A 57,671-nucleotide genomic window follows, 5' to 3' on the forward strand; every position below is an offset into this window, starting at 1 on the left:
CAACAATACGAAGTATTGAATCAAAAGAAGCACTCAGATGAATTGAATTAAATCATCTGAGTGCTATTTTTCTGGGATTTATGTCCCAGGGACTTTTAAATATGACACGATAGCGAGAAGCATACTGATATAACGTTTATTTAAATCCGCCATTTTCAGCTAAATCTGAAACTTCATCGCCGAATTTTTCAAAGTTATGTTTAAATCTATCAATTAAATCTTGTGCTTGTTCTCTATAAGCTTCTGGCTTACTCCATGCATTAATAGGATTAAGTAGCGTTTGTGGTACATCTTTAATTTCAACTGGTATATTTAAGCCAAACATATCATCTTTGATGTATTCCGAGTCTCTCAATTGGCCAGTGATAGCTTGTTCAACCATTTGTCTTGTGTAATTTAAACTAATACGACGTCCTGTCCCGTATTTACCACCAGTCCAACCAGTGTTGACCAAGTAAACGTCCACATCGTGTTTATCTATCAGATTACCAAGTAAATCAGCATATACTTTTGCATGTAATGGTAAGAAAGGTGAACCAAAACAAGTTGAGAATGATGGTTCAGGTTCTGTTACACCGCGTTCAGTCCCTGCTAATTTAGCTGTAAAACCGCTTAAAAAATGATACATTGCTTGATCTTTATTTAATTTAGAAATAGGTGGTAAAACACCAAAAGCATCAGCAGTTAAGAAAATAATAGTATTAGGATGCGCTGCTTTAGAAGGTGTAACAATATTTTCTATGTGATTGATTGGATAAGCGGCTCTGGTATTTTCTGTGTAGTAGTTATCATCAAAGTCGATATCACCGTCTTCGTCTACAACCACATTTTCTAAAATAGTCCCGTATTTAATTGCGTCATAAATTTGTGGTTCTTTTTTATAAGAAAGATTAATAGCTTTGGCGTAACAACCACCTTCGATATTGAATATGCCATTTTCATTCCAACCATGTTCATCATCACCGATTAACTTTCGGTTGGCATCTGCAGAAAGTGTTGTTTTACCTGTACCTGATAAGCCGAAAAATAGCGCCACATCACCTTTTTCACCGACATTAGCTGAGCAGTGCATACTCATGATATCATCTTTTGGCAATAAGTAGTTCATAACTGAGAAAATACCCTTTTTCATTTCACCAGCATATTCAGTACCACCAATTAAAATAAGTTTGTGCTTAAAAGAAGTAATAATAAATGTTTCGGAATTTGTACCGTCTTGAGTTGGGTCTGCTTTGAAATGGGGCGCTGAAACAATAGTGAAATCTGATTTGATTTCTTCTGCTTCTTCTTTTGAATCTGGACGAATAAACATATTTTGTGCGAATAAGTTATGCCAAGCGAGTTCATTAACTACTGTTAGTTTGAGTTGTGAATCTTCATCACTACCTGCATAACCATTGAAAACGTACAATTCATCTCTTTCATTTAAGTAATTTAATACTTTTTCATATAAGTTTAAAAATGTCTCTTCGTCAATTGGTTGATTGATATTGCCCCAATCGATATCATCTCTGTAGGATGGTTCATTAACAATGAATTTATCTTTTGGTGAACGTCCAGTGTATTTGCCTGTTTTAGCGTTAATTGCACCTAGTTCAGTTAGTTCGCCTTCATTATTATCAAGAATTTTTTTATACAACTGTGTTGTAGATAGTTGAAATAATGAAGATTGCTTGTCCAAAATACTTTGGATTTTATTTGTGTAAGTGTATGTATCTACTGCCATACTAAATCCCTCCAACGCTATATTAAATGTAAGCCTTTACAATTAAAGAGTATAACACATATGATTTAATAGTCCACACCATTTTAAAAGGAATTTTAATTAATCCTAAATTGACAATGTTACTTAGTTTAGGTACTATAGTGATTAACGGATTCTCTTATCCTGAGTGGCGGAGGGACATGGACCCAATGAAGCCCAGCAACCTCTTCTTATAATGAAGAAAGGTGCCAAACCGTTTGCAGACAAATAGCGTCTGAACGATAAGAGCGAATGGACGTATAAAGGCCTTCTCTCTATTCATAATAGTGACGAAGGCTTTTTTTAATGAGCTCAATAAAAGAGAATTTTCGTAATTTAAAACTAAAGGAGCAAGTTAATTATGACTTATAATAGAAGGTTATTTACTTCAGAATCAGTTACAGAAGGGCACCCAGATAAGATTGCGGATCAAGTATCGGATGCAATTTTAGATGAAATTTTAAAAAATGATCCAAATGCAAGGGTCGCTTGTGAAACAACAGTAACAACAGGTATGGCATTAATTTCCGGGGAGATTTCAACGGCGACATATGTAGATATCCCTAAAGTGGTAAGAGAAACAATTAAAAAAATTGGTTATACACGTGCGAAATTCGGTTATGATAGCCAAACAATGGCTATATTAACAGCTATTGACGAACAGTCACCTGATATTGCTCAAGGCGTGGATAATGCCTTAGAGTACCGAGATCATCTTACAGAAGAAGAGATCGAGGCCACAGGTGCAGGAGATCAAGGCTTAATGTTTGGTTACGCAACAAATGAAACTGATACTTATATGCCATTACCTATCTTTTTATCACATCAACTTGCTAAGCGATTATCAGATGTACGTAAAGATGAAATTTTAAAATATTTACGCCCTGATGGTAAAGTCCAAGTTACAGTTGAATATGACGAGCAAGACAAACCGCAACGTATAGATACGATCGTAGTTTCAGCACAACATGCTGAAAATATTACTTTGGAACAAATTCAGACTGATATCAAAGAACATGTTATTTATCCTACTGTCCCTGAAGGTTTAATTGATGAGCATACAAGATTTTATATCAATCCTACAGGGCGATTTGTAATTGGTGGACCACAGGGCGACGTAGGACTTACAGGCAGAAAAATTATCGTAGATACATATGGTGGTTACGCACGTCATGGTGGTGGTTGCTTTAGTGGGAAGGATCCTACAAAAGTAGATCGTTCAGCAACTTATGCTGCACGTTATGTAGCTAAAAATATAGTTGCAGCAGAACTTGCAGAAAAATGTGAAGTTCAACTTGCATATGCAATTGGTGTTGCAGAACCGGTTTCTATTGCGATTGATACTTTTGGAACAGGTAAAGTAAGTGAAGCAGAATTAGTGGAAGCGGTCAGAGCACACTTTGATTTAAGACCAGCGGGTATAATTAAAATGTTAGATTTAAAACATCCAATTTATAAACAAACTGCTGCCTATGGTCATTTTGGGCGTACAGATATACTTCTACCGTGGGAAAAACTAGATAAAGTTAATTTATTAAAAGATAGTGTGCAAGTATAGGTGAAAAGAACCTTGTTTTTTTAAGTTTACTATCGAATGATGAGCTCATATCTATTATAATTAAGTTACTGAACATATAAAGGAGCGTTGTTGTTATGAATTCATTTGGACCGATAGAAATTGGTTTAATCGTGGCAATTATCGTAGCAGTTATTTGTTTAATCCTATTTTTAGTAGCCTTGAAAAGTAAGAAAAAAGCACAGCAAACAATCGAGGAACAATATAAATCTAGAGAACAAAAACTTAGCGATGAACATGGCGAGGAGCTAGAAAAAGAAAGAATTGAGAATAAAAAGCAAGTAACTAAGCAAAAAGAAGAATATGAGGCCACAGTTAATTCTAAAAATCAAGAAATAGATGCTTTAAAATTATTCTCTAAAAATGAAAGTGAATATGTGACGGACATGCGATTAATTGGTATCCGTGAACGTTTAGTAAATGAAAAACGGATCCGTCCAGAAGACATGCATATAATGGCTAATATTTTCTTGCCAAAGAATAATTTTAGTGACGTTCGCCGTATTAGCCATTTAGTACTTACACGAACTGGTTTGTACATTATTGATTCACAATTATTAAAAGGTCATGTATTTAATGGAATTAATGCTACACAATTTAAAGAACAACCGATGATGGAACAAGTATTTGAAACGTTAGATCTTGACAAACAAACGCCGCAAACATTAGCGATGGATCAAAATGAGGATAAAGATACGTTATCATTTGTTAATTACACGAATTATTTAAATGAAGTTGAAAAACTTGCTGGTGATTTACAAACTGAATTGAATTTGAAATTCACTCCAACTTCAATCCTTTATTTTAATCCAAAGGAAGAAGGCGCAGTGACAATTTCAAATTACGCACAAAGTACAAATTCGAAAGTTCTAGTAGGACCAGAACAACTTGATGAGTACTTTAACAAGTTTGTTTTCCACGGCAGAATTCAATATAATGTTGAAGACTTGCAACGTGTTATGGAAGAAATAGAAATGTTTAATTAATAAAGTTATATAAATAAGCATCTGAATTTGAGTTTGAGTTATAAATAGCCATATTCAAAATAGAATGCATCTTCATTTTTGAATGGAGATGCATTTTTACATTTAACGCTACCTGATAACCTATGAGTATACCTCGAACTTTTTTGTTATTAATAAAAATTATAAATTACATTAATATATAGTTGCCGTTACAAATATTGATAAATTACATTTAAAAATATAGGCATTTTAATTTATTAGTTTGCCGATTTTGATTATTATAAAAGTTAGCTTAATAGAAGAGGGGTTTTTAAATTTGGAACATGTAACTTTTTATAATGGCAATGAAATGCCAATTATTGGTTTAGGTACATTTCGTGTAGAAAACAACGACGAGTGTAAAGCAGCAGTTAAACATGCTATTGAAAGTGGTTATAGACATATAGACACAGCTATGGTTTATGAGAACGAAGAAATGGTTGGCCAAGGTATAGCTGAGGGATTGGCTTCAACAGGATTGAATCGAAGTGACTTGTTTATCACATCTAAACTATGGCTTGCGGATTATGGTCGCGTTAACGTAGCAGATGCTTATGAGACTAGTTTAAATAAATTAGGGCTAGATTATTTAGATTTATATTTAATGCATTGGCCTGGTCTTGATGAAGCGTTAATGATTGATACATGGCAGGGTATGGAAGATTTATATAAAAACGATAAAGTTAAAAATATTGGTGTAAGTAATTTTAATACTGAACATCTTGAAGCGTTATTAGCACAAGTTTCGATTAAACCAGTCATCAATCAAATTGAATTCCATCCATACTTAACTCAGTCCCAATTGAGAAGATATTTGGAAGTGCAAAATATACAGGCTGAATCATGGTCTCCCTTAATGAACGCCCAAATTTTAGAAGACGCTACCGTTAAAGCAGTAGCTTCAGAAATTGGTAAAACGCCTGCGCAAGTCATTATAAGATGGAATGTTGAACACGGCGTAGTTGTAATTCCTAAATCTGTAACGCCATCAAGGATAGAAGAAAACTTAAACGTGTTTGATTTTGTATTAACAAAAGGACAAATTGAACGTTTAGACCAATTAAATGAAGATAAAAGAATTGGTCCAGACCCTTTAGAATTTAGCGGGAATTAAAAAATATATATTGGTATAATACTAAAGACCGTAAGCGAATGCTGACTAATAGCAAAGCTTACGGTCTTATTAATAAAAAATTATACTATTATATAACCTAATAAACATGCAATAAAAGCTACTACATATTGTATTAATGAATAGGTAATAAAATTAAGGATATTTTTTTCTGGTGTTAACATCTTAACTAATTCTGAAGAAAGCGTTGAAAAAGTAGTTAGCCCTCCAAGTATACCAACTACTAAAAATGAATCTACCCATGGAATATTGAGGGACATACCCATGATTAAACCAATAATAAAACTACCTAAGATATTTACAAAAGGTGTAGCTACAGGTAAAGTACTATTTATTTTGTTGGCAAACACGTTAGTAAGAAATCCTCGAATGACTGCACCAATACCGCCACCTAACATCACCAAAATAACTTGAGTCATGAGAAACGTGCCCCCAATCTTACGCCAATATAACAAACTAATACACCTAGTATATAGCTAACCAACGCATAGATAATTAGCATTGCGTAAGCTTGCTGGTGTAAAAATCCAATAAGTTCAAATTGGAAGGTAGAGAACGTTGTAAGGGCCCCTAGTAATCCAGTAGTAATACCCTTTTTAAGTTGAGGGTTGTTGTTAAAATATTGTATTGCCATGGTTCCTAGTAATCCCATTAAAAAAGCGCCCAAGATATTTGCGAGGAATGTCCCGGTCGGGAAACCATCAGTGTAGTTTAATATTGAAAAAGTATAGCGGATCAATGCACCAATAGCTCCTCCAACGAAAATATATACATATTGCACTATTATAACTTCCCTTCAAAAAATAAAACTACAAAAGTATTATAACTTTTGTAGTGAATATTAGAAAATAATACCAAAAGTGGAAAGTGAAGCAATAATATGAATCACTAACACAACTAATATGATATATGGTAAAGCTTTACTAGCTGGTCTAATCCAACCCGAATTTTCGTGTAAATGTTTTATGGATTTATCAGAAAATATAATTGAAATAATTAATATAATAGCATTGATAATACTACAAACAAAAATAAGTTTAACCATTGAATTAAAGTGCATATTTAGTAGAGGGTTTCTAGTATTAAAATAAAAACTAATAATAATTAAAATGCATGATAAATAAAAATAAAGTTTTGAGCGTGCCATAATAACCTCCTAGTGCAATTCATTTAGTAATAATATCATATATTAACTTAAATTTAACTAAATTTACAATAAGTAAAATAATTTAATATATAAATCAAGAGTTTGAAAGTTGTCACTATAGGGTTTACAACAACTGTAGCATTAATGTTTATTCTGAAAAATTTTTGATTATAAGCAGATAAATAGAATTTATTAAAAAAAGATGGTATAAATAAACTGTATGGTTATTGACCGTTATAAAAATAATTCTTTATAGAATTATTTATTTTAGTCAGGAGGAATTAGTAATGGCAAAATTAAATGTTGAAGTGTTTGCAGACGGTGCAGATATTGAAGAAATGAAAGCAGCTTATAAAAATAAACAAGTAGATGGTTTTACAACTAACCCAAGTTTAATGGCAAAAGCAGGTGTAACAGACTATAAAGCTTTCGCTGAAGAAGCTGTTCGTGAAATTCCTGATGCTTCTATCTCATTTGAAGTATTTGCTGATGATTTAGAAACTATGGCAAAAGAAGCTGAAATTTTAAAACAATATGGCAGTAACGTATTTGTTAAAATTCCAGTTGTGAACACAAAAGGTGAATCAACTATTTCTCTAATCAAAAAATTATCAGCAGAAAATGTTCGCTTAAACATCACTGCTGTTTACACTTTAGATCAAGTTAAAGAAATTACAGACGCTATAACAGAAGGTGTACCAACTTATGTATCAGTATTTGCTGGTCGTATTGCTGACACTGGCGTTGACCCAATCCCAATGATGAAAGAGGCTGCTGAAATAACGCACAGCAAAGCAGGCGTAAAATTATTATGGGCAAGTTGTCGTGAAGTCATCAATGTGATTCAAGCTGACGAAGTTGGCGCTGATATTATCACATGTCCTGCAGATGTTGTTAAAAAAGTAAACAATAATCTTGGCCGTGACATCAATGAACTATCAGTTGATACAGTTAAAGGATTTGCAAAAGACATCCAATCTTCAGGACTTTCAATTTTATAATAGACAGAACGAAACAGAAATTTATTTTCTAACAGGTTTCGTGATTTTATCTAGCAAGGGTGGCTAAGAAAAATGCCAGAACTGCAGCGCTTTTTAGCCCAGTCATCCATTGTTAACAATGAAGATGAGCCTAGGATATTAATTTATCCTAGGCTCTCATTTTCTATTAAATGGTATAATGCTTATTTTACTCAGCGATTAGCATCATTTACATTTAAAATTTGAATTTATATTAACGTATGGATTATATTAAAAATAATTTAAAATAAAAGGGTGAAACGAGGTCGTGCGTAACAGTGAAATTACAACAACCAAAGATAGCAATGAATTTAGATACAGGGTTATTAGATGATGTTTTTAAATATGATGGCGTCATTGAGAGGGCAGATATAACTGAATCTCAGTTAAGTAATGTTACATTAGATAAATTAATGATTTACAGTTCAGTAATTAAAAATTGTGATTTATCTCATTCACATTTTAATCGGGTAGACTTTACAGATGTTATTTTTGAAAATTGTGATTTGTCTAATGTAAAAATCGATTTTGGTTCAATACATAGAGTGATTTTCAAGGGTTGTCGTCTTACTGGTGTTCAATTTAAAAAGGTAAGTATTGGGCACGTCTGGTTCGAAGAAGTAAAAGCTGATTTTATAGGTTTTATCGATGCTAAAATTGATAGTTTTTTAACAAGTGACAGTTTTTTAGGTAGTGCGGTTTTTTATAATACAAAACTAAACGATATACAATTAGAAGGTACTAATTTAGAAGATGACTCATTTTACCAAACCCCACTTAAACACTGTGATATAAGCCAAGCATTTTTTAAATCCATACAAGTTAATAAAGAAGACTTGTTCGGATGTAAAGTTTCTAGAGAACAGGCACTACAATTTGCAATATTAATGGGCTTAGAAATTATCGACTAAAGTAGTTGAAAATACAAATTATTTTAGACGTATTTAGTTTTAAAAATATGAATAATATGATTGAAACCGTGAAATAAATAACTTATTCTTTATAAAGGTAGTATACGTTTAATATATTTAAGGAGAAACTTTTAATGAAGGCAAATATTTTTAAACAAAAAGTAAAAAAGCATTTATGGTTTTTAAATAAAAAAGAAAAACAACAACTAGACCAAGTATTATCAGAAGTTACGAAAATGGATCATGGTGAGGAACTTAATCGTCCAATCGCATTTTCAAATCAGTTTTTAAACAATTATATTTTTAAAGAAAAAGTAGCTTCATCATCTTATTTCTTTATGTTATTACTTGGCATTTTATTTACATATATCGTTTTATTAGGTGTATTCTTGTTTGCTTTACTATCAAGCTTATCATCAGTTCAATATTTTATTAAACCGGAAGTACAGTTATCTAGCACTGTAGTTATTTTAACGTTAGTTGGGTCAGTATTATTACTAATTATTAGTATCTACTTGATTCAAAAGGTGACTGGTTATTTTACGAAAAAATTATTAGAGTATAAACATAATAGGTCATTATAATTATATTTTATTGCATTAGGTGAGACAGTGTTATACTTTCTTGCCATTTTTTATATACAAATGTATATGGAACATCAACTATAATAAATGTTGCATTTTCAAAATAGATGATTGACTTATTATTGTGTGATTTAATCCCAACAATAGCATTTGCGTTGATATAGTATTGCAAAGGAGCGCGCTTAGCTTTAAGTGGGAATAAGGTTATATGTGAATTAATAAATATGGGGACCATTTTTCGGATTTTTAATATTTGCTTGGCTTCCTTAATTTGATGAGGGAGCGATAATCGATATGTGTCTAATAAATAGTGAACCGTTGGCATCATTGAAGTAGGATAGTTAAATTGATGTGTTGTATATTGGCCAATAGTCATAAGTTCATCACTAATAACTGTTTTAAGGTACAATAATTTTGATATTTGTGTCATTTTAGGCTCCTAATCTTATTTTGGTGAATAAAATTTATAATACTTTTTTTGAACTTTTTTTCGATAATTTTTTACTGTAGAAATGGAACAATTTAGCATACATGCTAACTCACTTTGCTTATAACCAGAAAGTTTTAATATCAGCCACTGTCTCTCTTTTTCCGTTAATTGCTGTAAAAAATGTTGATACATTAGATGGTTATTAGTAATATCAGTGTTGTTAGTTTGTTCATCTATTTGTTCTGTTAAATATAGGATGTTTGTTTTCTGATTTTGGCATCGGAAAAGGTCTATTAAATAGTAGTTTAAGCGGTTATAAAGGAATTGACCCAAAGAGTAAGTATGATGTGGTAAGTAATTTTGCGTTAACTCCCACATTTTGATAGTGAGTAATTGAGTATATTCTTCTCGATTATACTTAATACGGTATTTGTTTAGTAAAATAAAAATAATATGTTTGAATTGAAAATAGAGTTGTTCGAAAGGCATTATTGAGCTCCATTGTCATATATATATAACATTTATTTCCGGATAAGTTTATTTTATTGGAAAAGATAGTAATTTTCATTTGCTAAATATTGACAATAGGTGTTAAATAGAACTAATAAGATAGATAAAATTTAAGTTTTATAACATCCACGCGTATTCAACTTAAAGATATAACACTTTAGAGTTTTGTATTATCTTCGGACAATAAATCAGGAGGTTTATATGGATTACGCACATTTAAATTTAGAACATTTCTTTGCTAGACATAATGATTTAGATACGATTAAAGATAAATCGGATTTCGTTATGATTAATAATCTTACAAAAGAAATGATGTATCGTGACGGTGAGATAGAAGGTACAATTGATTTAAATCGCTATTATTATAAAAACAGATCGCAAGCAGTGAGTTTTATAATTATGGAATATAATAAAAGTCAAGAGTAATGAAATTAAAATTTCATTACTTTTTTTATGAATATGTAACAACAAACATATAAAATTGTACGTTCAACTATTTAGTGTTAGAATTTAATTTCAGATAGTCTTTTATAATCGTGTATATAATAAAGAGACTTAATATTTCTATTATTACCTATGAGGTGTGAACATGACGAAGCATAAGAAAGGCTCAATACTATCAGTTATTGGTTTATTGATAGTACTTGTAGTAGCTGCAGTCATTGTATTTTCAATGATTTCAGATCAAATCTTTTTTAAAGAAGTTAATCAACAAGAAAAAGTAGAGCAGCTCAATATTACTTTAGATAAAGCAGCAAAAAAACAAATAGATAACTACACAAGTCAACAAGTTTCAAGTAAAAACAATGATACTTGGAGAGATGCATCATCAACTGAAATTAAAGCAGCAATGAATAGTAGTAATTTTATTGAGAGTGATACTCAAAAGTATCAATTTTTGGAACTAGATAAGTATCAAGGTATTGATGAAAATAGAATAAAAAGAATGCTTATTGATAACCCTATACTTTTAGAGCATTCAGATGATTTTATAAAAGCAGCTAAAGAAAAACATGTTAATGAAGTATACTTAATTTCACATGCAATACTTGAAACTGGTTCAGCTAAGAGTGAATTATCTAGCGGCGTCGAGATTGACGGGAAGAAATATTATAATTTCTTTGGTGTAGGTGCTTTAGATGAGGATCCTGTGAAAACTGGTGCTGAATATGCGAAAAAACATGGTTGGGATACACCAGAAAAAGCAATTAGTGGAGGCGCTAATTTTATTCATGGCCATTTCTTATCTAACAAAGATCAAAACACTTTATATAGTATGCGCTGGAATCCAAAAAAACCTGGTGAACATCAATATGCTACAGATATTAAGTGGGCTGAAAGTAATGCAAGCTTAATGGCAGATTTCTATAAAGATATGAAAACAGAAGGTAAATACTATAAATATTTTGTCTACAAAGATGATAAAAAACATCAAGACACATAATCAATACATTGATAAATATAAAGAGATAGGATATAAATATCTCTAGCTAAAACAAAGAAAACGTCAATTTCTATTAAAATTAAAGAAATTGACGTTTTCTTTGTTTTATGAAATGTTTTAACCTGTCGAGCCACGCTTTTTATATCTAATGCTAATGTATCTTGCGATTACAATTCAAGGCGTGGCCTCAGCGATGAAGTAAAGTTACATCGAAGTTTTAATATAAAATGAGCCCTCAAAAATTCAAACTAAAGAAATCTTTTTGAAGAAAAATTATAAGATTAATATCCAGTTTCTTATGATATCGAATATATGACTACTTACACATTGATAAATTTTGTTGTTACTTGAGTAGCGTTGGTTTATTCAGCTTTATTTTTATTGCCAAACAGTAAAAACAATAAGATTGTTGATATAATCACTTTTATAATCAATTTCATTTAATCACTTCCTAATCTTTGAAACCATAGTAACATTAAACTGCAGAATATACACAATATTTATCCATAATATTCAATCACTGTTTTAATTATCACTATCAAAATAATTGTTTTTTTCTAAGAATTCTTTGGCTATCATCGCTGGTGCCTTATCTTTGCCATCAGCTTCATAATTAAGCTTTTGCATTTGTTCTGTATTAATTTTATGGTCTAACTTATTGATTAATGCTTTAATCTGTAGACGTTTTTGTAATAATTCATTTGGTGCTACTGCACTTGCATCATATGGAGAAAAAATGTTTGTCATCCTTAAGCACTACTAAATCATATGCTGATATTTTGCCATCTGTTGTATAACCAAGTGCGACATCTAGTTTATTATTTTTTAAAGCGTCATATACAAGGCTGATTTGCATTGGCTTTAAATCGTTAAAACCAAATCCATAATGTGCTTTGAACGGAACATAACCATCGCCGCCTCGTTTAATCCACGTAGTATCTGTACCAACTTTGACTTGATCTTTTACTTTTTTAAACCTGAAATAGAACGTAAATTGTATTTCTTTGCGGTTTCTTTTGTGACTATAAATGCAAAGGTATTTTCAAAACCATAAGAATTAAAGAATCTTTGATTAAATTTTTGGTTGAACAGTTTTTGAGTAACAGATATTGCTCTATTTGTATCTGTAATGGGTTGCTGTTCCAGCACGCCAACCAAATCGGTTCCAGTATAGCGCGTACTTGAAATATTAGCATCCCCATGTATTAAGGCGTAATGCTAGATTGTGGCTGAGTCTACATTATTTATGATTGAAGCACTCATTGTGCTTTGCGTATCATGTTCAATTAAACCTTTGAGCATATAAGCCATGATTTGCGATTCACTCGTAGCTAAAGCGGAAATTTTAACAGAATTTTTAGATTTACCACCCGAGAGGCCGGGCAAATCACAACTTACTAATAATATTGTACTAGTTATTAATAGATAGATAATCCTTTTAAAATAGTTTGTTTTTAAACTCCTTATATCTTAAATAAGTTTTGATACAATATTTTAATGTTAACATAACTATTAATTTTGTATAATAATAACATAATTCATTAACATGTAATAAGCGTACAATCATTGATATACTAAATATAAATTAATAAAAGTAAGGGTGAATAAAATGCGTATAGCTATCATTGGCATGGGAACTGCAGGCGTTAGTTTATTAAAAGAATTAGTGAAATATGATGAGTTCGACCAAATGAAAGTAGATGTTTACGATAATCCTAAAAATATGGGGCAAGGTATACCATTTCAAAATGACAGCGATCAATTGCTTATCAATTTGCCGGCTAAACAAATGTCTCTCAACTTGAAAAATGAACGCGAATTCTATGAATGGTATCAACAACAATCTATATTTAAATTTTCCAATCCAGAATATTTACCTAGATTTATATTTGGCCATTATATGAAAGACTATTTAGAAACATATCATAAACAATATAAAAATATTCAAATGATTAAAAAAGAAGTTTTAGAAGTGTTTATAGATGCAGATATAGGCGAGACAAATATAAAATATGTCGTCTGTACATCTGAAAAACCAGATTGCCAACAACAATACGATATTGTATTTTTAACAGTTGGTACGTTATCGTATCATGATCCTTATCAATTAAAAGGAACACCGGGATACATACAAACGCCATACCCGACTTATGACACATTGAACGAAGTTGATAGCACAGACAGAATAGCTATTATTGGTACGGGGCTAGCAAGTTTAGATGTTATTCGATTTGTAACTGCGCATCACCCAAATTTACCTATTTCCGTGACTAGCCGAAAAGGTCATTTACCTAGTGTAAGAGGCAATATGCCAGAAATTCAGTTTAAATACGTTACACCTGAAAACTTTAATAAAATCAAAAAAGAAAACTTGGGGAATGTGCCTTTAGAAGATGCTTTAACATTATTTAGAAAAGACTGTACGTATTATGATATTCCAGTAGAAAAATTAGTTCATAGAAGAAAAGGCGACCCTATTGCGGATTTAACATATGATTTAGAACACAAAGAAATATTGGGTAAATTTCAAAGCATTCTTGAATTAGCAAAAGAAAATCTCAATTGGATATGGAATAGTTTTAGTAGAGACGATCAAAAAACTTTTTTACGAAATTACCAATCTATATTAAAAGAGAATTCTAACCCAATGCCTCCACGTACAGCAAGATTAATTATAAACCATATTCAAAACGGACAAATTGAAATAAAAAAAGGGCTAGAAGATGTAAAACATGATGGCCAGCATTTCTGGTTTAAGTATGAAGATGATTTCAAAGCGATTGATAAATTTGATGTTGTAATCAATGCAACGGGTTCAAAATCACATTTGTCAGAGTTAGATAATGATGATCAATTGATTCTAAACTTAGAAAATAGACAAGTTGTTCAGGCACACCCATTAGGCGGCATACAGATTATTCCTGAAACAAATCAAATTATAAGCCCACGGTATGGTACTTTAAAAAACATGTTCGCTTTAGGTCAATTGACAAATGGGATTAATCAATCTCGTAACGGCGTAACAATGATTGTAAAACAAGCTGTTAGTGTGGTAGAAAATTTATTAAACCGCGATCAAAATAAGTGCTAGTCTAAATAATATATGAACTGAAACCTATCTTTACTATTTATATAAATATGTTTAGCGAACACTTGATCATATACATGTGACCTTACTAAATAGTTTGTATTGGTTATTTTAATTATAATACGTAAAAGTAATTTGACTTTTTAACAGATTAATATTTAAGTAAACACATAAAAGTTTTAATTAGTTTATTAATGATGTTTAACGTTTAGTTGTTTTAATTTTTTATAAAAAATTTCTTGAAAATCTTGTTGTCACAAGGAATTGAAGTGTTTTCAACAGATAAACAAAACCGACTTAAGTAATAAGAATTGTTTTTTACCATAAAATATAGTACGATAACGTTGTAGCTTTAAAAAGTTACTTGACTCAATCATCAATTACAATTTCATAAATGTTCTTTCGGGGCAGGGTGAAATTCCCAACCGGCAGTAAATAAAGCCTGCGACCTGCATTTGTTTTTACAAATGTGGCTGATCTAGTGAGAATCTAGAGCCGACAGTATAGTCTGGATGGGAGAAAGAATGGAGTATAACAAACAGCACTGCTTAGAGTGTTTATTTAGTGTACATTTTTCTATCATTTCGAAAAGTGTATTTAATGTTAAACAAATCATGTTATATCGAAATATATCCCACACCTGAAAACCATTTCAGGTGTTTTTTATTATTTAGAGGTGATTATTATGAGTCAATATTTAAATTATGCAATTCAATTGGCAAAAATGGTAGACGGTCAAACAGGAATAAATCCGCCTGTTGGTGCTGTTGTAGTTAATCAAGGTAGAATCGTTGGCATAGGTGCCCATTTACAAAAAGGTGATAAACATGCTGAAGTTCAAGCTTTGGACATGGCAAACGAAACAGCTGCAGGTGGCACAATCTATATATCTTTAGAGCCCTGCTCTCATTATGGTTCAACGCCACCATGCGTTAATAAAATTATAGATTTTGGTATTAAACAAGTAGTCTATGCTGTTAAAGATACAACTTTGACATCTAGAGGTGATGAAATCTTACAACATGCTGGAGTCAAAGTGGAATTTCGTCATAAACCTGAAGCAGAAGCCTTATATAAAGACTTTTTTATAACTAAAAGACAAGGTATTCCGGAAGTTACAGTGAAAGTATCTTGTAGTTTAGATGGTAAACAAGCTACTGATAAAGGTGAAAGTAAATGGATTACAAATAAATCAGTCAAAAATGATGTGTTTATGCTTAGACATAAACATGACGCTGTGATAACAGGAACTGGCACATTAAATGCTGATAACCCTCAATATACTACCAGAATAGAAGAAGGTAAGCATCCTATCCGTATTATACTTTCAAAATCAGGTCGAATTGACTTTGATTTAGATATGTTTAACCAATCTAATGTGCCTATTTGGATTTATACAGAACAAGAAAAATTAAAATCAGATATTGAACATGTAGAAGTCATTCATTGTTCAAACTGTTCTCTTGAAAACATTTTAAAAGATTTATATCAAAAAGGGATTGGGCGTGTCTTAGTTGAAGCCGGCCCTACGATTACTTCTGAATTTCTTCAATCTAATTATACGAATGAACTTATCTTATATTATGCCCCGAAAATGATAGGTGGTTCTGGTGATTATCAATTTTTTAAAACAGAAAATGTATTTAATTTATCAGAGGCACCACAATTTGAAATTGTAAATTCTCAAGTGCTTGAGCAAAACATTAAATTAGAATTGCGAAAGAAGTGAATTAATATGTTTACTGGCATTGTGGAAGAAATAGGTACGATTAAAAAAATGACAACCCAGCAATCAATTGTTAATTTAACCATTGATTGTCAGACAATTTTATCTGATGTGCATATTGGCGATTCAATCAGTGTGAATGGTGTTTGTTTAACAGTAGTATGTTTTGATAACCAAACATTTTCAGTACAGGTGATTAAAGGCACTGAGAATAAAACATATTTAAACCGGTTGAATCAATCCGACGAAGTGAATTTAGAACGAGCGATGAGTGGTCAAGGAAGATTTGGTGGTCACTTTGTGCTTGGTCACACAGATGAAGTAGCTAAAATCACTAGAATACAGAACTCAGATAATTCTAAAATTGTAACAATTAAACCATCTAAATCCATTATAAATCAAATGGTACAACAAGGTTCTATCACTATAGATGGTGTGAGTTTGACTGTTTTCCAGTTGAAAGAGTCAGAATTTGATATTCACCTTATACCGGAAACAAGAAAATCCACTATATTAAATCAAAAACGTGTTGGTGATCCAGTTCACATAGAAACGGATATGTTATTTAAATATGTAGAAAAAATAGTTGGAAATAATGATTCAGGTTTGAGTTCTGAAAAACTAAAATCTTTTGGGTTCTAGGAGGGGTAATATGCAATTAGATAGTATAGAAAAAGCATTAAAAGCGCTTAAAAATGGCGAAAGTATCATAGTGGTCGATGATGAAAATAGAGAGAATGAAGGAGATTTAGTAGCCATAACAGAATGGATGTATGAGAACACGGTAAATTTTATGGCTAAATATGGCAGAGGGCTTATTTGCGCGCCCATAAGTAAAAAAATAGCGCAAGACTTAGAGCTTAATCCAATGGTTAACCATAACTCAGATATTTATGGTACTCAATTTACAGTCAGTATTGATCACATCGATACAACAACTGGTATTAGTGCCGATGAAAGAATGCTTACAGCTAAAGCTTTAATTGATGAGCAAACTAAAGCTAATGATTTTAACAGACCAGGGCATTTATTTCCGCTCATTGCTCAAGATAATGGTGTGTTAGCTAGACGTGGTCATACAGAAGCATCTGTTGATTTAGCTCTTTTAACGGGAGCGAAACCGGCAGCACTCATTTGTGAAATAATGAATGAGGACGGTTCAATGGCTAAAGGAGACGATTTAGAAGCATTTAAAAACAAGCATCAGCTTGTAATGATATCTATTGAAGACTTAGAAAATTACAGAAAAAATACTGATGCGCCGCTTGAAGCTAAAGCTAAAGTACAACTACCTACAGATTACGGTAACTTTGATATGTATGGATTTTCAACTCAAAACAATGAAGAAGAAATAGTAGCCATTGTTAGTGGTGAAATCAAAGAAACCGAAAATGTACGTATCCATTCTGCTTGTTTGACTGGAGATATCTTTCACAGTCAAAGATGTGATTGTGGAGAGCAACTTGCTGCCTCAATGGAATATATTAGTGAAAATGGTGGTATCATTTTATATTTACCCCAAGAAGGTAGAGGCATTGGTTTAATTAATAAATTAAAAGCTTATGAATTGATAGAGCAGGGATATGATACAGTTTCTGCGAATATTGCTTTAGGTTTTGAAGAGGATTTAAGAGATTACCAAAATGCTGCAAAAATCTTAAAGTATTTAGGTGTAAAACGCGTTAATTTATTAAGTAATAACCCTAAAAAATTCGGTAGTTTAGAAAATTATGGCATCGATATTGCCAAAAGAATTGATTTGATAGTTCCTACAAATAAATATAACCAAGATTATATGAAAACAAAAAAAGAAAAAATGGGTCATTTAATATAGGAGGCAAAAAAATGAATTTTGAAGGTAAATTAATAGGATCAAATTTAAAAGTAGCAATTGTAGTAAGTAGATTTAATGATTTCATCACGAATCGTTTGTTAGATGGTGCAAAAGATACCTTAATAAGACACGAAGTTTCGGCTGGAAATATTGATGTGGCATATGTACCAGGTGCTTTTGAAATTCCATTAGTGGCTAAAAAGTTAGCTCAAAAAGGTGAATATGATGCAGTAATCACTTTAGGATGTGTAATCAGAGGATCAACTTCTCACTATGATTACGTGTGTAATGAAGTAGCAAAAGGCGTGTCAAAAGCAAATGATGTAACAGATACACCAGTAATATTTGGAATATTAACGACTGAGAATATTGAACAAGCTGTAGAACGTGCTGGTACTAAAGCTGGAAACAAAGGTTCTGAAGCGGCAGTAAGTGCAATCGAAATGGCTAATTTATTAAGCGAAATATAATCAGCATTAGCATACTTCTATAGTAATAGCGTTTACTAAGACTTCTTATTATGGAACGATATCCCATAAGTTAAGATGAATTTAATTTATAATATAAAAAATGGTGAAAAACTTTTTGAATTTTAAATCCTTTTGTTGTTTTTCATAGGCAAATGTAATTATAACAATATTTAGAACCGAGAGATTTGCTGTTAATACTAAATGAGAGCCTGAGACATAAATGTTTCTGGCTCTCATGCTTGTTAAGCGGCATAAATCATTTTTTTAATACTTTATATATTAATGCACTAGATACGCCAATAGCTGTTAACAAACTGGCTACAAAGCCTGTTTTTTTCAATATTTCAGGTTTCATTAATTCTAAAAACATTAGATTTAAGTTTTGTGGACGTTCTGCTAATCTTCTCATAAAGTAGCTGAACCAATCATCACCATACGGAACATATATACAAAAATGATTTCCTTCACGTGCAAGTAATCCTGCTAAATCTGATCGGAAACCGTACAACATTTGAAATTCGTATTTATCTTTTTCAATATTATTATCTTTAATAAACTGTTTAATATGTGTGATTATTTTATCATCGTGTGTAGCAATAGAAGTGACATTATTAGCGTTTAATAATCTTTTTTTAATTAAACGTATGTAATTTTCGTCAATGTCTTCTTTAGTTTGGTAAGCAATATTTTCATTTTCTTTATATGCACCTTTTACCATACGTAAACGCAGTTCTGGGTATTTATCGATAAGTGCATCTGCTTTATATAAATAAGCTTGAATAACTGTACCTACGTTTTTAAATTCACCTTTTAGTCGATCTAACACTTGAGTAATATCAAATAAGCTATCGTATTTCTCAGTGTCTATATTAATATGCATATTACCAAATTCATTTGCTTTTAGTAATATTTCGCGTAAATTACGATAAGCAAGGTCAATATCAAACTCCGAACCGAGTTGGCTTAGTTTAATAGACATGTGACCATCTAAGCTGTGGTTGTATATTGCATACATCACTTCTAATATTTGGTCTTTGGCCTGTATCGCTTCGCCTTCATTTAAAACAAATTCTCCAAGACAATCCACAGTAACAGTGACTCCTTTGTTATTTAAACGTTCAATTGTGTCTACTAAGTCAGTAATCGTATTTCCAGCAACGACTTTTTTAGCCCCAAACATAGGACCTATTTCCTTAGCTGTTTTATTTAAAAAGGGATTATTAGATAACCCTATAAAAAAATTTTTCACAATTGGCATATTAATTCCTCCCATCCTGCTAATAGCTATGCTTTCAATAATAGTGTAGCATGAATCTAATAGTAATGAAATCGTTTACAATAAAATTTATTATGCTTAATATCACAGACTACACTATCGGATGACTGATTGATATAGTTATAATATTTATTTTTAAAAAAACAATGAACTTAAGACAACATAATTTATGCGTTTAAAATGGCAAACGTGCATCATATTTTGATACAATATATTTAATGAAATTATTGGAGAAGGGGAAGTATGGAATATGTGGAAATGGGAAACTGAAAATGAAGCTAAGGGTGTCATTGTAATTGCCCATAACATGCTCGAACATACAGGAAGATATGCGTATGTAATAACAATGCTACGTAGAAATGGCTATCACGTTATCATGGGTGATTTACCTGGGCAAGGTCAAACTACGCGTTCTAATAAAGGACAAATAGAAAATTTCGAAGTATATCACGAACATGTACTAGAATGGATTAGAATAGCAAATGAATATAAACTTCCAACTTATTTTTTAGGTGTAGGACTTGGCGGACTTATTATTTTAAACTTACTAGAAAAAGTGGAAGTACCTATTGAAGGATTGATGCTTATTTCACCATTGCTGGAATTCAAAAAAAATAATAAAACTAGAAAAGATAAGATATTATCTAATGTAGGTAAATTAACTAAAGACACAAGATTCAAAGTAGGCATAACCGTTGAAGATTTAACACGTAACGATGAGGTAATCGAAGAAGCAAAAGAAGATCAACTCATGTTACAAAAAGTGACATATCATTGGTATAAACAAATCATCGAAATCATGAAAGAAACAGTAACACACTTAAAAGATATTAAGCCACTTCCTGTATTATTAATGTATGGGCTCGAAGACAAAGTGTCTGATATTCCAACTATGCATTTAGTGAAAGATAATATTGAAACTGAAGAATTATATTTTAAAGCTTGGAAGGGTTTATATCATGAAATACATAATGAACCTGAAAGAGACGAAGTAATGCGATATATTTTAGCATTTCTTAATAACAGTACAAGTAATATTGGCTTTATCGTCCATGATGAACACGAGCTTTCATAGAGTGGGAAATTAAAGTGTAAGCAATACAAAGCATGGACGCCATCGTTTTGAAAGACGCTTCTTATAAGAAAACAATAGATGTCAGTAAAAACTTGCAGTATTAATTATAATTAGATATACGATGTAGCATCTTTAACTAGGAGCGAGTCTACGAAACCAAATTTTGGTTTTGTCTCGCTCTTTCTCATTTATAAAACGAGGAAGAAGAAACGGAAATTTTGTGAAATAAATCACAATAAACGATTGCTCTTTAGCGAAGAAAGTGTTATATTTAAATTGTGAAATAAATCACAATAAGCGATGATTTACTTTAAATATAAGGAGAGTCATAATATGAAATACAGTAAAGGAAATAAAGTGGTATTAATAGGTGATGGTGCAGTTGGTTCTAGTTATGCGTTTGCATTAGTTTCCCAAGGAATAGCAGATGAATTAGTCATCATTGATTTAGATGAAACAAAAGTACACGGTGATGTTGCAGATTTAAATCACAGTGCACCTTATGGGGGCTCACCTATAAAGATAAAAGCAGGATCTTACAAAGATTGTAGCAACGCAGATTTAATTGTTATTACCGCGGGTGCTGCTCAAAAACCAGGAGAAACACGATTAGATTTAGTGGAAAAAAATACAAGAATATTTAAAGAAATTGTTTCGACTATTATGCAAACAGGATTTAATGGTATTTTTCTAATAGCTACAAATCCAGTAGATGTATTATCATATGTAACGCAAAAAGTATCAGGCTTGCCAAAAGCGCAAGTTATTGGTTCAGGTACAATATTGGATACTGCGCGTTTTAAATATGAACTCGCAAGAGAATTTAATGTATCTCCTTGGAGCGTTGATGCACAAATTATCGGGGAACATGGTGATTCAGAATTAGCTGTGTGGTCACAGGCTAATATTGCAGGCCAATCATTATATGACATTTTAAAAGATAACCCAGACAAACAACATAGAATAGATGAAATATTTATAAATACACGTGATGCAGCATATGACATTATTAAAGCGAAAGGCGCTACTTATTATGGTATCGCTATGGGGTTAATTCGTATTACACAAGCCATTTTAAAAAATCAAAATGTGGTTCTCCCCGTTTCCAGTTATCTAAATGGTGAATATGGCCAAACTGATGTATACATTGGTGTACCAACATTAATCAATAGAAATGGTGCGGTAAAAGTTTATGAAACACAATTAAATAGTAGCGAAAGTAAATTGTTTGAAAATTCTGCCATAATTTTGAAAGAAATGCAAAATAAAATCAACCAACTAATTGCATAATTCATAATTTAATTTTAAACTGTATATAAGATTAATTTTATTGAAAATATCAAAATTTTTTCTGACAGTAATAAATTTTGTAACGAATGATTTTTTTGATGAATTAATTTTACATGTTTAACTTAATATTATGATTGGGGGATATTTCTATGGGGAAGACAATTACTGACATGGTAGATAGTGTCCTTAGATTGGAACATGTACTAAATGATATTGATGATATCTTTGAAAAAGTACAGAAACAATATAAAATGTCGAAAGAAGAAATATTAATTCTTTTAACATTATGGCAAGAAGGATCAATGACTTTAAAGGAAATGGATGATTTTGTACAAATTAAATCTTATAAACGTACAAGAACGTATAACGATTTAGTGGAAAAAGAATGGATCATTAAAGAAAGACCAGTTAATGATGAACGTACAGTAATTATTCATTTCAATGAAGATTTAGAAGCTCAAAGGGAAGCGCTTTTAGATTACTTTAAAGAAGAAATTGATGAAAAATCGTCATCTATTCAATCAAGTCTTAAATCTATCTTAAATTTATAGGGAATAATTAAAGTCTGGAAAACTGTTATTAACCTCAAAAAATATGGGTATCAACGACTCATACTTAACATAAAAGTACACCTCTATTTCAAAAAGAGGTGTACTTTTATTATGTGTATTATTTTAAATTTCCTAGATAGTTATATGAGGAAAATAGATGGTGTTCTTGTTTTTCTCGTAGAAGTAAGTGAAGATGAAATACGTTTGATATCAAATTAAAATAGCGATGAAGTCATTTAGAGATAAACATGCTTCGTTACATAGATGCTCTGGTAAGCTATTCTAAAATTGTTTTGCGATGGTATCACTTAGACAAATACGTTTCCTGTTCTATATGTTTTTATTTAAATAGTACGTTATCTTTTTTCAATAGCACAAATAAATGGTGGATGATTTTGTTGATTAATAAACTGATACTGCAATATATGTGCTTTATTTTGGTCAAAATGTTGAAGGTAGTTTAATAATGCATCACGTTCTGTTTTACCTTCCTCATGTCCATGGTAAATAACTAAAACGATAATGCCTTCGGGCGCTAATATATCAAATATCGAATTGATAGCAGCTAAGGTACTGTTAGGATTTGTAACGATGGATTTATCTCCTTTAGGTAAATATCCTAAGTTGAAAATAGCTGCGTCAATATGTCCACGTTCCTCTCTTGGAATATATTGTTTTATATTGGCATGGCTATCATGAATTAAATGGACATGTCTAAATGTTTTAGTTTTAGTTTTAGTGTTTTGTATTGCAATGTCCTGAATGTCAAAACCATACACTTTACCATCTGGTACTTGTTGTGCCAAAAATTCAGTATCATTACCATTACCACAAGTAGCATCAATAACAATGCTGTCCGCAGATACATGTTGTTGGATGAGTGTTTTAGAAAATGGTAAAATACGCTCTATTTTCATGATTTGATAATACTTTCATAGTTTTTTCCTTGGTAGGAATTTCTTCTAGCTAATTCATCATCGATTTCGTTAAGTACTTCCCATTTGTTAACACTCCACATAGGGCCAACCATTAAATCTATTGGGCCGTCACCAGTGATTCGGTGTACAATCATTTCTTTTGGTAAAATTTCTAGTTGATCGCAAACTAAATTTGTATAGTCGTCTTGTGACATAAATTCAAGCATACCTTTTTCATATTGTTTTACCATTGGAGTACCTTTAAGTAGGTGTAACAAATGTATTTTAATACCTTGAACATCCATTTGTGCAACTTCTTTAGCAGTTTCCATCATCATGTCATAATCTTCTTCAGGCAGCCCATTAATAATATGTGTACACACATTGATGTTATGCTTACGTAGTTTTGCAACACCTTCGTAGTAAGTTTCCATATCATGCGCACGATTAATTAAGTCAGAAGTTTTTTGGTGAACTGTTTGTAGACCTAATTCTACCCACAAATATGTACGTTCATTTAATTCGGCTAAATATTCTACTACATCATCTGGTAAACAGTCTGGGCGTGTTCCTATAGATAAACCTACAACACCAGGTTCTTTTAATGCCGTTTCGTATTTTTCTCGCAAAACTTCTACTGGCGCATGTGTATTTGTAAAAGCTTGAAAATAAGCAATATATTGTCCTTCGTGCCATTTTTCATGCATTCTATCTTTGATTTGTTGAAATTGAACATCTATAGAGTCGACACGGTTACCAGCAAAATCGCCGCTTCCTGCTGCTGAGCAAAATGTACAACCGCCATGAGCAACTGTGCCATCTCTATTCGGACAATCAAATCCTCCATCAATTGCAACTTTGAAGATTTTTTGGCCAAATTTATTTTTTAAATGATAATTCCAAGTATGATATCGTTTGTTTTCGAATGCGTAAGGGAAAAATTGTCCCATATAACATTTTCCTTTCTAAATTCGTTCTAGTTAAAGATTTTAACATATTTTAATGATATAGTGTTTAGAGTAAAAATAGAAATTTAAAATAAGAAAGGAGCTTACGGTTATGAACATGCCAAAATCAGTGTGGTGGTTGGTAATTGGAATGGCATTAAATATCACGGGCTCAAGTTTTTTATGGCCATTAAATACAATTTATATGAATGAGGTATTAGATAAAAGTTTAACAATGGCTGGTTTAGTCTTAATGATTAATTCATTTGGAATGGTGATTGGCAACCTACTCGGAGGTAACCTTTTTGATAAATTAGGCGGCTACCCCACAATTATGATAGGTACTGTTATTTGTTTAAGTAGTACAACGTTATTAAATTTTTTCCATGGATGGCCATGGTATGCTGTTTGGTTAGTTTGTCTTGGGTTTGGCGGCGGAATGATTATTCCTGCTATTTATGCATTAGCAGGTGCGATATGGCCAAAAGGCGGAAGGCAAACTTTTAATGCCATTTATTTAGCACAAAATTTAGGCGTAGCCATTGGTGCAGCTTCCGGTGGCTTTGTTGCTGAATTAAGTTTTAATTATATTTTTATAGCTAATTTATTAATGTATATTGCATTTGCTATAGTCGCTGTAAGTCAGTTTAATATCAAATTAGACGTTAAAGTAAAATCAAATGATGCAATGAGTTTATTATCTAAAGCGTATAGACCTCAGTTTATTGCATTATCTTTAATATGTGTCATGTTTAGTATTTGTTGGATTGCTTACATCCAATGGGAAAGTACAATAGCTTCATTTACCCAAGTGCTTAATATCTCAATGAGTCAATACAGTCTCTTGTGGACAGTCAATGGTATCATGATATTAGTTGCACAACCGTTAATTATTCCCATTATCAGATTATTGAAAGGTAATTTAAAACATCAAATGTATGTGGGTATAGGTATTTTTATTATCTCTTTCTTTGTGACTAGTTTTGCTGAACAATTTTCTGTATTTATGGTAGGTATGATTATATTAACGTTGGGCGAAATGTTTGTATGGCCAGCAGTACCTACGATTGCTAACCAATTAGCGCCTAAAGGTAAAGAGGGTTCATTCCAAGGCTACGTGAATTCTGCAGCGACTGTAGGTAAGGCATTTGGGCCACTGATTGGTGGTGTAGTTGTTGACATGTTTAATATGCAAGTTATGTTTTTAAGTATGATTTCGCTATTGGCCATTGCTTTAATATTTTTAACTTTCTATGATCGACAACTACCCAAAGATATTTAATTTGATGTTAAGCTTAATATATAGTCCAATTTATGGTTTATGATTAAGTTTGAAAATCTAACACATATGATTTGAAAGCATTTGTGTATAAACAATGGAGAGTATATTAATTATATTTTTATACTTGAAATAAAAGGCTGTATCAAATATCATTAGAAGAGTATAGGAGTAGTAACTTTAAAGCTTTCCCACAGAGAGCTAGGGTGTGGTGAAACCTAGTGTAAAGCCTTAAGTGAACTTACCGTGACTTGAAATGAATTAATGACATCTCTTACTATTAATTAAAATGAGCGCACATTTTGTGAAACAGGGTGGTACCGCGGTGAAAATCGTCCCTATTAAATAATAGTTTGAGGTGTCTTTTATTATTGAATAGGAGGAAATGTTGTGAATTACAATCATAATGAAATTGAAAAAAAATGGCAGGATTATTGGGAAGAATATAAAACATTTAAAACAGAAGATAATTTAGGCCAAAAAAAGTTTTATGCACTTGATATGTTCCCTTACCCGTCTGGGGCCGGGCTTCATGTAGGTCACCCGGAAGGTTACACAGCCACAGATATTATTTCTAGGTATAAGCGTATGCAAGGATATAATGTATTACACCCTATGGGGTGGGATGCTTTTGGTTTGCCTGCTGAACAATATGCGTTAGACACTGGAAATGACCCTCGTGAGTTCACTAAACAAAACATTGAAACATTTAAACGCCAAATTAAAGAATTAGGTTTCAGTTATGATTGGGATAGAGAAGTCAATACGACAGACCCAGAATACTATAAATGGACACAATGGATATTTATTCAATTATATAACAAAGGACTTGCTTATGTAGATGAAGTTGCGGTGAACTGGTGTCCTGCGTTAGGCACTGTACTTTCAAATGAAGAAGTAATTGATGGTGTTTCTGAGCGAGGTGGGCACCCTGTATACAGGAGACCAATGAAGCAATGGGTATTAAGAATTACTGAATATGCAGATCGGTTACTTGAAGATTTAGAGGGCTTAGATTGGCCAGAATCTTTAAAAGACATGCAACGTAATTGGATTGGGCGTTCAGAAGGGGCATCAGTATCATTCAATGTAGAAGATAGTAATGATCAAATTGAAGTATTTACCACACGTCCTGATACAATCTATGGTGCTACATTCTTAGTATTAAGTCCAGAACATCAGCTTGTAAATCAAATTACAACTTCAGAAAATCAAGAAAGTGTTGAAAAATATCAACAAGAAGCGGCAATGAAATCAGATTTAGAACGTACGGGTCTTGCTAAAGAAAAATCTGGTGTATTTACTGGAGCTTATGCAATCAACCCATTATCTGGTGAAAAAACACCAATTTGGATAGCAGATTATGTATTATCTTCGTACGGTACTGGCGCAGTGATGGCAGTGCCAAGTGGCGACCAAAGAGACTATGAGTTTGCAAAAGCCTTTGATTTACCAATTACAGAAGTCATTGAGGGTGGAGACTTATCTGAAGCAGCTTATGTTGGTGATGGGCCTCATGTTAATTCAGGTGAATTAAATGGATTATATAATAAAGAAGCAATCGAAAAAGCAATTGAATTGTTAGAACGAAATAATGCGGGTACAAGAAAAATAAACTATAAACTTAGAGATTGGTTGTTTAGCCGTCAACGTTATTGGGGCGAACCAATTCCAGTCATTCATTGGGAAGATGGTACGATGTCAACTGTACCTGAAGATGAATTACCTTTACTTTTACCGGAAACAGATGAAATTAAACCATCAGGAACTGGTGAATCACCGTTAGCTAATATTGATGACTTTGTTAATGTAATAGATGAGGAAACTGGCATGAGAGGTCGACGTGAAACCAATACAATGCCACAATGGGCAGGTAGTTGTTGGTACTATTTAAGGTTTATTGATCCGGATAACGAACAAATGTTAGCTGACCCAGAAAAATTAAAACACTGGTTGCCAGTCGATTTATATATTGGCGGCGTAGAACATGCAGTGTTACACTTACTCTATGCAAGATTCTGGCATAAAGTACTGTATGATTTAGGCGTAGTGCCAACGAAAGAACCATTCCAAAAATTATTTAACCAAGGTATGATTCTTGGCGAAGGTAATGAAAAAATGAGTAAATCTAAAGGTAATGTTATTAATCCAGATGATATTATTAAATCTCACGGTGCAGATACATTACGACTATATGAAATGTTTATGGGGCCACTTGATGCTGCCATTGCATGGAGCGAAAAAGGTTTAGACGGCTCAAGACGTTTCTTAGATAGAGTTTGGAGACTTTTAGTTACAGAAGATGGTTTGATTTCTGATAAAGTAGTAAATACAAATAATAAAACTTTAGATAAAAGTTACCATCAAACTGTGAAAAAAGTTTCTGAAGACTTTGATACATTGAATTTTAATACAGCAATTAGTCAGTTGATGGTCTTTATCAACGATTGCTATAAAGTAGACGAAATATATAAACCTTACATTGAAGGATTTATCAAAATGTTAGCACCAATCGCACCACATATTGGTGAAGAATTATGGTCACGTTTAGGACATGAAGAAACAATTACTTACCAACCATGGCCTACATTTGATGAATCATTATTAGTTGACGATGAAGTTGAAATCGTCGTTCAAGTAAATGGTAAAGTTCGTGCTAAAATAGATGTACCTAAAGATGTATCAAAAGAAGAAATGGAAGAAATTGCGTTAGATAACGAAAATATCAAAGATGAAATTGAAGGCAAAGATATTAAAAAAGTAATTGCTGTACCTCAAAAACTTGTTAATATTGTTGCCAAATAACTTAAAAGGGGCGTTTATATTATGGAGACAATATCTGTAGATGAATTAAAATCAAAGATTTTAAATTCTAATCCTATTCAAATTATTGATGTGAGAACAGATGAAGAAACTGCGATGGGGGTTATTCCTGAAGCAGAAACAATTCCTATGGATCAAATTCCCGACAATTTAAATCACTTCAATTCAAATGATACGTATTATATTATTTGTAAAGCTGGTGGCAGAAGTGCACAAGTTGTTCAATATTTAGAGCGTAGTGGCGTTCATGCGGTAAATGTTGAAGGTGGTATGGATGCTTGGGGAGATGAAGCTTTAGACATTAGAAGCATCTAGCTTTCCAGTCTTTTAATATTCGGATATACCCAATTTGTATTGCGTTTAATACATTGTTCGGTAAGCATAGGTGGATACGTTTTAACTCAATGTGGGTTCATTTAGAATCGTTAATTTTATATTTTAGTATTGTAATGTTGAAATGATGATTAATAAAAATCTCAATATAAATATACCAAGCCCCTCACTATTGCAATAGTGAGGGGCTTTTTTTAGATGTTGGGTTAGTCGCTTATCTATTTATTATAATGAGAATGCGATAAATACGTAAATAGCATCATGAGACCATTATTTATGATTGTCATTGCGGTATGAACAAAGAGGCTAACTACAAAATATACTACTTCTCTATGTCGACTGATAACTAAAAAACAGGTAAATTTATAATAGCACTTAGATAAAAAAGTTAATCAATTTCAAAAAATATGCTTATATAAAATTTTATAATTTTAATGATCTTTGTTGAGGAACAAACTAGGTTATTGTTCTATCTTTTTAATCATGTAGTTAAAGGTTTAAAGTTGAAACTTACTCGTATTAGTGCCTGATATATGACCAGTGACTAAGGCACTAGTAATATTGTAACCTCCAGTATAACCATGAATATCGAGTAGTTCGCCGCACATAAATAAACCTGGTACGTGTTTTGACATCATTGTTTTAGGCTCAATTTCTTTTAGTGAAACGCCACCGCCAGTTACAAAAGCTTTTTCAATTGATAGCGTACCGTTAACTGTAAAAGTAAATGCTTTAAATAAATTTACTAATTTGTTGAATTGTTCGTTTGAAATATGGTGTGCAGTTAATTCCTCTGAAATATTTGCTAATTCTAACATATACAGTAAATAGCGTTCTTCGATAAGACCATGTAAACTATTTTTTACATATTTATCGGGTGTATCTTTTAACAATTTACGTATTTTAGCTTCAACTTGTGCTTGGCTCAAATCAGGAAAAACATCTATTTGCATTTTAATATTTTGCTGTTTTTGGTTTTTTTGCTCTTTATATACAAACTGGCTGCATCTTAATGCAGCAGGGCCACTTACCCCAAAATGAGTGAAGATCATATCCATTTGATGCGTAATACGTTTTTTTTCATTTTTTTTCAATACAGATAGTGCTACATTTTTTAAACTTAAGCCTTTTAATCTTCTGTCTTTGATAAATGGTTCAGGAGAAGTGATGGGCACTTCAGTTGGAAATAATTCTGTAATTGTATGGCCTAACTGTTTAGCGAATTTGTAACCATCTCCTGTTGACCCAGTCTTTGGAACGCTTGTGCCACCCGTAGCAATCACTAGGCTATGACTTTCAATTGTTTCTTGGTTATCAGTTGTTATTTTAAAAGTTTGTTTTTGTGTATGTTCGATACCATGTACAACCGTTTCTTGTTTTACAGTTACATTATTTTTTTCTATTGTATGGATCAAAGCATCTACAACATCTTGCGCTTTGTTAGATACTGGAAACATACGACCATGATCTTCTTCTTTTAAAGATACACCCCGGGATTCGAAAAAGTGAATAATAGATTCGTTATCAAATACGGAGAAAGGACTATATAAAAATTTTCCGTTTCCTGGTATATTTTTAATGATTTCTTCATATGGTAAGCGGTTGGTTACATTACACCGGCCGCCACCAGATATTTTTAATTTACGGCCGAGCCCTTTTTTCTTTTCAATGAGCAAGACTTTATTACTGTTTTGACTTGCTGCAGCAGCAGCCATTAAACCGCTAGGGCCGCCACCGATTATGATTGTTTGATACATTTTATTGCCTCGCTTTACTAAATAGTGTTATTTTATAGTTTATAGTAATATAGTTTTGAAAAAAAGTGGTTATAACGTTATTATTGAAGTTATGAGTGTAAAAATTTAATTTGAGATAGGAAGATCTGAATGAGTGAAAGTAAAGAATTAGTTAGGGGTACCTTTTTAATCACCCTTAGTATATTGATTACTAAAGTCTTGGGTGTATTATATATTATTCCATTCTATGCTATTATTGGTGGAGAAGAAAAATTGGCACCTTTTAACTATGCATATACGCCGTATAATATTGCTATTGCAGTTGCGACTGCTGGCGTACCATTAGCGGCATCTAAATATGTATCTAAGTATAATGCTTTAGGTGCATATAAAGTAAGTGAAAAGTTATATAAATCCAGTTTTATCGTTATGACCATTACAGGATTTATAGGATTTTTCATTTTATATTTATTAGCACCGACTATAGCAACAATCACGTTAGCAAATAAATCAGGCGCTAAAGGTGGTTGGTCAGTTGAAGACATTACTTGGATTATTAGAATTATCAGTATGGTTGTTATATTTATACCATTACTTGCGACATGGCGTGGCGTGTTCCAAGGTTATAAATCAATGGGCCCAACGGCAGTGTCGGAAGTTATTGAACAAATTGCACGTATTTTATTTATTTTAATTGGAAGTTATCTAGTGCTCAATGTCTTTAATGGCAGTGTTTTACAAGCCAATGGTATTGCGACATTTGCTGCAGCAATAGGTGCCGTAGCGGGTATTTTCACATTATGGTATTATTGGAAAAAAAGAAAACCTAATATTGAAAAGATGGTTGCAACGGATGTTTCAGGTATCAATGTATCATATGGAAAGATGTATAAAGAAATTATTTCATATAGTATTCCATTTGTTATTGTTAGCTTGAACTTTCCATTATTTAATTTAGTCGATCAATTTACACATAATGGCGCGTTAGATTTAGCAGGCGTACCTAGCCGTCTACATGACTATTTCTTTACAATTTTAAATATGACAACTAATAAAATAGTGATGATTCCAACGTCACTATCAGCTGGCTTTGCAGTAAGCTTAATTCCATTCATTACCAAAACATATGAATCAGGCGAGTTAAGTGAAATGCATAGACAAATTAGAACATCTTTAGGTGTTTTGATGTACATTACGGTGCCAGCAAGTTTAGGAATTATGGCTTTAGCATTACCATTATACACCGTGTTTTATAGTTATAATATAGATGGTAGTCAGTTATTATTCTACTATGCACCTGTGGCTATTTTGATTGGATTGTTAAGCGTAACCGCATCTATGCTACAAGGTATAGATAAACAGAAATTAACTGTATTTGTTATTTTAGTAGCAGTTGTCTTAAAGGTTGTTTTAAATACGCCGCTTATTATGGCATTCCACACGGCTGGCGCAATTTTAAGCACAGCGATTGCGTTACTATTTGCTGTTTTATGTAACTTTTATATACTTAAAAAATATGCAAATTTTGATTTTTCAGAGACATGGTTACACTTCTGTAAAATATTCTTATATGGTTTAATTATGATGGTTGCAGTCGAATTGTCATCGTTTTTATTACAAATGTTTATTTCGCCAGAAACTAAATTTGGTGCATTAAGTATTTTAATTATCAGTGTTATAATTGGTATGTTAGTTTACGGAGGTATCACGATGAAGACGAAATTAGCTGATCAATTTTTAGGTGAGATTCCTAATAAAGTTAGACGCAAATTAGGTATTATAAAATGAGAATAGATAAATTTTTAGCGAATATGGGCGTGGGTACGCGTACAGAAGTTAAACAATTATTAAAAAGCAGTAGCGTTTTTATTAATGAACAAAAAGAAAAATCACCCAAAAAACAAATTGACCCTAACAATGATATAATCAAAATAAATAATGAGATTATACAATATATAGATAAAGTTTATCTCATGCTGAATAAACCCAAAGGATATATTTCTGCGACAGCAGATAATCAACATCAAACAGTGATAGAATTAGTGAAATCTTATCAGTTTTTAGAAATTTTCCCAGTAGGTCGTCTCGATAAAGATACAGAAGGATTATTATTAATCACTAATGATGGTGCATTTAATCATGAACTTATGAGCCCTACAAAGCATGTTTCTAAAACGTACGAAGTTATTTCTGAAAAAAATATTACAAATAATGATATAAATTCATTCAAAATGGGTATTGAATTGAATGAGGGATTGGCGATGCCTGCAACTTTAGTGAAAAGTGATGAACCATACAAATCATTTGTCACAATTTATGAAGGAAGGTATCATCAAGTTAAGCGTATGTTTCATGCTATAGATAACGAAGTGCTTGCATTGAAACGTGTGAGTATTGGTGAGTTAAAACTTGATGAATCATTGGGTCCAGGTGAATATCGTCATCTAACGCAACAAGATTTTAAACAATTAGGATTAAATTTATAAAGAGGTGTTATTATGTCAAAATTACTAAAAGCAATTATAGGTGTCGGAGGAGCAGCTGCTGCAGTTGTGCTCTCTAAAAAAGAAAATAGAGATAAATTGAAAGATGAGTATAGCAAATACAAGTCAAATCCTGAATCATATAAACAAAACGCTAAAGATATCGCTAGCCAAATAAGTTCAAAAGCTGGGGAAACTTATAACGAAGTGAAACAAGACCCGAAAGGTTATGCGTCAAGAGTGAAACAAGATCCGAAAGGGTTTATAAATGAACAAAAAGACCGTTTTAAAGGCGTTAATGAAAAAGAAGAACACGTAGAAGAAGCTAGATTTACGGATGAAGGTGCAGCAGATCCTTCAAACAATTTGCGTGTAGTTACAGAAGAAGAACTTAAAAATAATAAAAATAAATAATTGTTTATAAAATGTGTAGATTAAGCTACGGATAGACCCACATATTTCTAAAATGGTGGCGTTACCCCGCAAAGGTTAGAAATACTATCTTCATAAATGATTATATAAGCCTGGGACATTTTTATGTCTCAGGTTTTTTAATCTTAATACAGAGTATAAAACCACTCATATAGTGGTATTTAACTGTTTTTCAATAATGATTACAGTTAAAAATTTTAAATATAAGTTACATCTCACTGTAGTTTCTATACTACTTCATGTAAAATATTAAATATATAAGTAATGAGAAGGAAGTTGATTCTAAATGTGGAAAGATAAAGTTAAAGCATACGAAGAACATATTATAGAAGATTTGAAAGGTTTATTATCTATTGAGAGTGTAAGAGATGATAACAAAGCTTCGTCTGATAATCCAGTCGGACCAGGACCGCGGAAAGCATTAGATTATATGTACCAAATTGCTGAGCGTGATGGATTTAATACACATGACGTAGACCATATTGCAGGTCGTATAGAATCCGGAAAAGGCGAAGATGTTATGGGTATTTTATGTCACGTAGACGTGGTACCAGCTGGCGATGGTTGGGATTCTAATCCATTCGAACCGGTTGTAACTGAGGATAAAGTTATCGCGAGAGGTACGCTTGATGATAAGGGGCCTACCATTGCTGCTTATTATGCAGTCAAAATATTAAATGATATGAAAGTAAACTGGAAAAAGCGTATACATATCATTATAGGTACGGATGAAGAATCAGATTGGCAATGTACAGATCGCTATTTCAAAACGGAAGAAATGCCTACATTAGGTTTTGCCCCTGATGCGGAATTCCCAGCTATCCACGGGGAAAAAGGTATTAGCACTTTCGATGTAGTACAAAATGAAAAAGCAGAAGATAAAGATGAGCCTGAATATGAATTAATTTCATTTACTTCTGGGCAACGTTACAACATGGTTCCTGATGAAGCAAATGCTAAATTAGCGGTTAAAGAAAATATGACAGACGTTATTCAAAATTTCGAACAATATTTATCTGAAAATCAAGTAGATGGTGAAAGCGTCGTTGATAGTGGTGTGTTAGTCCTTAAAACCTATGGTAAAGCAGTGCATGGTATGGATCCGTCTATTGGTGTGAACGCAGGATTGCACTTATTGAACTTCTTATCTAAGCTTGGTTTAGATAAAACAGCTGCCAACTTTACTCAATTTAGCGAACAATATCTATTTAATTCTCACTTTGGCGAAAAAATGGGGATGAAATTCCATACTGATGTGATGGGTGATGTTACAACTAATATTGGTATTATTTCTTACGATAACCAAAATGGAGGCAGATTTGGTATTAATTTAAGATACCCTCATGGTTTTGAATTTGAAGAAGCAATGACTCGATTTAAAGGTGAAATCGAAAAAAACGGTTTTTCTATTGAATTAGGTAAGAATCAAACACCTCACTATGTAGATAAAAATGATCCATTTGTACAAACATTAGTGAAAGCATACCGTAACCAAACAGGTGATCCAACAGAACCATACACTATTGGTGGCGGAACTTACGCACGTAATCTTGATAAAGGTGTTGCATTTGGTGCAATGTTTAACGATTCAGAAGATTTAATGCACCAAAAAAATGAATATATTACGAAAAAACAATTGTTTGATGCAACGAGTATTTATTTAGAAGCTTTATATACATTGTGCGTGGAGGAATAATTATGACTAAAGTATTGATTAACGAACATTTAGTAGATGAACAAGACGCAAGAGTCCCTTACAACGACAGAGGCTATGTTTTCGGCGATGGTATATATGAATATATCAGAACTTATAATAATAATATTTTTACTGCAAAACCACATTTTGAAAGACTGTTAAGAAGTGCTAAAGAGATTGGTTTAGATTTGAAATACAACGTAGATGAACTTACAGAATTAGTACAAGAATTATTAGCAGCTAACGGTGTAGTTAACGGTGGTGTATACATTCAAGTTACGCGTGGCGCTGCCCCAAGAGATCACGCGTTTCCAACGCCATCAGTAGAAGCCAATGTAATGGCATTTACAAAAACATATGAACGTCCATATAAACTATTAGAAGAAGGCATTAATGCTATAACAACAGAAGATATTCGTTGGTTGAGATGTGATATTAAAAGCTTGAATTTATTGGGTAATGTGCTAGCTAAAGAAAGCGCAGTTAAATATAATGCTCAAGAAGCTATCCAGCATCGTGGCGATATCGTTACTGAAGGGTCATCAAGTAATGTATATGCAATTAAAGGTGGGGAAATATACACGCATCCTGTAAATAACTATATATTAAATGGCATTACGCGAATGGTAATTAAAGATATTGCAGAAGCCAAAGGCATTCCATTTAATGAAGGCACTTTCACTGTGGATTTTTTAAGAAATGCGGATGAAATTATCGTATCAAGTACTTCAATTGAAGTAATGCCTGTAATTAAATTAGATGGTGAATTCGTAGGTGAGGGAAAAGTCGGCCCAATAACTAAATCATTACAAGAAGGATTTAACAGATACATTGATGCAGATAGTTAATATTTTCCAAAAAAGGAAATAAAATGTAACATCTATTGAAACTAAATTATGTTATAATGCTTACTGAGCCGATTAATAAAATTCCTGAAAATGTTCGTAGTAAAATGTGACTTTTTGTTTCTCATTATTGGTTGAAATAAACGTCTAAACATTATAAAATCTTTTATGAGACTTGAAATTGGTGTATAAAATTTCATGAAAAAAAGCAAAGGAATTTTAAAAATTTCATGCTGTTTCGGGTAGATTTATGATATGATGATAAAGTTATAAAAATCTCAATACAGTATTTAATATTTAAATATACAAACTTAAATCTATGGGACAAAATGATGGTCATAACACGTGAGGCTATCATATATGATTTAAGTTTATAATTGTGTTAGAAAATGACTATATTTGGCTCTCGAAATTTGTTTTCTGGAGCCATTTTCTAATTGAAAGTGAGGTGAACGTGTTGGAGCAGTTTTATCAATTAGGATGGACACTTGATTCAGCAGGTGGCGCATCTGGCGAAGCTTATATGGCAGAGCAAGATGGACAGAAATTGTTTTTAAAACGAAATTCTAATCCATTTATTGCAGCTTTGTCTGCTGAAGGTATTGTACCAAAGCTCGTGTGGACGAAACGTATAGAAACAGGGGAAGTTGTAACAGCACAACATTGGAAAAACGGCAGAGAGCTAACTTTCGATGAAATGTATGAACAACGTGTCGCTAATTTGCTAAAAAAAATACATAGTTCAAAAACACTTTTGAATATGTTGAAACGTATGGAAATGAATCCTATTACACCTGATATTTTATTAAATAAAATTAACGCCTCATTATCTAGAGAAGTGTTAACGCATCATGTTATTCGTAAAGCATTGACATATTTAGAAGATCATATGCCTTGTCTTGATCCTAGGTTCTTTACGGTTGTTCACGGAGATGTTAACCATAACAACTGGTTGTTATCTGATCATGATGAATTATTTTTAGTTGATTGGGAAGGTGCAATGATTGCGGATCCAGCTATTGATTTAGGTATGCTGCTATACAATTACGTTCCTGAAAATAAATGGCCTCAATGGTTGAGAGATTATGGTACGAAAGATTCTATAGACTTACAAAAGAGAATGAAATGGTATACTGTTGTTCAGTCAATTGGAATGGTACAGTGGTACGAAGAACAAAAACGCTATAAAGATATGAATATGTGGTTGAAGTTCTTAAACGAAGTAATGAATAACAATGTATTTATATAAGGAGTTATCAAGATGAGAGTGCGTTACAAGCCGTGGGCTGAAGATTATTTAAAGTCGCATCCTAATATTGTAGATACGGATGGTAGCCATGCAGGACATATAAGTGAATGGTTTGATAAAGATCAACCGATATATATAGAAATTGGTTCTGGCATGGGTCAATTTATTACAACGCTTGCTGCGCAAAGACCAGAAATTAATTTTATTTCTATGGAACGGGAAAAGAACGTTATGGTCAAAGTGTTAGATAAAGTGAGAGAGCAAAATCTAACCAATATTAAATTGATTTGTAATGATGCGATTGAATTAAATGAATACTTTAAAGATGAAGAAATCTCTCGTATTTATTTAAATTTCTCAGACCCTTGGCCAAAAAGAAGGCATACGAAGCGTAGATTGACTTACCATACATTTTTAGCGTTATATCAACAAGTGCTAAAAAAAGATGGAGAAATCCATTTTAAAACGGATAATAGAGGTTTATTTGCTTATAGTTTAGAAAGTATGTCCCAATTCGGAATGTATTTCACTAAAATAAATTTAAATTTACACCAAGAAGAAAAAGAAAATAATATTGAAACAGAATATGAGCGTAAATTTTCAGATAAAGGCTCAAGGATTTATAGAATGGAAGCTAAATTTCACAATAATTAAATTGTTTTTGTAAATCACTTTATGTAGTTAATCGCCAGTGTATAATATAATACTAAGATGAAATAAAGATGGAAATTTTTTATAAGATTTCATTATTTTATTTTTTTAAGGCTACTATTTTCATAAATGGGAAAGTAGCGCTTTATAGACAACCAGAAACCCAATTTGGGTTTCTTTTTTTTATAAGATAAACTAAAGCAAGGAATGTAAGCGTCAGGCTTCCTTACATAAGTGTTATTGAGGTTTAAATGGAATACAAGCACTAAAACATTTGCATAAGCACTAATACTGTTAAGAGGATTATATACGTTATGACTCAAGTCTAATTTAATAAATTAAAAAGTAACGCTTTAGCAGTAGTGCTTTAAGAACTGACTTTTAAAAAATAGTTTTCTAAAAAGTAGCGATTTTGAAGCAATAGTTCATTAGCGTACGTTTTAAAACGTATTGATAGCATAGTCATGTGACAACGATCTACGTCAAGTCCAAGAATTAACTTAGAGTATTTGTATCTGAGTTCATTTGTAGGTATGTACGATATTCATCTGTATGTGTGGATTTACAATTTTCATTATTTTACGAGGGAGTTGTATTATATTACTATATTAATAAACAGTATTTAAACAAAGAAACGAGGGATAATCTTGAAATTAGGCAATTTTAAAATGCATTACCTTAATGGTGGGATTACAAATATTGATGGGGGCGCAATGTTCGGCGTTGTACCTAAAGTTTTATGGACAAAAAAATATGAAATCAGCGAGGATAACCGTATTCCTTTACCAACACACCCAATTTTAATTCAAACGGAAGAATTTAATATTATTATTGATACAGGGATTGGTAAGGAAAAGCTTACTGACAAAGAACGCAAGATATTTGGTGTAAATTATGAAAGCCAAATTGAAGAAGATTTAAAATCATTTAATTTAGAAACACAAGATATTGATTATGTACTGATGACACATTTACATTTTGACCATGCTTCAGGTTTAACTGATAATGAAGGGCATGCTGTTTTTGAAAACGCCATTCATGTCATACAACAAGATGAGTGGCACGAGTTTAATAGCCCTAATATACGTAGTAAATCCACTTATTGGAAGAAAAATAATGGAGATTTCACGAAGAAATTAATTTTATTTGAAAATCAATTAGAAGTAGTAAGTGGCATTCATATTTATCATACTGGAGGCCATAGTTATGGTCATTCTATTATTACTATTGAAAGCAAAGGAGAAAAGGCAGTGCATATGGGAGATATTTTCCCAACTATTGCACACAAAAATCCATTATGGGTAACTGCTTATGATGATTATCCAATGCAGTCTATTAGAGAAAAGGAACGGATAATACCTAGATTCATCTTAGAGGATTATTGGTTCTTATATTATCATGATGTAAATTATTTCGCTGTGAAATTTAATCAAACTGAATCTAATGAAATAGCACAATATATTACTAGAAATTAAAATAAGGTTAAAGTTTAGAACATTTGAAATGAAACTATATCTGTTTTAAAGCATTGGTTTTGCTTTATGAATGACTTGAGCAGCGATATATTTTGTTTCATATCATTATTGTACTGCGATAGTTAATAGTTGTTTGCTATCGGGTACGTAAGATGTTCATAACTTTAACCTTCAATCATTTACACTCTATGATGTCGAGGACTTCTCCTGTTTTAGCATTTGCGTAAAAATCGTAATAAATGCGTTTGCCATTGTGAAGTGTAGTGACACCACCTTGAAAAGCTTCTAATTGGTCGTTAGCGTTTTTATACATAATCGTTTCGTTTAATATGTAAGAACCGACAACATTCATAAAATATGTTTTTACTTCAGAAACAATTTTCTCTGGATTTTGATGTTGTATTTGCTTTTGACGTTTATAAAAATAAATTGATCCAACAATAACTGCTAATGAAATAATTGTGATGAAGAACCAACTTTTTTTATTTAACATATTACAATCTACCCCCAATAAAGTCATATTTATAGTTTACCACAATGAAGATGATATAATAAATATTAAGGAGTGAGAGACATTGAGTATAGACAAAAATCAAACATTATCAAGAATGAAAAATTTAACAGAATTACATGGCGCACCTGGCTTTGAAGATGATGTGAAAACGTATTTAAAAAATGAAATGGCACCGTACGTAGATGAATTTGTTTATAATCGTATGGGCGGTTTTTATGGAGTGAAGCGATCCAAAGCTAAAGAACCTAAAAAAGTAATGGTTGCTGCTCATATGGATGAAGTTGGTTTTATGATAACTCATATTACAGATAACGGACTATTGCAATTCACAAACTTAGGTGGCGTTGCTACTGACATATGGCAAGGACAAAGATTAAAAGTGAAATCACGTACCAATGAAGAAATCGTTGGCATCGTTGCAAATATTCCAAAGCACTTTAGAACGGGTAATGAAGGTGCGCCGACGATAGAAGACTTATTATTAGATATCGGTTGTGAAAGTGAAACAGATGTAATAAATCGAGGTATTCAAATAGGGGATACCATTGTTCCTGAAACACCATTTACGCAATTATCTGAACATAGATTTGTAAGCAAGGCCTGGGATAATCGTTATGGTTGTTTAATTGGTTTAGAGTTATTAGAATTATTGAAAGATGTAGAATTAGATTTTGATTTATTTGTTGGAGCGAATGTACAGGAAGAAGTTGGATTAAGAGGAGCAAAAGCTTCCGCCGAATTAATAGATCCAGATATTGCATTTGTAGTTGATTGTTCTCCAGCAAATGATATGAAAGGAAAACAGCATCTTTCAGGAGAACTAGGTAAAGGTACTTTAATCCGTATCAAAGACGGCACGATGATACTCAAACCGACATTTAGAGATTACCTTATAGATTTAACAAAAAAATTTGATATTCCAAACCAATATTATATGTCTCCTGGCGGTACTGATGGCGGAGAAATACACAAAGCAAATATTGGTATTCCAACTGCAGTTATCGGTGTTTGTGCACGCTATATTCACAGTACGAACGCAGTGTTTGATTACCGTGATTATGATGCAGCGCGGAGACTGTTATTCCAATCAATTAAAAACTTAAATGATAAAATAATCGATACGCTACAATATAATTAATATTTAGGAGTGATTTAATGGAACAATTAGAAAATGAACAACAATTTGAAGAATTAAAAAAAGAACAAACTGTGTTTTTATTTACTGCAGACTGGTGTCCCGACTGTAAAGTGATTGAACCAGATCTCCCACAACTGGAAGCAAAATATACGAATTACAAATTTATATCTGTAGATAGAGATAAATTTATAGATATTTGTATTAATCATGGTATTATGGGCATTCCAAGTTTTCTAGTATATAAAGATAATAAACAAATTGGTAGCTATATTGGAAAAGAACGTAAATCAATTGAACAGATAGATGATTTTTTAGCTTCTTTATAAAAGATAAATCAAATCATATTGATTAAAGTGTACTCTAAAAAATATACCCTTAGAACTTACATTTTTTCTGTTCCTAAGGGTATATTTATTGTAAACTGTATTAAGACACGTAAATAGGAGTGTTAACGATGAATGTCTTTCAAATGAGAGATAAATTAAAAGATAGATTGAAACATCTAGACGTTAAGTTTAGTTTTAATCGTGATGACGAGACGCTACGAGTTTCTAGAAATGATAATGGTAAAGGTGTAACTGTTAAAATTTCAACTATCGTAGCTAAATATAAAGAGCAAAAAGAAAATATAGTAGACGAAATCGTTTATTACGTTGAAGAAGCTATCGAACAAATGAAAGGGGAGGCTTTATCCGATTCAGATCATATTGAGATAATGCCTGTGCTCAGATCACCGAGTTTTGATAAAAAAGACAAATCTGGAAATGCATTTGTTATTGATAAACATACTGCAGAAACTAATATTTACTATGCAGTGGACTTAGGTAAATCTTACCGACTATTAGATGAAACTATGTTAGATAAATTGAATCTCACTAAACAACAAGTGAAAGAAATGGCGTTATTTAACGTTAGAAAGCTTGAAAATAATTATAAAACGGATGAAGTTAAAGGAAATATTTTCTATTTTATTAATTCAAATGATGGTTATGATGCAAGTAGAATTCTAAATACTACTTTTTTAAATGAAATTCAAACTCAATGTGAAGGTGAAATGCTAGTAGCAGTACCACACCAGGATGTGTTAATCATAGCTGATATTCGTAATAAAACAGGTTATGATGTTATGGCTCATTTAACCATGGAATTTTTCACGAAAGGTTTAGTGCCAATTACTTCACTTTCTCTAGCTTATGACAAAGGACATTTTGAACCTATATTTATATTAGGTAAAAACAATAAACAAAAAAGAAATCCTAACGTAATACAAAGGTTAGAGGCGACTAGAAAAAAATATGAGAATAAAGATAAGAAATAAGGAGTCAGTATAAATGAATTTATTTTATAATAAAGAATCTGTGGGAGATGTAGCTTTTTTACAAATTGAACCCACAACTGGTGAATTTACGTATGAAACAAAAGGAAACGTAGTAGAAATTCATCAAGGTAATCAAGTTGTTGGATATAATATATTTGACGCTTCAAATGTATCTAGTATATCTGGAAATGGCCATGTTCAATTAAATGAAACATTAATTAATGAACTACAGCAAGCTATTAAAAATGCAGGGTTTTCATTTGAATTAGAGACAGATTTATCACCAAAATTGGTTGTAGGTTATGTGGCAAACAAAGAAAAGCATCCTAATGCTGATAAGTTAAGTGTATTAAATGTAGACGTAGCTACAGAAAAATTACAAATTGTGTGTGGCGCGCCTAACGTTGAAGCGGGACAAAAGGTTGTAGTCGCAAAAGTTGGTGCAGTAATGCCAAATGGCATGGTAATCAAAGATGCAGAACTTCGTGGCGTTGCTTCAAGTGGTATGATTTGCTCTATGAAAGAATTGAATTTGCCAAACGCACCACAAGAAAAAGGTATTATGGTCTTGTCTGATGATTATAAAGTAGGACAAGCATTTTTTGAAGAATAAAAGGAGGTAATGTCCGAATGAGCTGGTTCGACAAATTATTTGGAGACGAAAATGATCCTAATAAAGATTATCTAAATAAAAGAAACCAACGACGTCAAAAGAATATGCAACAAGAACATAAAGACACATTACTTCCTCAAAACAACGATGTTTATGAGAGACCGAAAGGGAAATTCAGATTTCCGATGCATGTTATAGAAGAAGAAAATAGATCTGATAGTGCTCATGAAGTATCGTCTGAAAAAGAAGCTAAAGATACTGAAAATATGTCTAACCATACATCATCATCTAACCAAAAACAACGAAGACGTAGACATATGTATAATGAAACAACTTCAGACGAGATGAAGCAGCCAGAAGCTTCTGAGCAATCAACGACACATGATGAAACGTACGATGAAACAAACAGTGAAACAAGAAGAGATAAGAGACAACATAATGGCAAGAGAACAAGAATCCAAACGGACGTTTTAGGCGTGAATGGAAAATCTTCAAAAAAACATGAACACTCTACGCCGCATTATCATAAAAGTGATTTTAAAGCGAGTGAAGTTCCTTCTGCTATTTTTGGTACTCAAAAGCCCCACCCTCTAGATAACGGGGTAATCAAACCCAAAAACAGCGAAGAAGACAATGAAATATTTAACAATGACAAAGATGTTCAAGAAGATAAAACATCAAGCCTTGAATCACAATATAACGAAGCTCAACAACAAAATGATGACGACCAGCTATATCAAGTTGATGATGAGCAACTATCTTCAATAGAAAACGAACCGCAGAACACGTCAGACCAGTATGAAGACACTACAGAATCAACGACGCAACCTCAAAAAAATAATACAATCAATATAGAAAACATTTATGCGTCTCAAATTGTAGAAGAAATTCGTAGAGAGCGTGAAAGAAAAGTACTTCAAAAACGTCAATTCAAGAAAGCTTTACAACAAAAACGTCAAGAAAATCAACAAAATGATGAAGATACAATTCAAAAAGCAATTGATGAAATGTATGCACAACAAGCCAAACATTATATTGGCGAAAGTTCGTTAGACGAAGAACAATCAAATGATATCTCGGATGTGGATGATTCTGAGGATATCTCTAGTGATAATTTGACTGAAAATAGTAGCCATAATGATCAAAATAACGCTTCAGAATTTAACTACCAAGAAATTGATTTAGATAACGTGAGTTCTGTACATAATATAGACAATAACCAAGTGTATGAGTCTTTAGATGAAACGGCCAATCCTACAGTTAATTTATCAGATGAACCAGAAATAACTGCAATGGATGTAAGCCAAGATGAAGCTGGTTCAGAAAATGAACAACAAAACACATCTTCTGAAGCAGAAAGCCATGTGCAACAAAACGCTTCAAATTTAACTGAAGTTGATGAAAATGTAGCAATTTCAGATGCAAGATACAGAGAATTATCTGAAGCTCAAAAAGATATGTCACAAAGTACAACTGATGTGGATAGTAAGCAAAATGAAGACGTTGAAAAAATGCCACAGACGCAAGATGAATTTTCAGATGATCCCTTTTCAACAAGTACAGCGCGTGACACTGACGATAATCAAAATAGTACATCTCTAACTGATGGATCATATTCAGAAAGCACACAAGATTCAAGTCAATTTAATTCAGAGGAGTATAATCTGTCAGATCAGGATATCAAAGCACCGTCTACAAAAGATAATGATATACAAACGACGAACAGTAGCCAAAATGAAGCGGATGATGCTCAAGTAACTGAATCTGTGCATGCCTTAAGTTCTAGTGAAAAATCAAGTCAACAAAGGAAAAAATCAGCCATAACAAAAGGCAGCAAACCGTTTAATGTGGTTATGACACCATCAGATAAAAAGCGTATGCTCGACGCTAAGAAAAAGCGCCATACAAATTACTCAAGTATGAGCCTTAGTGAAGACAACAAATACCAATCAGAAGACAATACGAATATAAAGGCACCGTCTAATACAGATAAATCATTGTCTTCACCTAAACAACAAGAAGATAATATATACTCAGATCAAAATGCCGAAGCACATTTTTATGATAACAATGAATCAACAATTTCAGATGCACAAGCGATATCATCTGATGGTCAAATACATCAAATCAAAGATGATGCTCAACAAAAAAGAGACACAGCATACTCAAACTCAAGCCAAAGTGCTACGCAATCTCAAAATTCAGATAACCAAGAAGCGTTATCACAAAATAAATCAACGACAGATGATACACAGTCTGTAAATCAAGTTGACGATGACGTAGATACCTACCAGGGGACTAAGACAGCGATAAGAAAAGGTCCAAATATCAACCTTCCAAGTATTGACTTACTTGAAGAACCTAAGGCGCATGAAAAAGATAACCAATGGATTGAAGAAAAGAAACATGAATTAAATGAAGCTTTTTATTACTTTAACGTGCCAGCTGAAGTTCAAACAGTTACAGAAGGACCAAGTGTAACGCGTTTTGAATTATCTGTAGAAAAAGGAGTAAAAGTTTCTAGAATTACCAATTTACAGGATGATATCAAAATGGCGTTAGCAGCCAAAGATATACGTATTGAAGCGCCTATCCCAGGTACAAGTTTAGTAGGCATTGAAGTGCCAAACCAATCATCTACACCTGTTAATTTACGTTCCATTATAGAAGACACTACATTTAAAAATGCAGAATCTAAATTAACAGTTGCTATGGGGCTTCGAATTAATAATGAACCACTCGTTATGGATATAGCTAAAACACCTCATGCATTAATTGCAGGCGCAACGGGTTCTGGTAAATCAGTATCTATTAACAGTATTTTAATGTCATTGTTGTATAAAAATCATCCTGAAGAGTTAAGATTATTACTCATTGATCCTAAGATGGTAGAATTGGCGCCATATAATGGGTTGCCTCATTTAGTGTCGCCTGTGATTACTGATGTTAAAGCTGCTACTCAAAGTTTAAAATGGGCAGTAGAAGAAATGGAACGTCGTTACAAAGTATTTGCTAAATACCATGTGAGAAATATTACTGCTTTTAATAAAAAAGCGAATTATGAAGATAGAATGCCCAAAATAGTAATCGTTATTGATGAACTAGCAGATTTAATGATGATGGCACCACAAGAAGTAGAACAATCCATTGCGCGTATTGCTCAAAAAGCACGTGCATGTGGTATTCATATGCTTGTGGCTACGCAAAGACCTTCTGTAAATGTAATTACTGGCTTAATCAAAGCGAATATACCAACACGTATTGCTTTTATGGTTTCTTCAAGCGTAGATTCTCGTACCATTCTAGATAGTGGGGGAGCAGAACGTTTGCTAGGTTATGGCGATATGCTTTATTTAGGCAGCGGTATGAACAAACCTATACGTGTGCAGGGAACGTTTGTATCTGATGAAGAAATTGATGAGGTCGTTGATTTTATTAAACAACAGCGAGACCCTGATTATCTTTTTGAAGAAAAAGAATTATTGAAAAAAGTAGAAAGCCAACCGCAAGACGATTTATTCGAGGATGTTTGTCGATTTATGTTACAAGAAGGTCATATTTCTACTTCATTAATACAAAGACATTTCCAAATAGGATACAATCGAGCCGCTAGAATTGTGGATCAACTAGAACAATTAGGTTATGTTTCAGGAGCAAATGGTTCAAAACCTAGAGATGTATACATCACAGAGTCTGATTTGAATGAGAATTAATATAGAGATAAAGGAGTGTTACAATGACACATTTTCATTTTGTCGGCATTAAAGGCGCCGGTATGAGTTCATTAGCACAAATTATGCATGATCTTGGTCATAAAGTACAAGGATCAGATATAAAAAATTATGTTTTTACAGAAATAGCATTAAAAAACAAAGGTATAGAAATTTTACCATTTGATGCAGATAATATAAAAGAAGATATGGTCATTGTTCAAGGTAACGCCTTTCCTGATACACACGAAGAGGTAATAAGAGCGCATGATTTAAATTTAAAAGTTATTCGTTACCATGATTTTTTAGGACATGTTATCAATCAATACACTTCAGTTGCAGTTACAGGTGCGCATGGCAAAACTTCTACTACTGGGCTGTTATCACATGTTATGAATGGAGACAAAAAAACCTCATTCTTAATTGGTGATGGTACAGGCTTAGGTATACCGGCGAGTGATTACTTTGCGTTTGAAGCATGTGAATACCGTAGACACTTTTTAAGTTATCATCCAGACTATGCAATAATGACTAATATTGATTTTGATCATCCGGATTATTTTAAAGATGTTGATGACGTATTCAATGCTTTTCAAGAAATGGCACGCAATGTAAAAAAAGCGATTATTGCTTGGGGTGATGATACGCATCTGCGCAAATTAAAAGCAGATGTACCTATTTATTATTACGGTTTTTCTGAAAATGACGATATTTATGCAGATAATATACAATTCAGTGAAAAAGGCACACAATTTGATGTCTATATCGATAAAGTGTATTATGATTCTTTTTTATCACCGCAATTTGGTGATCACAATATTTTAAATGCGTTAGCTGTAATAGCGATCAGTTATTTGGAAGGCTTAAATGTTGCTAACATTAAAGAAGCACTAGAAACCTTCGGCGGTGTTAAACGCAGATTTAACGAAACCAAAGTTGGCCAACAAGTATTAGTTGATGATTATGCACACCATCCGAGAGAAATTAGTGCTACAATTGAAACAGCACGAAAAAAATATCCTACCAAGGAAGTTATAGCTGTTTTCCAACCGCATACTTTTAGTCGAACGCAAGCCTTTTTAGAGGAATTTGCAGCGTGTTTAAGTCTTGCTGATAAAACATTTTTATGTGAAATTTTTGGTTCAATAAGAGAAAATAATGGGGATTTAACGATTCAAGACTTAGTTAAAAGGATTGAAGGCGCCACGCTTATTGATGAAAGCACTGTAAATGTTTTAGAAGATTATAGTAATGCAGTTATTTTATTTATGGGTGCGGGCGATATTCAAAAAATCCAGCGTGCATACATGGAAAATATTGGTGTAACTACCTCATTTTAATATGTTTATGTTAAAATGATGGGGGTATTTATATTAAATAACAACATATGTTTTTTAGGAGGCGTTTTTAATGGAATGGATTTTACCTATAGCTGGAATCGTTGCAGCGATTGCATTTTTAATTTTATGTATTGGTATCGTTGTCGTATTAGTTTCAGTTAAGAAAAATTTAGATCACGTTGCAAAAACACTTGATGGCGTGGAAGGACAAATTCAAGGGATTACACGTGAATCTACAGACTTACTTCATAAAGCAAATCGCTTAACTGAAGATATTCAAGATAAATCAGATCGTTTAAACTCTGTCGTTGATGCAGTTAAAGGCATCGGGGATTCAGTTCAAACATTAAATGGTTCTGTTGATCGAGTTACAAATTCAATTACGCACAACATTTCTCAAAACGAAGATAAAATTTCTCAAGTGGTACAATGGTCAAATGTGGCAATGGAAGTTGCTGACAAATGGCAAAATAGAAAAAATCGTAGAGAAAGTGCAAAATACAAAACAAGTAGTGTCGCAAATGACGCAGATCACAGCTACACTACACGTGTTGACCATTAATCATTTATATACTTAAAAAACAAATGCACTTAAATGAGGTATAAACTTATTTAAGTGCATTTGTTATAGGAGGCATTCAATTATGAAGTACTATAACCGAGATGATTATGAAAGAAATTTAGAAAGTTATGAAGTAGAAGACTATTTTACTTCTGGGGCTAGAAACGTATTTGTCTATGGATTTATTGTAGGTGCAGTTATAGGTTCAACTGTTGGATTAATTTCTATTAGTAAATCACGTCAAAGTGATACATCTGTTCCGAAAGCTAATCAAAAATTTAAGTCAAACTTAGTTGAACAAACTGAAAATGAAAAAGCAGCAGCAGAACGTCAAGTTGCACAAATAAAGGATACAACAACTACACACAATGAATTAGATGCACAAAAAGTTGCAATTCAACAAGAAACTTCTGATCATAATTTAGCAGACACATCACCTCAAGCACAGGAGGAAATGAGTAAGCAGCAATCCATGAATGCAGCAGAGCAATTAAGCCACATCAATGAGCAAGCAGAACCAACTGAGCGTGAAATAGAAGCTCAAAAAGATGCGGTAAAAGAAGAAGCAGAAGATCATAATTTATCAGACGCTTCTACGATTTCATCATCTAAGGAAACATCGCGTAATAGTATCATATCACCTAACAATTTAGCAACTGTTGCTAAAGAGAAAAAGAAAATATTAAATAACAACACTCAAGTTTCAAAAAACACATCTGAATTAATAGCTGAAGAAGGCGTAAAATCTAATCCAAATCGTATAGTGCCTAATTTAGTTACTAAAAAAGAGACAAAAAAAGATGAAGATAACCATATCAAAGCAGCTGTTGCCGGCACTGTGACTGCATCCGGTTTAGCTATAGCAGCAAGTCAAAAACGTGATGCAATAGCTAAAAATCCAAAAGTAGCTAAAAATACAGCTGACCTTTTAAAACCTGAAACTTTAACATCGAAAGTAAATAATAATGTACCTAATTTAGTTACTAAAAAAATAGATAACGCAGTAGAATCTAGCAATAAAGTAGAAAATTCTGCAGACAAAGCTAAACAAACTACCAAAAATGCTAAGCCTCAAGCTGCAGAACAACGCGTTAAACAAACACACAATAGCGTATCTTTTAAAGATGGAATTATTGTTCACGATGAAGCTGAAAAAGGTATAAGTAATGAAGCTAAAATCGCTGATAACACTTCTGATTCTCAAACAGAAAATGAAACACCAACGTATTCTAAAAATAGATTACAAAGTAAGAAAACTGAAAAAGCTAAAAGTAAAATTGACAAACGAACGTTTAATGATTAAATGCTTTTATCGTTATGGAAAATATATAGAGCGGGATAACAAAACCTTTTAATAAATTGGTTTTTGTCCCGCTTTTTTCTATAATGGGCTGCTGATTATTAGCAAAATTAGAGGCTTTTAATATAAGTTATCATATTATTTTTTAGATAAACCATTAAGCTATATATCTAATATGGAGAGATTTGATGCTCCTATCGCATACCAAAGTAATAGGTGATAGTATTGTTATACTAAACAATGAGTCATGCAAGCCATGAAACCAAAGTTGTAAGATTTTGATTAGCTACTTTTTAAATTTATAAAATAATTACAATACAATTTAAATATATGTTATCTTCAAATCGCAATAAACCGGCAGTGCATGACTTTTTGATAAACTGCTGCGCATATTGAGATAAACTGGAAAATACTTATGCTATTGTTATATTTTAACTTTTGTAAATTGATAAGAATAAGAAAAGTGTCGTCAAAGTGGTATTTTGGTGTTACTGTTATTGATTTATTATAACAAATAGTGAAATATATCACTATTTAAGCTTGGAATTATTAATTTTAAGATAAAATTTTGTAATAGTGTAAAATACAACTAGTAAATAACAGAAAATTCAGTTATTATAAGACTTATTCACTTTTAAAGTGACTTTTTTGATAATCATACTTGAACTTATAAACAGTTATTGTTAGAATTACGTTTAATAAATATTTTATCGCTTTAAAGCAGAATAAAATATCGATTTAAAATTTTCATAGAGGTGACTAAAATGACAGACAAATTACAAGAATACAGAGACGAAATTGTTGGAATTAATGAACAGATATTAGACCTTTTATCTAAAAGAGGTAAGATTGCTCAAAAAATTGGTGAAGAAAAACGTAAGCAAGGTACAATGGTTTACGACCCTCAACGCGAAAAAGAAATGATTAATCAACTTTTAGATAAAAATGAAGGTCCATTTAATGATAATGTGATCAAACAATTATTCAAAGAAATTTTTAAAGCCTCTACTGACTTACAAAAATCAGAGAATGAAAAACATTTATATGTATCTAGAAAATTAAAACCTGAAGATACAATTGTTCAATTTGATAATGGCGGCATTATTGGAGATGGCAATAAATCATTTGTATTTGGTCCATGTTCAGTAGAATCTCAAGAACAAGTAGATACGGTTGCTGCCAATTTACAAGCCAAAGGTGAGAAATTCATTAGAGGCGGTGCATTTAAACCACGCACATCACCTTATGATTTCCAAGGACTAGGTGAAGAAGGACTTAAAATACTTAAAAATACAAAAGATAAATATAATCTAAATGTAATAAGTGAAATTGTTAATCCTGCAGATTTTGAAGTTGCAGATCAATACTTAGATGTGTTCCAAATCGGAGCCCGTAACATGCAAAACTTTGAATTATTAAAAGAAGCTGGACGCTCTAAAAAACCAGTTCTTTTAAAACGTGGTTTAGCTGCTACGATTGAAGAATTTATTTTCGCAGCTGAATATATTGCTTCTCAAGGTAATGAAAATATCATTTTATGTGAGCGTGGTATCCGTACATATGAAAAAGCTACTAGAAATACATTAGATATTTCTGCTGTACCTGTTTTAAAACAAGGCACACACTTACCAGTATTAGTAGATGTAACGCATAGTACAGGGCGCAAAGATATTATGCTACCAACAGCAAAAGCAGGTTTAGCAGTAGGTGCAGATGGTATTATGGCAGAAGTTCATCCAGATCCTTCGGTAGCACTTAGTGATAGTGGTCAACAAATGGATTTAAATGAATTTGAAAACTTCTATAACGAAATTAAGCCGTTAGCTGATATGTATAATAATAAACAATTAAAATAAAATCACTGAATAGCTCCTATTTGTTCTCTATTTCTGTAGCGGACAGGTAGGAGTTTTTAATGTTGAATATAAACAGTATAAAAGAGCACGTTAATAATAGGAATTAATCAGGAAATTTATGGAGTTTTAAAATATTAACAAAAAATAGCTTTTTTCTATTAATATAAAATAAATTATCATGAAAATGACATAATTATGACATTCAAAACAAAATGATTTTACATTTACGAAAAATATGGTAAACTTTGAAAATGTTATGAAAACAGATTATAATAATAAAGAAATCGCTTTCAAGGAGGATGTTTATGACTGTTACAATATATGATGTAGCTAGAGAAGCTAGAGTATCTATGGCTACTGTTTCACGTGTCGTAAATGGTAACCAAAATGTAAAACCAGAAACACGAGATAAAGTAAATGAAGTTATTAAAAAATTAAATTACCGACCAAACGCAGTAGCAAGAGGTTTGGCAAGTAAACGTACAACAACGGTTGGCGTAATTATTCCAGATATTTCAAATGTATACTATTCCCAACTCGCACGTGGTTTAGAAGACATTGCTACAATGTATAAGTACCACTCTATTATTTCAAATTCGGATAATGACCCAAATAAAGAGAAAGAAATATTCAATAATCTATTAAGTAAACAAGTAGATGGTATTATTTTCTTAGGTGGTACAATTTCTGAAGAAATTAAGGAATTGATTAATAAATCATCTGTGCCAGTAGTTGTATCAGGAACTAATGGGAAAGATGAAGGTATTTCATCTGTTAATATTGATTTTCAAACTGCAGCAAAAGAAATTACAGAGCACTTAATTGAAAAAGGTGCAAAACGTTTTGCGTTCGTGGGTGGAGATTATTCTAAAAAAGCACAAGAAGATGTATTAGAAGGTCTAAAAGATGTATTATCAGCTAATCAACTTACATTAGATGATCAATTGATTTTTAATGGAAATGAAACTTATAAAGATGGATTGCGTGCATTTGAGGCATTAAAATCTGGGAAACCGGATGCGATATTGTCAATTAGTGATGAACAAGCTATTGGTTTAGTGCATGCAGCACAAGATGAGGGCGTAATAGTTCCTGAAGACTTACAAATTGTTAGTTTTAATAATACACGCTTAGTAGAAATGGTTAGACCACAATTATCAAGTGTGATTCAACCATTATATGATATAGGCGCAGTTGGTATGAGATTATTAACTAAATATATGAACGAAGAAGAGATTGAAGAACCTAATGTAATTTTACCTCATAGAATTGAATATAGAGGGACAACTAAATAATTTAAATAAACGAGGCTATGACGTGTTAATGTCATAGTCTCGTTTAGCTTATATGTGGTAGATGAATGGCATAATGATACAGGTATAGCAAATTTCTGTTTCCTTTTTATGTAGCATCTAATAAACTGTTAGAATTTATTTGAACCAGCTTAATACTTGTGTTGCGTGTTTCATATTTATAGCGCTTATTTCTTGTCGGCGAGGGATAATTTGGTAATCTAACTTTTCATCCTCCCAAGTATTTGGTAAATCACAAGTCGCGTATGGCGACCATTTTGACAACCATTTTTCTGGTAATTGACCATTTTGTTGATCTTCACCAATTAAAGCAAGAAAGACATGTGTCCAAGCACGAGGCACGACTTTCCATATATTATAACCTCCGCCACCAAACATGATGACCTTACCATCAGTGTATTTATCGGCCAATTGCTTAATTTTATAAGGTATCTCATAAAGTGCATCTAACGTACAGTTCATATGTGTGAGCGGATCTAAATAATGAATATCGACACCATGCACACTGACAATGATATCTGGTTTAAATGATGCAACCACAGGTTCCAGTGTTTGATTCAATACTTCAAGATATGAATCATCCTCAGTATAAGGTTCAAGCGGAATATTAACTGTATAGCCAAAGCCTTGCTCATTACCACGCTCTGTATAATGACCTGATCCAGGAAATAAAAATTTACCAGTTTCATGGATAGAATAAATGAGCGCTTGATCGTTCGTATAAAAACTCCATTGTGTTCCATCGCCATGATGCGCATCTGTATCCACACAAAGGACTCGTAAACAGTATTTCTTAATAAGGTAGGCGATTGTAATTGCAACATCATTATAAATACAAAAACCATTTGCGCGACCAGGTAAACTATGATGTAAGCCTCCGCCTAGATGACAACCATTGGTTATAGAACCATCCATGATTTTATCCACTAAATTTAATGCGCCGCCTACAATGCGTGCACTGTGTTTATGCATCATTCTAAACTGCAAAGTGTCCCTGCCATCTAAACCATATTTTTTAGCTTCAGAGTCATTTAAAATGCCATGAGAAGCACGTCTAATAGCTTGTATATAATCAAAACTATGAATTAAGCTGAGTTCATTATCTGTAGCTATGCGTGGTTGAATGATATGCTCTGGCTTTAAGTAACCTAAATCTTTTAATAATTCTGTTGTTAATTTTAATCTCATTTGATTAAATGGATGTTGATTACTAAATCGGTATTGTAATATTTCATTTGAATAAACATAACCAGTTTGTTGGGTATTGTTCATTTATTTTTTACTCCCCTTTAAAAGAAAAAGCGATTCATATATCGAATATCATCGAACGCTTGTAACTGCTCAATAGTAATGCGTGAGCCTATTCTTGCCATTAAACAATTGGCAGGATGGCTTGTGATTTCAGGATCATCTGTCGCAAAGATTTCTAGGCCCCCATAACCCATTAATTTTTGCATTAATTTTTTATATTCAAAAACATCAAGACCAGAATTTTTAAAATCCCAGTGCCAATAATATTCAGTAGTTAAAACAATGTAATCTTCATATTCATCTGCTGCTAAACTAATTTTAATTAGTTCGCTACCTAGATGTAAATGTCTATAGGGTAAACTGATTTCAATCGCACCTAATTCAATTAAATATGCAAGATTCCCACTAGACCATCGCTCTAATGGGTCTGGGTAATGATAAGTGACATAACCGACGATATGTTGATTATTTCGAAGTATAAAAATTCGTCCTTCTGCTAGCTCACTAATTTCTTTAACCGCTTCAAATTGATCTTCAGGTTGACGAAATGCAGTAAGTCCGTCATCAAATGTCATTGAGTCGAGGTGAATCCTTGACACTGGACCTTCAATAATAAATGTGCCTTTATCTAAATGAAAAGTCTGAGATTGATACGTTTTTATATGTTCCATTTTTTCACTCCAAACTACCGCAAATGAATATAGTATGCAATCTTTAATAATTATATTATAAGGGATATGAGCGTAAATTAACACGATATTGTACCCGTTTACACCGATTATTTTGAAAATTGCGATTTTATTAGTTATAATATTTTTTAAGCAAGCGATTTCATTAAGAGGGGGATTTACAATGAAAGTAGAAGTATATAAAGGGGAAGAAGGAAATTTCAACCTTCATAACTATGAAAAGCAATACAACAATTTCGATTGGAAAGAAGTTGAAAAAGCATTTTCATGGTATGACACAGGCAAAATAAATATGGCACATGAATGTATTGATCGCCATGTGGATGAAGGTAAAGGAGAAAAAGTAGCTTTACATTATAAAGATGATAAGCGACAAGAAAGTTTTACTTTCAATGAAATGAAATCAAAATCAAATAAAGCAGCAAATGTTTTAAAAGATAAAGGCAATGTTGAAAAAGGTGATCGTGTATTTATTTTTATGCCCAGAACACCTGAACTATATTTTGCATTATTTGGTATTTTGAAAATAGGTGCTATTGTCGGACCATTATTTGAAGCGTTTATGGAAAAAGCGGTTGGTGATCGTTTAGAAAATAGTGAGGCAAGCGTAATCGTCACTACAAATAATTTATTGCCAAGAATACCCAAAGACAAATTACCAAATTTAGAAAAAATTGTTGTTGTTGACGATGTTGTTCAGAGTGAATACGTAGACTTTAATAAAGAACTTGAAAAAGCGAGTGACCAATTTGATACAGAATGGCTAAATTTAGATGATGGACTCATCCTACATTATACTTCAGGATCAACTGGACAACCAAAAGGTGTATTACATGCACAAAGAGCTATGTTAGTTCATTATATTTCTGGTAAATATGTCCTTGATTTTAAAGATGATGATGTTTATTGGTGTACTGCAGATCCAGGTTGGGTAACTGGTACATCTTATGGCATATTCAGTCCTTGGTTGAATGGTATTACGAATTGCATCGCTGGAGGCAGATTCTCTCCAGAAGCTTGGTATAGTATGATAGAAGAATTTAAAGTGACAATATGGTATACAGCTCCAACAGCGTTAAGAATGTTAATGAGCGCCGGGGATGATATTGTTGAAAAATTTGATTTATCATCTTTAAAAAGTATTTTATCGGTTGGAGAACCGTTAAACCCAGAGGTGATTAAATGGGCAAAAGGCGTATTCGGTTTACGTGTTCTCGATACGTGGTGGATGACTGAAACAGGCGGGCATATGATTGTGAATTATCCGTCCATGGATGTGAAATTGGGCTCAATGGGCAAACCATTGCCTGGTGTTGAAGCGTCAATTATTGATGATCAGGGAAATGAATTACCAGCTAACCGTATGGGAAATCTTGCCATCAAGAAAGGTTGGCCATCTATGATGATTTCAATTTGGAATAACCCTGAAAAATACGACTCTTACTTTATAGGCGATTGGTATGTATCAGGGGATTCTGCTTATAAAGATGAAGATGGGTATTACTGGTTTCAAGGACGCGTTGACGATGTAATTATGACAGCGGGAGAACGTGTCGGCCCATTTGAAGTCGAATCTAAGTTAGTCGAACATGATGCAGTGGCTGAAGCAGGCGTGATAGGTAAACCTGATCCAGTTCGAGGAGAAATTATCAAAGCGTTTGTAGCTTTACGACCTGAATTTGAAGCAAGTGATGAATTGAAAGAGGAAATTCGTAAGTTCGTTAAGGAAGGTTTAGCAGCACATGCTGCGCCTCGTGAAATCGAGTTTAAAGACAAATTACCAAAAACACGTTCCGGTAAAATCATGCGTCGCGTGTTAAAAGCGTGGGAACTTGATTTACCAGAAGGCGACTTAAGTACAATGGAAGATTAATTATAGAAAAAACATAAAATAATTGTTTCAAATTTACTATTAACTTTAAAATGTGCTTTATTGATGAATTTTAAAATCTGCTTTTAAAATTTAGAAATGAAGCACGTTTTTATTGTAATAATACATTTAAAATGTTTTATTATCCATTATTGTAACAAAAGTAGCTTATAATTTTGAAAGCGCTATCTCTATTAATCGACAATACAACTTTATTTAGTTAATATGAATATGTAAGGAATTTTGAATCACAGCATGAAATTTTACTTTTTTCATATGTGGTTAAAATTTATAAAAGAAGGGGCGAATACATTTGGCACATTTATCAGACTTAGATATTGCTAATCAATCAACACTACAACCAATTGGGGATATTGCTGAAAAAGTAGGTATTCCTACCAATGCTTTAGAACCATACGGACATTACAAAGCTAAGATTGATATCAACCAAGTTAAACAAAAAGATGATAAAGGGAAAGTAGTGTTAGTAACTGCTATGAGTCCAACACCTGCAGGTGAA

Annotated in this window: 53 protein-coding genes, 1 pseudogene, 2 riboswitches and 1 other annotated feature (1 of these 57 running past the window's edge); of the genes and pseudogenes, 40 read left to right on the plus strand and 14 right to left on the minus strand. The window is 32.4% G+C overall.

The features are described 5' to 3' along the window. Positions 1-136 precede the first annotated feature (136 nt). Positions 137-1,726, minus strand: a complete 1,590-nt coding sequence (gene pckA / locus KA894_RS00535; RefSeq protein ID WP_096809053.1) for a phosphoenolpyruvate carboxykinase (ATP) — start codon at positions 1,724-1,726, stop codon at positions 137-139. Positions 1,727-1,880: 154 nt separating this feature from the next. Next, positions 1,881-1,993: riboswitch (SAM riboswitch) on the plus strand. A gap of 112 nt (positions 1,994-2,105) precedes the next feature. On the opposite strand from pckA, the gene metK reads away from it, so the two are divergent. The 3 genes from metK to KA894_RS00550 all read left to right on the plus strand — a co-directional run bounded on the left by metK (position 2,106) and on the right by KA894_RS00550 (position 5,438). Continuing rightward, positions 2,106-3,302: a methionine adenosyltransferase gene (metK, locus tag KA894_RS00540; RefSeq protein WP_119488217.1), complete on the plus strand. Its 1,197-nt coding sequence runs from the start codon at positions 2,106-2,108 to the stop codon at positions 3,300-3,302. Between the two features lie 95 nt (positions 3,303-3,397). After that, entirely contained in the window at positions 3,398-4,306 is a 909-nt protein-coding gene (locus tag KA894_RS00545; protein WP_096809057.1) for a nuclease-related domain-containing protein, read from the plus strand. Positions 4,307-4,601: 295 nt separating this feature from the next. Further along, positions 4,602-5,438, plus strand: a complete 837-nt coding sequence (locus KA894_RS00550) for an aldo/keto reductase (protein ID WP_096809059.1) — start codon at positions 4,602-4,604, stop codon at positions 5,436-5,438. An 80-nt stretch (positions 5,439-5,518) separates the two neighbouring features. Here the strand turns inward: KA894_RS00550 and KA894_RS00555 are convergent, their stop codons facing one another. Genes KA894_RS00555 through KA894_RS00565 form a run of 3 tightly spaced genes read right to left on the minus strand, consistent with a single transcriptional unit; the run spans position 5,519 to position 6,603 of the window. Continuing rightward, positions 5,519-5,875 carry a fluoride efflux transporter FluC gene (locus KA894_RS00555; protein WP_096809060.1) on the minus strand — a complete coding sequence of 119 codons (357 nt, stop codon included), beginning with the start codon at positions 5,873-5,875 and terminating at the stop codon, positions 5,519-5,521. Continuing rightward, positions 5,872-6,237 (minus strand): fluoride efflux transporter CrcB, encoded by a 366-nt coding sequence (crcB, locus tag KA894_RS00560; RefSeq protein WP_096809062.1) that lies wholly within the window; start codon positions 6,235-6,237, stop codon positions 5,872-5,874. The genes KA894_RS00555 and crcB overlap by 4 nt, the downstream gene beginning before the upstream one ends. Positions 6,238-6,297: 60 nt before the next feature. Further along, on the minus strand, positions 6,298-6,603 hold the full coding sequence (locus KA894_RS00565; protein WP_096809063.1) for a hypothetical protein: 306 nt from the start codon (positions 6,601-6,603) through the stop codon (positions 6,298-6,300). A 287-nt stretch (positions 6,604-6,890) separates the two neighbouring features. On the opposite strand from KA894_RS00565, the gene KA894_RS00570 reads away from it, so the two are divergent. The 4 genes from KA894_RS00570 to KA894_RS00585 all read left to right on the plus strand — a co-directional run bounded on the left by KA894_RS00570 (position 6,891) and on the right by KA894_RS00585 (position 9,117). Further along, entirely contained in the window at positions 6,891-7,604 is a 714-nt protein-coding gene (locus KA894_RS00570; protein ID WP_096809065.1) for a transaldolase, read from the plus strand. A gap of 72 nt (positions 7,605-7,676) precedes the next feature. Next, positions 7,677-7,829 carry a hypothetical protein gene (locus KA894_RS00575; RefSeq protein ID WP_159085238.1) on the plus strand — a complete coding sequence of 51 codons (153 nt, stop codon included), beginning with the start codon at positions 7,677-7,679 and terminating at the stop codon, positions 7,827-7,829. Between the two features lie 71 nt (positions 7,830-7,900). Continuing rightward, entirely contained in the window at positions 7,901-8,533 is a 633-nt protein-coding gene (locus tag KA894_RS00580) for a pentapeptide repeat-containing protein (protein WP_210133620.1), read from the plus strand. A gap of 134 nt (positions 8,534-8,667) precedes the next feature. Then, on the plus strand, positions 8,668-9,117 hold the full coding sequence (locus tag KA894_RS00585) for a hypothetical protein (protein ID WP_107644566.1): 450 nt from the start codon (positions 8,668-8,670) through the stop codon (positions 9,115-9,117). A 7-nt stretch (positions 9,118-9,124) separates the two neighbouring features. Here KA894_RS00585 and KA894_RS00590 read toward each other — a convergent pair whose 3' ends face one another. Together KA894_RS00590 and KA894_RS00595 are read right to left on the minus strand one after the other, a co-directional pair. Beyond that, positions 9,125-9,547 carry a competence protein ComK gene (locus KA894_RS00590; protein ID WP_096809071.1) on the minus strand — a complete coding sequence of 141 codons (423 nt, stop codon included), beginning with the start codon at positions 9,545-9,547 and terminating at the stop codon, positions 9,125-9,127. A 15-nt stretch (positions 9,548-9,562) separates the two neighbouring features. Then, the gene (locus tag KA894_RS00595) at positions 9,563-10,036 is read right to left on the minus strand and encodes a sigma-70 family RNA polymerase sigma factor (protein ID WP_096809072.1); all 474 of its coding nucleotides are present in this window, start codon (positions 10,034-10,036) and stop codon (positions 9,563-9,565) included. Between the two features lie 222 nt (positions 10,037-10,258). Here KA894_RS00595 and KA894_RS00600 point away from each other — a divergent pair, with 222 nt between their 5' ends. Both KA894_RS00600 and sagB read left to right on the plus strand, forming a co-directional pair. After that, complete coding sequence (locus KA894_RS00600) at positions 10,259-10,483, plus strand: hypothetical protein (protein WP_096809074.1); 225 nt, start codon at positions 10,259-10,261, stop codon at positions 10,481-10,483. Positions 10,484-10,646: 163 nt separating this feature from the next. After that, positions 10,647-11,501 (plus strand): peptidoglycan release complex glucosaminidase SagB, encoded by an 855-nt coding sequence (gene sagB / locus KA894_RS00605; protein WP_096809076.1) that lies wholly within the window; start codon positions 10,647-10,649, stop codon positions 11,499-11,501. A gap of 525 nt (positions 11,502-12,026) precedes the next feature. Here sagB and KA894_RS00610 read toward each other — a convergent pair. Further along, positions 12,027-12,968: pseudogene (locus KA894_RS00610) on the minus strand (glycine betaine ABC transporter substrate-binding protein). 142 nt (positions 12,969-13,110) lie between these two features. On the opposite strand from KA894_RS00610, the gene KA894_RS00615 reads away from it, so the two are divergent. The 5 genes from KA894_RS00615 to ribH all read left to right on the plus strand — a co-directional run bounded on the left by KA894_RS00615 (position 13,111) and on the right by ribH (position 18,619). Continuing rightward, positions 13,111-14,592, plus strand: coding sequence for an FAD/NAD(P)-binding protein (locus tag KA894_RS00615; protein WP_115342096.1), 1,482 nt, complete (start codon positions 13,111-13,113; stop codon positions 14,590-14,592). Positions 14,593-14,983: 391 nt separating this feature from the next. Next, positions 14,984-15,117, plus strand: a riboswitch (FMN riboswitch). Between the two features lie 157 nt (positions 15,118-15,274). Then, positions 15,275-16,318 carry a bifunctional diaminohydroxyphosphoribosylaminopyrimidine deaminase/5-amino-6-(5-phosphoribosylamino)uracil reductase RibD gene (gene ribD / locus KA894_RS00620; protein ID WP_096809080.1) on the plus strand — a complete coding sequence of 348 codons (1,044 nt, stop codon included), beginning with the start codon at positions 15,275-15,277 and terminating at the stop codon, positions 16,316-16,318. 6 nt (positions 16,319-16,324) lie between these two features. Continuing rightward, on the plus strand, positions 16,325-16,957 hold the full coding sequence (locus tag KA894_RS00625; protein ID WP_119487733.1) for a riboflavin synthase: 633 nt from the start codon (positions 16,325-16,327) through the stop codon (positions 16,955-16,957). A gap of 10 nt (positions 16,958-16,967) precedes the next feature. Beyond that, positions 16,968-18,149 (plus strand): GTP cyclohydrolase II, encoded by a 1,182-nt coding sequence (gene ribA, locus KA894_RS00630; protein ID WP_096809084.1) that lies wholly within the window; start codon positions 16,968-16,970, stop codon positions 18,147-18,149. 11 nt (positions 18,150-18,160) lie between these two features. Next, positions 18,161-18,619: a 6,7-dimethyl-8-ribityllumazine synthase gene (ribH, locus tag KA894_RS00635; protein ID WP_096809086.1), complete on the plus strand. Its 459-nt coding sequence runs from the start codon at positions 18,161-18,163 to the stop codon at positions 18,617-18,619. A gap of 256 nt (positions 18,620-18,875) precedes the next feature. Here the strand turns inward: ribH and KA894_RS00640 are convergent, their stop codons facing one another. Continuing rightward, complete coding sequence (locus KA894_RS00640; RefSeq protein WP_210133621.1) at positions 18,876-19,877, minus strand: proline dehydrogenase family protein; 1,002 nt, start codon at positions 19,875-19,877, stop codon at positions 18,876-18,878. A 268-nt stretch (positions 19,878-20,145) separates the two neighbouring features. Here KA894_RS00640 and KA894_RS00645 point away from each other — a divergent pair, with 268 nt between their 5' ends. The 3 genes from KA894_RS00645 (at position 20,146) to KA894_RS00655 (ending at position 22,811) form a co-directional block, all read left to right on the plus strand. Continuing rightward, a complete protein-coding gene (locus KA894_RS00645) occupies positions 20,146-20,970 on the plus strand; it encodes an alpha/beta fold hydrolase (RefSeq protein ID WP_096823781.1) in 825 nt (274 codons plus the stop codon). A gap of 333 nt (positions 20,971-21,303) precedes the next feature. Beyond that, complete coding sequence (locus KA894_RS00650) at positions 21,304-22,260, plus strand: L-lactate dehydrogenase (protein ID WP_103373559.1); 957 nt, start codon at positions 21,304-21,306, stop codon at positions 22,258-22,260. Positions 22,261-22,409: 149 nt separating this feature from the next. Further along, positions 22,410-22,811, plus strand: a complete 402-nt coding sequence (locus KA894_RS00655) for a transcriptional regulator, SarA/Rot family (RefSeq protein WP_103373558.1) — start codon at positions 22,410-22,412, stop codon at positions 22,809-22,811. Positions 22,812-23,167: 356 nt separating this feature from the next. Here KA894_RS00655 and mnmM read toward each other — a convergent pair whose 3' ends face one another. Both mnmM and mnmL read right to left on the minus strand, forming a co-directional pair. Further along, on the minus strand, positions 23,168-23,728 hold the full coding sequence (mnmM, locus tag KA894_RS00660; protein WP_096809097.1) for a tRNA 5-(aminomethyl)-2-thiouridylate-methyltransferase MnmM: 561 nt from the start codon (positions 23,726-23,728) through the stop codon (positions 23,168-23,170). Beyond that, positions 23,725-24,678, minus strand: coding sequence for a tRNA modification radical SAM protein MnmL/YtqA (gene mnmL / locus KA894_RS00665; RefSeq protein ID WP_119487734.1), 954 nt, complete (start codon positions 24,676-24,678; stop codon positions 23,725-23,727). Before mnmL ends, mnmM begins: the two co-directional genes overlap by 4 nt. A gap of 109 nt (positions 24,679-24,787) precedes the next feature. Between mnmL and KA894_RS00670 the strand changes: the two genes are divergently transcribed. The 3 genes from KA894_RS00670 (at position 24,788) to KA894_RS00680 (ending at position 29,092) form a co-directional block, all read left to right on the plus strand. Then, a complete protein-coding gene (locus KA894_RS00670; protein ID WP_096809100.1) occupies positions 24,788-25,957 on the plus strand; it encodes an MDR family MFS transporter in 1,170 nt (389 codons plus the stop codon). A gap of 154 nt (positions 25,958-26,111) precedes the next feature. Continuing rightward, positions 26,112-26,297: a binding site (T-box leader), on the plus strand. Positions 26,298-26,344: 47 nt separating this feature from the next. Then, positions 26,345-28,759, plus strand: a complete 2,415-nt coding sequence (gene leuS, locus KA894_RS00675) for a leucine--tRNA ligase (protein ID WP_115342097.1) — start codon at positions 26,345-26,347, stop codon at positions 28,757-28,759. Between the two features lie 21 nt (positions 28,760-28,780). Next, on the plus strand, positions 28,781-29,092 hold the full coding sequence (locus tag KA894_RS00680; protein ID WP_115342098.1) for a rhodanese-like domain-containing protein: 312 nt from the start codon (positions 28,781-28,783) through the stop codon (positions 29,090-29,092). Between the two features lie 515 nt (positions 29,093-29,607). Here the strand turns inward: KA894_RS00680 and KA894_RS00685 are convergent. Next, positions 29,608-30,867 (minus strand): BaiN/RdsA family NAD(P)/FAD-dependent oxidoreductase, encoded by a 1,260-nt coding sequence (locus tag KA894_RS00685; RefSeq protein WP_119487735.1) that lies wholly within the window; start codon positions 30,865-30,867, stop codon positions 29,608-29,610. Positions 30,868-30,996: 129 nt separating this feature from the next. Between KA894_RS00685 and KA894_RS00690 the strand changes: the two genes are divergently transcribed. From KA894_RS00690 to KA894_RS00725, 8 genes are all read left to right on the plus strand, one after another. After that, positions 30,997-32,634: a putative polysaccharide biosynthesis protein gene (locus KA894_RS00690; protein WP_096809107.1), complete on the plus strand. Its 1,638-nt coding sequence runs from the start codon at positions 30,997-30,999 to the stop codon at positions 32,632-32,634. After that, positions 32,631-33,332 (plus strand): pseudouridine synthase, encoded by a 702-nt coding sequence (locus KA894_RS00695; RefSeq protein ID WP_115342099.1) that lies wholly within the window; start codon positions 32,631-32,633, stop codon positions 33,330-33,332. The genes KA894_RS00690 and KA894_RS00695 overlap by 4 nt, the downstream gene beginning before the upstream one ends. 12 nt (positions 33,333-33,344) lie before the next feature. Continuing rightward, on the plus strand, positions 33,345-33,743 hold the full coding sequence (locus KA894_RS00700; protein WP_115342100.1) for a YtxH domain-containing protein: 399 nt from the start codon (positions 33,345-33,347) through the stop codon (positions 33,741-33,743). 304 nt (positions 33,744-34,047) lie between these two features. Further along, a complete protein-coding gene (gene pepV / locus KA894_RS00705) occupies positions 34,048-35,457 on the plus strand; it encodes a dipeptidase PepV (protein WP_103373267.1) in 1,410 nt (469 codons plus the stop codon). 2 nt (positions 35,458-35,459) lie between these two features. After that, entirely contained in the window at positions 35,460-36,305 is an 846-nt protein-coding gene (dat, locus tag KA894_RS00710; protein WP_096809116.1) for a D-amino-acid transaminase, read from the plus strand. A 454-nt stretch (positions 36,306-36,759) separates the two neighbouring features. After that, a complete protein-coding gene (locus KA894_RS00715; RefSeq protein ID WP_096809118.1) occupies positions 36,760-37,551 on the plus strand; it encodes a phosphotransferase family protein in 792 nt (263 codons plus the stop codon). A gap of 12 nt (positions 37,552-37,563) precedes the next feature. Beyond that, positions 37,564-38,205, plus strand: a complete 642-nt coding sequence (trmB, locus tag KA894_RS00720; protein WP_103373269.1) for a tRNA (guanosine(46)-N7)-methyltransferase TrmB — start codon at positions 37,564-37,566, stop codon at positions 38,203-38,205. A 644-nt stretch (positions 38,206-38,849) separates the two neighbouring features. Continuing rightward, positions 38,850-39,677 (plus strand): YtnP family quorum-quenching lactonase, encoded by an 828-nt coding sequence (locus KA894_RS00725; RefSeq protein ID WP_174221768.1) that lies wholly within the window; start codon positions 38,850-38,852, stop codon positions 39,675-39,677. A gap of 175 nt (positions 39,678-39,852) precedes the next feature. Here KA894_RS00725 and KA894_RS00730 read toward each other — a convergent pair whose 3' ends face one another. Beyond that, positions 39,853-40,170 (minus strand): hypothetical protein, encoded by a 318-nt coding sequence (locus tag KA894_RS00730; protein WP_096809123.1) that lies wholly within the window; start codon positions 40,168-40,170, stop codon positions 39,853-39,855. An 82-nt stretch (positions 40,171-40,252) separates the two neighbouring features. Here KA894_RS00730 and KA894_RS00735 point away from each other — a divergent pair, with 82 nt between their 5' ends. The 10 genes from KA894_RS00735 (at position 40,253) to ccpA (ending at position 53,323) form a co-directional block, all read left to right on the plus strand. Beyond that, a complete protein-coding gene (locus KA894_RS00735; protein WP_096809125.1) occupies positions 40,253-41,329 on the plus strand; it encodes a M42 family metallopeptidase in 1,077 nt (358 codons plus the stop codon). A 17-nt stretch (positions 41,330-41,346) separates the two neighbouring features. Continuing rightward, positions 41,347-41,655 carry a thioredoxin family protein gene (locus KA894_RS00740; protein WP_096809128.1) on the plus strand — a complete coding sequence of 103 codons (309 nt, stop codon included), beginning with the start codon at positions 41,347-41,349 and terminating at the stop codon, positions 41,653-41,655. 128 nt (positions 41,656-41,783) lie between these two features. Then, a complete protein-coding gene (locus KA894_RS00745) occupies positions 41,784-42,647 on the plus strand; it encodes a DUF1444 domain-containing protein (protein ID WP_107644123.1) in 864 nt (287 codons plus the stop codon). Positions 42,648-42,660: 13 nt separating this feature from the next. Then, entirely contained in the window at positions 42,661-43,260 is a 600-nt protein-coding gene (gene ytpR, locus KA894_RS00750) for a YtpR family tRNA-binding protein (protein ID WP_096809132.1), read from the plus strand. A 17-nt stretch (positions 43,261-43,277) separates the two neighbouring features. Then, positions 43,278-46,973 (plus strand): DNA translocase FtsK, encoded by a 3,696-nt coding sequence (locus tag KA894_RS00755; RefSeq protein WP_115342102.1) that lies wholly within the window; start codon positions 43,278-43,280, stop codon positions 46,971-46,973. Between the two features lie 23 nt (positions 46,974-46,996). Next, positions 46,997-48,310: a UDP-N-acetylmuramate--L-alanine ligase gene (gene murC, locus KA894_RS00760; protein ID WP_108909278.1), complete on the plus strand. Its 1,314-nt coding sequence runs from the start codon at positions 46,997-46,999 to the stop codon at positions 48,308-48,310. 70 nt (positions 48,311-48,380) lie between these two features. Continuing rightward, on the plus strand, positions 48,381-48,872 hold the full coding sequence (locus tag KA894_RS00765) for a DUF948 domain-containing protein (protein ID WP_096809138.1): 492 nt from the start codon (positions 48,381-48,383) through the stop codon (positions 48,870-48,872). 82 nt (positions 48,873-48,954) lie between these two features. After that, positions 48,955-50,175, plus strand: a complete 1,221-nt coding sequence (locus KA894_RS00770) for a hypothetical protein (RefSeq protein ID WP_115342103.1) — start codon at positions 48,955-48,957, stop codon at positions 50,173-50,175. Between the two features lie 761 nt (positions 50,176-50,936). Then, a complete protein-coding gene (locus tag KA894_RS00775) occupies positions 50,937-52,028 on the plus strand; it encodes a bifunctional 3-deoxy-7-phosphoheptulonate synthase/chorismate mutase (protein ID WP_096809142.1) in 1,092 nt (363 codons plus the stop codon). Positions 52,029-52,333: 305 nt separating this feature from the next. After that, a complete protein-coding gene (gene ccpA, locus KA894_RS00780; protein WP_103373533.1) occupies positions 52,334-53,323 on the plus strand; it encodes a catabolite control protein A in 990 nt (329 codons plus the stop codon). Between the two features lie 135 nt (positions 53,324-53,458). Here ccpA and KA894_RS00785 read toward each other — a convergent pair whose 3' ends face one another. Then, positions 53,459-54,613, minus strand: coding sequence for an acetoin utilization protein AcuC (locus KA894_RS00785; protein WP_096809145.1), 1,155 nt, complete (start codon positions 54,611-54,613; stop codon positions 53,459-53,461). 17 nt (positions 54,614-54,630) lie between these two features. Beyond that, positions 54,631-55,263, minus strand: a complete 633-nt coding sequence (locus KA894_RS00790; RefSeq protein WP_096823783.1) for an N-acetyltransferase — start codon at positions 55,261-55,263, stop codon at positions 54,631-54,633. A 181-nt stretch (positions 55,264-55,444) separates the two neighbouring features. Here KA894_RS00790 and acsA point away from each other — a divergent pair, with 181 nt between their 5' ends. Continuing rightward, on the plus strand, positions 55,445-57,154 hold the full coding sequence (gene acsA / locus KA894_RS00795) for an acetate--CoA ligase (RefSeq protein WP_115342104.1): 1,710 nt from the start codon (positions 55,445-55,447) through the stop codon (positions 57,152-57,154). A gap of 310 nt (positions 57,155-57,464) precedes the next feature. Next, on the plus strand, positions 57,465-57,671 hold the beginning of the coding sequence (locus KA894_RS00800; protein WP_096809150.1) for a formate--tetrahydrofolate ligase. 1,461 nt of this gene lie beyond the right edge of the window; 207 of the gene's 1,668 nt are visible here — the first part of the coding sequence; it begins with the start codon at positions 57,465-57,467; its stop codon lies off the right edge, out of view.

This window comes from Staphylococcus sp. GDY8P131P, from assembly GCF_017891975.1.
Classification (GTDB): domain Bacteria; phylum Bacillota; class Bacilli; order Staphylococcales; family Staphylococcaceae; genus Staphylococcus; species Staphylococcus nepalensis.

Bases quoted from the DNA above. Each gene is read 5' to 3' on its own strand.
- ccpA (WP_103373533.1), top strand. From the start codon at position 52,334: ATGACTGTTACAATATATGATGTAGCTAGAGAAGCTAGAGTATCTATG.
- KA894_RS00740 (WP_096809128.1), top strand. From the start codon at position 41,347: ATGGAACAATTAGAAAATGAACAACAATTTGAAGAATTAAAAAAAGAA.
- KA894_RS00595 (WP_096809072.1), bottom strand. From the start codon at position 10,036: ATGCCTTTCGAACAACTCTATTTTCAATTCAAACATATTATTTTTATT.
- KA894_RS00765 (WP_096809138.1), top strand. From the start codon at position 48,381: ATGGAATGGATTTTACCTATAGCTGGAATCGTTGCAGCGATTGCATTT.
- KA894_RS00615 (WP_115342096.1), top strand. From the start codon at position 13,111: ATGCGTATAGCTATCATTGGCATGGGAACTGCAGGCGTTAGTTTATTA.
- mnmL (WP_119487734.1), bottom strand. From the start codon at position 24,678: ATGGGACAATTTTTCCCTTACGCATTCGAAAACAAACGATATCATACT.
- KA894_RS00645 (WP_096823781.1), top strand. From the start codon at position 20,146: ATGTGGAAATGGGAAACTGAAAATGAAGCTAAGGGTGTCATTGTAATT.
- pckA (WP_096809053.1), bottom strand. From the start codon at position 1,726: ATGGCAGTAGATACATACACTTACACAAATAAAATCCAAAGTATTTTG.
- KA894_RS00640 (WP_210133621.1), bottom strand. From the start codon at position 19,877: ATGCCAATTGTGAAAAATTTTTTTATAGGGTTATCTAATAATCCCTTT.
- sagB (WP_096809076.1), top strand. From the start codon at position 10,647: ATGACGAAGCATAAGAAAGGCTCAATACTATCAGTTATTGGTTTATTG.
- ribA (WP_096809084.1), top strand. From the start codon at position 16,968: ATGCAATTAGATAGTATAGAAAAAGCATTAAAAGCGCTTAAAAATGGC.
- mnmM (WP_096809097.1), bottom strand. From the start codon at position 23,728: ATGAAAATAGAGCGTATTTTACCATTTTCTAAAACACTCATCCAACAA.
- KA894_RS00685 (WP_119487735.1), bottom strand. From the start codon at position 30,867: ATGTATCAAACAATCATAATCGGTGGCGGCCCTAGCGGTTTAATGGCT.
- KA894_RS00730 (WP_096809123.1), bottom strand. From the start codon at position 40,170: ATGTTAAATAAAAAAAGTTGGTTCTTCATCACAATTATTTCATTAGCA.
- KA894_RS00545 (WP_096809057.1), top strand. From the start codon at position 3,398: ATGAATTCATTTGGACCGATAGAAATTGGTTTAATCGTGGCAATTATC.
- KA894_RS00690 (WP_096809107.1), top strand. From the start codon at position 30,997: ATGAGTGAAAGTAAAGAATTAGTTAGGGGTACCTTTTTAATCACCCTT.
- KA894_RS00600 (WP_096809074.1), top strand. From the start codon at position 10,259: ATGGATTACGCACATTTAAATTTAGAACATTTCTTTGCTAGACATAAT.
- KA894_RS00585 (WP_107644566.1), top strand. From the start codon at position 8,668: ATGAAGGCAAATATTTTTAAACAAAAAGTAAAAAAGCATTTATGGTTT.
- trmB (WP_103373269.1), top strand. From the start codon at position 37,564: ATGAGAGTGCGTTACAAGCCGTGGGCTGAAGATTATTTAAAGTCGCAT.
- KA894_RS00625 (WP_119487733.1), top strand. From the start codon at position 16,325: ATGTTTACTGGCATTGTGGAAGAAATAGGTACGATTAAAAAAATGACA.
- murC (WP_108909278.1), top strand. From the start codon at position 46,997: ATGACACATTTTCATTTTGTCGGCATTAAAGGCGCCGGTATGAGTTCA.
- dat (WP_096809116.1), top strand. From the start codon at position 35,460: ATGACTAAAGTATTGATTAACGAACATTTAGTAGATGAACAAGACGCA.
- KA894_RS00555 (WP_096809060.1), bottom strand. From the start codon at position 5,875: ATGACTCAAGTTATTTTGGTGATGTTAGGTGGCGGTATTGGTGCAGTC.
- KA894_RS00590 (WP_096809071.1), bottom strand. From the start codon at position 9,547: ATGACACAAATATCAAAATTATTGTACCTTAAAACAGTTATTAGTGAT.
- KA894_RS00755 (WP_115342102.1), top strand. From the start codon at position 43,278: ATGAGCTGGTTCGACAAATTATTTGGAGACGAAAATGATCCTAATAAA.
- metK (WP_119488217.1), top strand. From the start codon at position 2,106: ATGACTTATAATAGAAGGTTATTTACTTCAGAATCAGTTACAGAAGGG.
- KA894_RS00575 (WP_159085238.1), top strand. From the start codon at position 7,677: ATGCCAGAACTGCAGCGCTTTTTAGCCCAGTCATCCATTGTTAACAAT.
- ribH (WP_096809086.1), top strand. From the start codon at position 18,161: ATGAATTTTGAAGGTAAATTAATAGGATCAAATTTAAAAGTAGCAATT.
- ribD (WP_096809080.1), top strand. From the start codon at position 15,275: ATGAGTCAATATTTAAATTATGCAATTCAATTGGCAAAAATGGTAGAC.
- KA894_RS00745 (WP_107644123.1), top strand. From the start codon at position 41,784: ATGAATGTCTTTCAAATGAGAGATAAATTAAAAGATAGATTGAAACAT.
- KA894_RS00695 (WP_115342099.1), top strand. From the start codon at position 32,631: ATGAGAATAGATAAATTTTTAGCGAATATGGGCGTGGGTACGCGTACA.
- KA894_RS00650 (WP_103373559.1), top strand. From the start codon at position 21,304: ATGAAATACAGTAAAGGAAATAAAGTGGTATTAATAGGTGATGGTGCA.
- acsA (WP_115342104.1), top strand. From the start codon at position 55,445: ATGAAAGTAGAAGTATATAAAGGGGAAGAAGGAAATTTCAACCTTCAT.
- KA894_RS00700 (WP_115342100.1), top strand. From the start codon at position 33,345: ATGTCAAAATTACTAAAAGCAATTATAGGTGTCGGAGGAGCAGCTGCT.
- KA894_RS00775 (WP_096809142.1), top strand. From the start codon at position 50,937: ATGACAGACAAATTACAAGAATACAGAGACGAAATTGTTGGAATTAAT.
- KA894_RS00655 (WP_103373558.1), top strand. From the start codon at position 22,410: ATGGGGAAGACAATTACTGACATGGTAGATAGTGTCCTTAGATTGGAA.
- KA894_RS00790 (WP_096823783.1), bottom strand. From the start codon at position 55,263: ATGGAACATATAAAAACGTATCAATCTCAGACTTTTCATTTAGATAAA.
- KA894_RS00570 (WP_096809065.1), top strand. From the start codon at position 6,891: ATGGCAAAATTAAATGTTGAAGTGTTTGCAGACGGTGCAGATATTGAA.
- ytpR (WP_096809132.1), top strand. From the start codon at position 42,661: ATGAATTTATTTTATAATAAAGAATCTGTGGGAGATGTAGCTTTTTTA.
- KA894_RS00785 (WP_096809145.1), bottom strand. From the start codon at position 54,613: ATGAACAATACCCAACAAACTGGTTATGTTTATTCAAATGAAATATTA.
- KA894_RS00565 (WP_096809063.1), bottom strand. From the start codon at position 6,603: ATGGCACGCTCAAAACTTTATTTTTATTTATCATGCATTTTAATTATT.
- pepV (WP_103373267.1), top strand. From the start codon at position 34,048: ATGTGGAAAGATAAAGTTAAAGCATACGAAGAACATATTATAGAAGAT.
- KA894_RS00670 (WP_096809100.1), top strand. From the start codon at position 24,788: ATGAACATGCCAAAATCAGTGTGGTGGTTGGTAATTGGAATGGCATTA.
- KA894_RS00680 (WP_115342098.1), top strand. From the start codon at position 28,781: ATGGAGACAATATCTGTAGATGAATTAAAATCAAAGATTTTAAATTCT.
- KA894_RS00770 (WP_115342103.1), top strand. From the start codon at position 48,955: ATGAAGTACTATAACCGAGATGATTATGAAAGAAATTTAGAAAGTTAT.